The sequence below is a fragment of the Arthrobacter sp. SE2 genome, assembly GCF_058244265.1.
The window spans coordinates 1-56,341 of sequence record NZ_JBZAYA010000012.1 but is presented as its reverse complement, the minus strand read 5'-3'; the positions used below and the strand labels follow the sequence as shown (position 1 = coordinate 56,341).

The window sequence follows — 56,341 nt, the reverse complement described above, 5'->3', positions numbered from 1 at the left end:
CGTCCGACTTGATCGTCAGCAGTTCCTGGAGGGTGTAGGCAGCGCCGTATGCTTCGAGCGCCCACACTTCCATTTCACCGAAGCGCTGGCCACCGAACTGTGCCTTACCACCCAGCGGCTGCTGCGTGATCATGGAGTACGGGCCGGTGGAGCGCGCGTGGATCTTGTCGTCCACCAGGTGGTGGAGCTTCAGGATGTACATGTAGCCCACGGAGATCGGGTCAGGGAACGGCTCGCCGGAGCGGCCGTCGAACAGACGGGTCTTGCCGGAGGAGTCGATCAGGCGGTCGCCGTCGCGGGTCACGTTGGTGGAATCCAGCAGACCTGTGATTTCCTCTTCGCGTGCACCGTCGAACACCGGGGTGGCGACAGTGGTCTGGCCGGATTCACGAGGCAGGTTCGGGAGGTTCTTGACCCACTCCGGCTCGCCTTCGATCTTCCAACCGGTCTTCGCAACCCAGCCGAGGTGCGTTTCGAGCACCTGGCCGACGTTCATACGACCCGGAACACCCAGCGGGTTCAGGACGATGTCCACCGGCGTACCGTCGGCAAGGAACGGCATGTCTTCGATCGGGAGGATCTTGGAGATGACGCCCTTGTTACCGTGGCGGCCGGCGAGCTTGTCGCCGTCGGTGATCTTGCGCTTGGCAGCAACGTAGACGCGGACCAGCTGGTTGACGCCCGGGGGCAGCTCGTCGTCGTTGTCGCGGTCGAAGACGCGCACGCCGATAACCGTGCCGGACTCACCGTGGGGAACCTTCAGGGAGGTGTCACGCACTTCGCGGGACTTCTCGCCGAAGATCGCACGGAGGAGGCGCTCTTCCGGAGTCAGTTCGGTTTCACCCTTCGGGGTGACCTTTCCGACCAGGATGTCGCCGGCTTCAACCTCGGCACCGATGTGGATGATGCCGCGCTCGTCCAGTCCTGCGAGGACTTCCTCGGACACGTTGGGGATGTCACGGGTGATTTCCTCGGCACCAAGCTTGGTGTCGCGGGCATCGATCTCGTGCTCCTCGATGTGGATGGAGGAAAGAACGTCCTCAGCGACGATGCGCTGCGACAGGATGATGGCGTCCTCGAAGTTGTGGCCTTCCCAGGACATGAATGCCACGAGGAGGTTCTTACCGAGGGCGAGTTCACCTTGGTCCGTTGCCGGGCCGTCAGCGATGATGCCGCCGACTTCGAGGCGCTGGCCTTCGTTGACCAGGACACGGTGGTTGTAGCAGTTGCCCTGGTTGGAACGGGCGAACTTGTTGATGCGGTAGCTGGTTTCCGTGCCGTCGTCGTTAAGCATGGTGACGAGGTCAGCGGAAACTTCGTTGACGACACCGGCCTTCTTCGCGATGACAACGTCACCGGCGTCGACGGCGGCAGCGCGCTCCATGCCGGTACCCACGAACGGGGCCTCGGAACGGACCAGCGGCACAGCCTGGCGCTGCATGTTGGCACCCATGAGGGCGCGGTTTGCATCGTCATGCTCGAGGAACGGAATCAGGGCGGTAGCCACGGACACCATCTGGCGCGGGGAAACGTCCATGAACTGAACTTCGCCGGCCGGAACCAGGACGGGCTCGCCTCCACCACCACGGGCACGGACAAGCACGGTTTCTTCCGCGAACTTCTTGTCGGCGTCGAGCGGTGCGTTGGCCTGTGCAATCAGGACTTCTGCTTCGTCGTCGGCGGTGAGGTACTGGACCTCATCGGAAACGACACCCTCGGACACCAGGCGGTACGGAGTCTCGATGAAACCGAACGGGTTGATACGGCCGTAGGAAGCCAACGAACCGATCAGACCGATGTTCGGGCCTTCAGGAGTTTCGATGGGGCACATACGTCCGTAGTGGGACGGGTGCACGTCTCGAACTTCCATGCCTGCGCGGTCACGGGACAGACCACCCGGGCCAAGGGCCGACAGGCGGCGCTTGTGGGTCAGACCCGACAACGGGTTGTTCTGGTCCATGAACTGCGACAGCTGGGACGTTCCGAAGAACTCCTTGATAGCTGCCACAACAGGGCGGATGTTGATCAGGGTCTGCGGCGTGATCGCTTCGACGTCCTGCGTGGTCATGCGTTCGCGGACGACGCGCTCCATACGGGACAGGCCGGTGCGGACCTGGTTTTCGATCAGTTCGCCGACGGCGCGGATGCGACGGTTGCCGAAGTGGTCGATGTCATCGATCTCGACGCGGAGCTCGTGGTCTTCGCCATCGCGCTTGCCCATGAGGGTCTTCTCGCCGGCGTGAAGCGCGACGAGGAACTTGATCATGGCCACGATGTCTTCAACGTGCAGGACCGAAGCTTCCTTGTCGCCAAGAGAGCGGTCGATGCCGAGCTTGCGGTTGATCTTGTAACGGCCGACCTTGGCCAGATCGTAGCGCTTGGCGTTGAAGTACAGGTTGTCCAGCAGGGACTGGGCAGCCTCGACGGTGGGCGGCTCGCCTGGACGCAGCTTGCGGTAGATGTCCAGCAGGGCGTCTTCGCGGGTTTCGGTGGCGTCCTTCTCCAGCGTTGCGCGCATGGAGTCGTACTGGCCGAACTCTTCGAGGATCTGGCCTTCGGTCCAACCGAGGGCCTTCAGCAGAACGGTGACCGACTGCTTGCGCTTGCGGTCGAGGCGTACGCCGACCTGGTCGCGCTTGTCGATTTCGAGCTCGAACCATGCACCGCGGGACGGGATGATCTTTGCAGTGAAGATGTCCTTGTCACTGGTCTTGTCAGCGGTGCGCTCAAAGTAGGCGCCCGGCGAACGGACCAGCTGGGAGACGACGACACGCTCGGTGCCGTTGACAACGAACGTTCCCTTCTCGGTCATGAGAGGGAAATCGCCCATGAACACGGTCTGCTGCTTGATTTCACCCGTGTTGTTGTTCATGAACTCGGCCTTGACATACAGCGGTGCCGAGTAAGTGGCGTCACGGTCTTTGCATTCGGCCATGGTGTACTTCGGATCAGCGAACTCCGGCTCGGAGAAGCTCAGGGACATAGTGCCCTGGAAGTCCTCGATGGGGGAGATCTCTTCGAAGATGTCGGCAAGTCCAGAGGTGGTGGCGACGCTCAGGTCGCCTTCCTCGACGGCCTTCGCTACCCGCGACTGCCAGCGTTCGTTTCCGACCAGCCAGTCAAAGCTGTCCGTCTGCAGTGCGAGCAGATTCGGAACGTCCAGCGGTTCGTGAATCTTTGCGAATGAGAGCCGGCGAGTTGCACCATCGGTGCTTGCCGTATTAGCGGTTTCGTTATTAGAGGTGCTCGAGGCGACCAAGAGGGATCCTTCCACAGACCTTCAGGCGTTTTCAGATCTCCCCCGCTTGCACCCTGCAGATTGAATCCGCAGTGTACCTTTCCGGTTCCGCTATATGACCCGGGACCCCCGCTGGCCAAGACCATGCGCGTTCTTAACGGCACGTCGATGGCGCAGCTGAGAGGTAAAGCCCACCGCTATATGAAGGCTGAAGGTTAACAGGGAAGACGCAAATATCCACAATACGGCAAATCAACCCACCTGTCTACCCCACATCCCGCCCGAATGCAAGCACAGTTGCTGCAGGCATCTATGCGGCCCGGCCCGATACTGCCCTGGGCGGAATGTTGATCCAGGCTCCATTGTTGAATGGAGAGGTGATGTACGCCACGGTAACCTAGGCTCACCACCCTTGATCGGAAGAGAGAAAATGAGCACCCCCTCAGACACAACGGACAACAACAACGACGTTGTCATCCTTTCCGCCAGCCGCACCCCACAGGGACGGTTGAACGGCCAACTGGCCGGGCTCACCGCCGTCGAGCTCGGCGCTCACGCCATTTCAGGCGCCATCGCGGCGAGCGGCCTCACCGCGGACAAAGTGGACGCAGTGATCATGGGACAGGTCCTGCAGGCGGGCGCCGGCCAGAATCCGGCCCGGCAAAGCGCCATCGCCGCCGGAATCGGCTGGAACATCCCGGCCGTCACCATCAACAAGGTCTGCCTCTCCGGACTGACTGCTGTAATCGATGCCGCGCGAATGATCCGCAGCGGGGACGCCGCCGTCGTGGTTGCCGGCGGCCAGGAATCGATGAGCCGCGCCCCCCACTTGCTGCCCGGTTCGCGGCAAGGGTGGAGCTATGGGGCGATACAGGCCCTCGACGTCGCGGCCCATGACGGCCTCACCGATGCGTTTGATGGCCAGTCAATGGGCCTGTCCACCGAGATCAAGAACCTCTCCCTAGGCATAGACCGCCGGTCCCAGGATGAAGTGGCGGCCGCTTCGCACCAGCGCGCGGCTGCGGCCGCGGCGCAAGGAGTGTTCGACGGCGAGATCACACCCATCAGCGTCAAGCAGCGCAAGGGAGCACCCTTGGTGCTGACAAGCGACGAAGGCATCCGCCCCCAGACCACACTGGAGACCCTGGCCCCCCTGAAGGGCGCCTTTGCCACCGACGGAACCATCACCGCCGGCAACTCCTCTCCCCTGTCCGACGGCGCCTCCGCACTCGTTCTCACGAGCCGCCGCTTTGCCGACGAGAACGGCCTTGACTACCTCGCCGTCGTCGGCAAGCCCGGCCAGGTAGCCGGACCCGACAACAGCCTGCATTCGCAGCCTTCGAACGCGATACGGCACGCCCTGGACCGCGCGGGGTGGACCACGGGCGATCTGGACTTCATCGAGATCAACGAAGCCTTCGGTTCGGTTGCGGTGCAGTCCTTGAAGGACCTGGACTATCCCTTGGAGAAGTGCAACGTCCACGGCGGAGCCATTGCGATCGGACACCCGATCGGTGCCTCAGGAGCGCGTCTAGCCCTCCACGCGGCCCACGAGCTGAAGCGCCGCGGGAAGGGCAAAGCTGCGGTCGCCCTTTGTGGTGGCGGTGGCCAAGGCGAAGCACTGCTTCTCTACCGCGACTAGATCTTTGGCGTATTCGGCAGCGGGAGCGGCCATGAACGGAAATGGAGCATGAATGCGGGGCACTGAGCGATTCCTCGCCGACGCGGCCGCCCGCGGACTCGACGTCCAACTCGTGGAGCGGGCCGCGGCAAGCAGCCTTGACGAAGCGGCCCGCATCATGGGGATCAGTCCGGCGGACATCGTGAAGTCCCTCGTGGTCAAGCACCGGGATGGCACGTTCCTGTTTGCGCTGGTTCCGGGTGACCGCCAGATCTCCTGGCCCAAGCTGCGCGCCCTTCTGGGCGTCAACAAGCTGTCCATGCCCTCGGCAGACATCGCCTTCGAGGCAACCGGCTATGAGCGCGGTACCATCACGCCGCTGGGAAGTTCGAAGCCCTGGCCGGTCTATGCCGATGCCACCATCGCCGGACGCAGGATCTCCATGGGCGCAGGCGAACACGGATTCAGCGCTTTCGTGAAGGCCGATGAGCTGGCAGCCGCGCTGCAGGCCGTAGTCGCCGACATCAGCGACCCCATCTGAGCAACGCGGGGTCACTTACGGCCCATCCAGCGGCACCCAATGGGCCGTAAGTGACCCCGCGTTGCCCTTAAACGCAGGAAAGCCCCGCCCGGACGAATCCGGACGGGGCTTTCTGGGTAAAGCGGCGAGTTACTTGACAGTAACCGTTGCGCCTGCAGCTTCGAGCTGGTCCTTGGCCTTCTCAGCGGCTTCCTTGGTGGCGCCTTCGAGAACAGCCTTCGGTGCACCGTCAACCAGGTCCTTGGCTTCCTTGAGGCCGAGGGAGGTGATGGCGCGAACTTCCTTGATCACTGCGATCTTCTTTTCACCGGCAGCTTCGAGGATGACATCAAATTCGGTCTTCTCTTCAACTTCTTCGCCAGCGCCGGCGCCAGCCGGGCCTGCAACTGCAACAGCAGCAGCAGTAACTTCGAAGGTCTCTTCGAAGAGCTTGACGAACTCGGAGAGCTCGATGATGGTCAGTTCCTTGAAAGCTTCAATGAGCTCTTCGTTGCTGAGCTTCGCCATGTTTGGCGTCCTTCCTTTAGGTGGTGCTGCCACGGACGTCGTCCGTTACTGCACCGCAGTTTGAATGGGGAGAACTTAGTTCTCTTCGGTTGCTGCTTCAGCGGCTTCAGCCGGAGCGGCAGCCTCTTCTGCAGCAGCCTCGGCGGGAGCCTCTTCGGCAGCCGGTGCTTCTTCAGCGGCCGGTGCTACAGCGCCGCCCTCTTCTTCAAGCTTGAGGCGCAGAGCGTCAATGATGCGTGCAGCCGCGGCAGCAGGTGCCTTGAGGATGCCTGCAACCTTGGCGAGCTGCAGCTCACGGGACTCGAGGGCTGCCAGTGCGGCAACCTCTGCTGCGTTCAGTGCCTTGCCTTCGAAGTAGCCGGTCTTGATGACCAGCTGCTTGTTGACCTTGGCAAAGTCCGTCAGGCTCTTGGCGGCAGCAACCGCGTCACCCTTGATGAATGCAATTGCAGTGGGGCCGGCGAGCTGACCGTCGAATGCTTCGACACCAGCTTCCTTGGCTGCAATGGCGGTCAGGGTGTTCTTGACGACCGAGAACTTGGTGTCCAGGCCGAGAGAAACACGCAGCTGCTTGAGCTGTGCAACAGAGAGCCCACGGTATTCGGTCAGGACAGCGGCGTTCGATTCCTTGAAATCGTTGGTGATCTCAGCTACCGCAGAGATCTTGCTAGGCGTTGCCATAACCCTCCTTCCGGGGAATAAAGCCGGTTTTCCGGGTCCCCGCTCAAAAGAGCTGCAACTAAAAAACGCCCCGCGCAGATGCACGGGGCTTGGCTCAACACGATCGAATGATCGCGGAGACTTGCTTCGTTCACCTGCGCCGGCCGCCCTTTGTCAGGGTCCTTCGTCAAGGAATCCACTTGGTTCTTCCGCGCGTGGCTGCAGAGTTGAGCTGCGCCCGGAGGAGTGGATTCCCATCAACCGACGGTCTTTGGTAGTTCAAGCTTACGGGACGGGCAAGTGCATCGCCAAATCGCGCGGCCTTACTCGGAGGAGGTGACCCGCGGGCCCATGTTCGGCAGTTCCTTCTGCCACAACCCCGTGACCCCGGCCGTGGTGAAACCCAATTGCTTGTTCACCGTCAGCAGGTACCGGTTTTCGGGCGCATTCCAGGTGTAGATCACCCGGGCGTCGGGGAACTGTTCGCTAAGGCGCTGCATGTTGGCGACCTTGATGAGGAGCCCGAGCTTGTTTCCCCGGTGCTCCTGCAGGACGATCGTGTCGTCCTGGAAGACGACGTCCTGGCGTTGCGCCAGGACACCGATCGTGGTGAGTCCGACGATCCGCCCGCTCGCGACGTGCTCGACGGCGGTGACCACCGTTCGGCGCCCCTGCGCGACGGCGGCGTCCTCCGCCTGCCGCAACACACCGGCGTCGAACACTAACTGCTGCTGTTCGGCCTCGGCAGTCTCGCTGCCCTCGGACACCACTTCTCCGGCCGCGTTCTCCAGCGCGGCCACTGCTTCGAGCCACTGTTGCGGGCAGCGATCGGTCCAGTGGTGGACCCGATAGCGGCCGGCGTTCGCGGCTTCGGCCTCGGCCTCAAGCTCAGCGACGAGTTTTGAATCCAGCGGGAGCGCACAGGAACTGAACTGTTCGATGTGCTGGAGGGTGTAACCGGTACGACGGGCAAAGTCGACCTCGCGGCTGGCCAGGGGAACGAAGCCCAGGCCGCTGCCAGGTACCAGCTGGCCCTCGGCACCGCCGCGCAAGGACTCGGCAGGGTGGTTGGTGTCCACCATGATCATCGTCCGGCCCTCGCTTTTCGCGAAATGTTCGGCAGCTTCCAGAAGCTGCCGGCCGACGCCCCTGCGCTGGAATTCAGGAAGGATGTCGAGGGTGAACTCGGCCAGGTCCATGTTGTCGGCAAGGGGCAGCGCGATGTCCACGGTACCGACAATGCGGCCGTCGACGCGGGCTACGAGAATGACCTGGCGTTCGTAAGGATCGCCGAGTTCGAGCAATTTCTCCAAGGGAGTGTAGGCGAGATCGTCCGTGCCCCAGATCTGCATGCGGACCCTGCGGCTGACTTCGACGGCCGCCAGGAAATCCTTGGCGTCATCGGCGTCAAGGGAATCCGGGATCCAGAGTTGGCCGATCTCCACCGTGCTCGTCATTTGATCCTCTTTTGCCATTCGCCGTCGTATCCCGCCGGTTTGAAGCCGAGCTGTACGTTGATGGACAGCATATGTTCGTTTTCCTCGGCGTTAAAAGTCATGACGCGCTGGACGGCTGGGAATTCCGTTTGCAGCCTGCGCAGATTGGCCAGTTTCACGAGCATTCCCAGTCCATGGCCCCGGTGCGGCTTTGCCACCAAAGTATCGTCCTGTTCGGCCACCCAGGGCTTCGCTGGATCAAGGTAGATCACGGTGTACGCGACGAGCTCCCCTGTCCGCCGATGTTGCGCAGCGGCCACAAGGGCAGTCTGGCCCTCGGCAAGCGCTGTGTCCTCGAGTTGCCTGACGCGCCCAGCGTCCCAGGCCTCTGCCTCGATCTCGAGCCCTCCGGCCGGGGTGTCCGTGCTCATCCGGCCCATCAGCACGGCCATGTGGTCCACGTATTCTGCGGGGCACCGGTTCGTCCAGGCAAGGACCGCATAGGCGGCGTCGGCCTTGGAATGTGCCGCAAGCTCCAGGCTTGACCACTCCCCGCTGTGGTCCATGTCCAGGCTGCTGAATCTGCTGGCCTGTTCCAGGCTGTATCCGTTCTTGAGGCAGAAGGCCACTCCCGGACTGTCTTCGGGCACTCCCCCGGGTACTCCTCCTGCTCCTGCGGAACCGATCGGGTGTTCGGTGTGCGCCTGCAGGATGTGCCTCCCCTGTGCCTTGGCAATCCCCTCGACGGTGCGGAGCAGTGCGGTTCCGATTCCATACCGGCGGTGCCCCTCCAGAACATCTACATGGAGCCAAGCGGTGTGGACGTTGTCCTTGAGCGGAACCTGGCAGGAAGCGTAGCCGACGATGCTTCCGTCAACCCGGGCGAAGAAGTTGCTTGAGGCCTCGTATGGGGAATCCCGCCATCCGGCGAGCCGGGCCTGCGCCGATGATGCCCGGTCCAGGTTTCCCCAGGTTTCCAGCACCATGGCATCCATTACGGAGGAAAGCTCCCGGAATTCCTTGGCGTCCGGCCCATCCAGGGACTCCGGCAGGTGGAGCTCATGGATGCTGAAATCCGGAAGCCGGTCTGTCATGCCCTTAGCCTAATCAGCGGTCGCTACGCGCGATAGGTGCCGGTTTGCATACAACGAAAGGACCGCCCGGCGAATGCCGGACGGTCCTTTCAGAGTCGATGCTCCCGGTGGCTTACGCCTCGGTGAGAACCTTGGTGACGTTCGGGTCAACGGAGATGCCCGGGCCGAACGTGGTGGCGACCGTAGCCTTCTGGATGTACCGGCCCTTGGAAGCGGACGGCTTCAGGCGAAGCACCTCTTCCAGAGCGGCTGCGTAGTTCTCGGCCAGCTTCAGTTCATCGAAGGAAACCTTGCCGATGATGAAATGCAGGTTCGAGTGCTTGTCGACGCGGAAGTCGATCTTGCCACCCTTGATGTCGTTGACAGCCTTGGTGACGTCTGCGGTCACGGTACCGGTCTTCGGGTTCGGCATGAGGTTACGCGGGCCGAGGACCTTACCGAGACGGCCAACCTTGCCCATGAGGTCCGGGGTTGCCACTGCGGCGTCGAAGTCGGTCCAGCCGGCTGCGATCTTTTCGATCAGGTCATCGGAACCAACGAAGTCGGCGCCTGCAGCGATTGCTGCTTCGGCCTTGTCGCCCGTTGCGAAAACCAGGACGCGGGCAGTCTTACCCGTGCCGTGCGGCAGGTTGACGGTGCCGCGCACCATCTGGTCGGCCTTACGCGGGTCAACGCCCAGACGGAAAGCGACCTCAACGGTGGCGTCGAACTTGGACGGGTTGGTGTCCTTGGCGAGCTTGATGGCCTCGAACGGGGCGTAGAACTTGTCCGCCTCGATCTTGGCTACGGCTGCCTCATATGCTTTGCTGCGCTTTGCCATGCTGCTTATTCTCCTTGTGCAGTTGTGGTCTGCGGACCGCGCTGGGCCCTGCCACAGTTGGGAATCCGGCGTGGATCTCCAACATTTTCAATATTTCAATGGTGCCGGTTTCCCGGCGGGAGGAGATTAGCCCCCGACTGTATCTAATCGTCGAAAAATCTCCGGGACTCACTTCCGGCGAGTGCTTCGTTCCTCAGCCCTCACCGTCTGTTCATTCCTCGATTATTCGACAGTGATGCCCATGGAGCGTGCGGTGCCGGCGATGATCTTGGCAGCGCCCTCAAGGCTAGTGGCGTTGAGGTCTTCCATCTTGGTGGTGGCGATCTCGTTCACCTGTGCCTGGGTCAGCTTGGCAACCTTGACGGTGTGCGGCGTGGCCGAACCCTTTGCAACGCCCGCAGCCTTCTTGATGAGCTCTGCAGCCGGCGGGGTCTTGGTGATGAAGGTGAAGGAGCGGTCTTCGTAGACCGTGATTTCAACCGGGATAACGTTTCCGCGCTGGGCTTCCGTTGCAGCGTTGTACGCCTTGCAGAATTCCATGATGTTGACACCGTGCTGGCCAAGCGCAGGACCGATCGGCGGGGCCGGGTTGGCGGCACCTGCCTGGATCTGCAGCTTGATGAGGCCGGTGACCTTCTTCTTGGGAGCCAATGTAGGTCCTTCTCTCAATAACTTCCTAGGACACAGGAGCGTGCCTCAGGTTTATGGCCGCCATGGCAAGGCGACCGACCGCTCCGTGGCTGCTAAGCGGGCAACCGCGGGGCGAAATTCTTGGATCAACTAGATCTTGGTGACCTGGTTGAATGCGAGCGTAACCGGGGTTTCGCGTTCGAAGATCGACACCAGGACCACAAGCGTCTGGGAATCCATCTTGATCTCGGAGATCGTGGCGGGAAGTGTCTCGAATGGACCTTCCTTGACGATGACCGACTCTCCGACCTCGAAGTCGATGTCGACGGGCGTCTGGTGCTGCTTGTTGACCGGCTTGCCCTTTTCGGCCTGCTGCTCTTCGAAGACCGGAGCCAACATGGAGAAGACCTCGTCGAGGCGAAGCGGAACCGGGTTGTGTGCGTTGCCTACGAAGCCGGTAACACCGGGAGTGTGGCGGACGGCGCCCCAGGATGCGTCGGTCAGGTCCATGCGGACGAGGACGTAACCCGGAATGCGTACGCGGTTGATGATCCTGCGCTGGGCGTTCTTGATCTCAACCACTTCCTCCATGGGCACCTGGATCTCGAAGATGTAATCTTCCATGTCCAAGGTCTGGATGCGGGTCTCAAGGTTGGCCTTGACGCGGTTTTCGTAGCCGGCGTAGGAGTGGATGACGTACCAGTCACCTTCCTGGCGGCGAAGCTTGGCCTTGAACTCCTCAGCGGGGTCGGCGGGCGCTACAGCTGCAGCGGCGGCCAGGGCGTCGGCGTCGTCGGACGCGTCAGCAGACTCGTCGTCGGCGTCGGACACCTCGGCGTCGGACTCATCGGCGTCGTCGACGTCGGCAGTTTCGGGCGCAGCAGAATCGACCTCGGATCCTTCCACGGCGTCAGCCGTGGCGTGGGCCGTGCTTTCAGCGGGCCCATCCAGCTCAGTCTCAGTTACCTCGAGCTCCTGCTCAGACACTTGGTCTCCTGCTTCCTCATTGCCTAACATGCCTATTTAAATGGCTCAATTCCGCAAACCCTGCGAAATCCCTTGATTTTCCGGGGATTCCACGCGGTTTGCGGAGCGATCCGCTTAGTGGTTCGTGGTGCCAGTAGCGCCGAAAACCCATTTGATTCCCGTACCGAAAGCCAGGTCCAGGATGGTGACGACCAGCATCATGATGGCCACGAACACCAGCACCACGACTGTGTAGTTGACCAGTTCCTTACGGGTGGGGGCAACTACCTTCTTGAGCTCGCCAATTACCTGGCGAACAAAAAGCGCAATTCGAGCGAAGAGGCCGGAATCGGACTTCTTGGCAGGGCGGCCCTTCGAGCTGCTCGCAGCTGTTTCGGTCACCTGATCCTCACTCATCTATGCAAACGTCGTTGACCCGACTCTGATCAGAGTCATGGTTGCTGCGCTTGTTCCGAGCAAAACCCGGAACAGCTTGCGCAGGGCAGACAGGACTCGAACCTGCAACCTGCGGTTTTGGAGACCGCTGCGCTACCAATTGCGCCACTACCCTATGGAACGAATCCATATTTCGGCCGCACTCCATCGAAGCCAAGGAATCCAGACGAACACGAGATTCCGGAGCCTATCTGGGGCGCGAACCATTGTGATGTTTTTCAACACCGGTGAACCAGTCTACGCAACAACGTCGCGATAGTCGAACCGGGCCATTTCCGGAGCATTCAGGCCGTCCCGCTCGTGTGATCAGCGCTCGCTTGATCAGCCTGCACTGTCACTTTCCCGGCGTTAGCCCGATAGCTCCGCAGAACAGCATAAAGTAGATTTCGTCGAATCCCACCATCCAGCCCATGAGCTGCCCGCGAAGAACGGTGCTTTAATGTCTGCCGGAATACCAGCCGCCCGCATTTCACAGCGAATTTCCGCCATCGCCGAATCCGCCACCCTTGCCGTTGACGCCAAGGCCAAGGCGCTCAAGGCAGCGGGTCGCCCCGTGATTGGCTTTGGCGCCGGGGAGCCCGACTTCCCGACTCCCGACTACATCGTGAAGGCCGCCGTCGAGGCCGCCGGCCAGCCGAAGTACCACCGCTACTCCCCTGCCGCCGGCCTGCCGGAGCTGAAGCAGGCTATCGCGGACAAGACGTTCCGCGACTCGGGCTACAAGGTAGATGCTTCCCAGGTGATGGTCACCAATGGCGGCAAGCAGGCTGTCTACAACACCTTCGCCACACTGGTTGACCCGGGCGACGAAGTAATCATCCCCACGCCTTTCTGGACCACCTACCCGGAGGCAATCCGCCTCGCCGGAGGCGTTCCGGTCGAGGTCTTCGCCGGCCCGGAACAGGGTTACCTGGTCACCGTGGAACAGCTCGAGGCCGCGGTCACCGACAAGACGAAGATCCTGCTTTTCGTTTCCCCGTCCAACCCGACCGGCGCCGTCTACAGCGCCGAACAGGTGGCGGAGATCGGAAAATGGGCAGCGGCGAAGGGCCTCTGGGTAGTCACCGACGAGATCTATGAACACCTGACGTACGACGGCGTCCCCTTCACCTCGATTGCCACTGCCGCCCCCGAACTCGGAGACAAGGTGGTCATCCTCAACGGTGTCGCCAAGACCTACGCCATGACGGGATGGCGGGTCGGATGGATGATCGGCCCGGCCGATGTCATCAAGGCCGCCACCAACCTCCAGTCGCACGCGACGTCGAACGTTTCCAACATCATGCAGATCGCAGCCCTGGCCGCGGTCTCGGGCCCGTTGACCGCCGTCGACGAAATGAAAGTCGCCTTCGACCGCCGCCGCAAGGCGATCGTCGCCGGACTGAACGCGATCGAGGGTGTGGAATGCCCGACGCCGACCGGCGCCTTCTACGTTTACGCCGACGTCCGCGGACTGCTGGGCAAGGAATTCCCGACGTCGAACGGTACCGCCCGTCCGTCAACGTCCGCTGAGCTTGCCTCACTGATCCTCGACGAGGTTGAGGTCGCCATCGTTCCGGGCGAGGCCTTCGGCCCCTCCGGTTTCGTTCGCCTCTCGTACGCCTTGGGCGACGACGACCTCGCAGAAGGCGTTCGACGCCTCCAGGAATTCCTCGGCCAGGCCAAGTAGCCTTCCGCTTCCACAAACGCCCGCTCACCTTGGGATATAGGTGAGCGCGCGTTTGGGTTTAAGGCGCTATAGGTGAGCGGGCGTCAGAGGAGGCGGCGCTCGGCGGCCCACTTTGTCAGTTCGTGGCGGCTGGAGAGCTGGAGCTTGCGGAGTACCGCGGAGACATGGGTTTCCACGGTCTTGATGGAAATGAACAACTCCTTGGCCACCTCCTTGTAGCTGTAGCCCCGGGCGATGAGGCGCATGACTTCCAGCTCCCTCGCGGAGAGACGGTCGAGTTCGTCGTCGGCGATCTCGGCCGGGGAGGTTCCAAACGCGTCCAGGACAAAACCAGCCAGTCTCGGCGAGAAGACGGCGTCCCCGTCGGCCACGCGGATCACGGCATCGGAGATCTCGGGGCCGGAAATGGTCTTGGTGACATAGCCCCGGGCTCCGGCGCGAATGACGGCCACGACGTCCTCGGCGGCATCGGAGACGCTCAAGGCCAGGAAGCTCGTGCTCCCACGCAACGGCGCGGATGCGCTGATGACCTCCCGACCGCCACCGCCAAGGCCGCCAGGCAGGTGGACGTCGAGCAACACCACTTCCGGGTGAACCTCGGCAATCACGGCGATAGCTTGCTCCACGCTTCCGGCTTCGCCTACGACGTCGATCCTCGAATCGAGGTCGGCCTTCAGCCCGGACCGGAAAATGGCGTGATCGTCCACGATCACCACACGAACCTTCCGCGCTACTTGCTCTGATAGGGCGTTCATGCTTTGGCTTCTCCGTTTCGGTTCTCTGCTTTGTCGGCGTTCTCGATGGGCAGTTTCAGGCGTACTTCGGTGCCCTCCGAGCTACTGCTGATGACCGCAGTACCGCCGTGGCGCTTCATCCGTCCGATGATTGATTCCTTGACTCCGAGCCGGTCTTCCGGGACGGTATCGGGGTCAAAGCCAGGCCCGCGGTCCCTGACAAAAACCTCGCTGCCGGTGTCCGAGCTCTCGAGATAGACGGACACCGCGCCGCCGCCGTGCCGGGCGGCATTGTGCATGGCCTCCCTGGCCGCCAGCACGAGCGCTTCGTGCCTGTCTGTCATGGCGGCGTCTCCCACGCTGACGACGTCGACGGCGTGTCCGTGGGCGTCCTCGACTTCGGCTGCGGCCGCGGCAATCCGCTCCGCCAGGAGTCCCGCATCCTTGGCGGCGTCCCGGTACAGCCAGGTGCGCAGTTCACGCTCCTGGGCACGGGCGAGGCGGACCACGTCCTGCTCGGAACCTGCCCTGCGCTGGATCAAGGCGAGCGTCTGCAGTACCGAGTCGTGCAAGTGGGCGGCAATCTCGGCCCGCTCCGTCTCGCGGACCCGCGCCGCCCGCTCAGTTTCAAGGTCCTTCCAGAACTTCAAGCCCCACGGCAGCAGCACCAGGGCGACGCCGCCAAGCACTGCGATCGAAGCCAGCAGCGCGAGCCAGGTCTGCTCCCACGAGCCGGAACCGGACACCATGACCAACACCCCGGCAACCACCAAGGCCAGGCCCGCGGCAAGACGGACCCAGCCGCCTGCTTGGTCGGCCTTGGTCTTGTCCACCAGCCCGGCCCGGCGCGTCTCGTCCAACTGCATCCACGCGATCGACGCTCCGCCGAGTATGGCCGCCGCCGGGATCAGCGTGCCGAGAGGGACCTCGACGCCGAACTGCCGGGCGATGAGGATGGCGGCCACTAGGAGCAGGCCGGATCCGAGGAGGATCTCTTTCCCGTACTGGATGCGACGAATCCTGAACCAGGAGGCGAAGACGGGGGCCGGGGTGGACAGCGGCAGCGGCTGCGCGCCGCCGTCGGGCGCTGTTACCTCGAGAGGCATGCTCACCGAAAGGGGCATGCTCACCGCGGGAGCAATGGGCGACGCCGGCCGGCGGCTATTGCGACGGGCGCTTTCGTCGGCGGTGGGCACCATGACCCAAAGCCAGGCGTAGAAGGCCAGGCCCGCGCCGCCGGCGAACGAGGCAAGGACCATACCGAGCCGGATGTATTTCACAGGCCAGCCAAGGTGGTCCGCCAGGCCACTGCACACGCCGGCAATCATCCGGTCGCTGCTCCGGACCAGCGGCGGGCGTTGCATGGCGGTTGTCATGATTCCATCCAAACACGTATCAGGGCCTTCGGCGCTCGAAGCTGAGGGCATCTCAGGGGACCACTCAGGGAACGTTCAGGGTATCCCCCAATAGAGGGCGGCGTCGCCGGGCGGCAAGATCGAAGTATGAACGCAAACAGCATGAATCCCGAGGACTCCGGACAAGCAGCGGAGCCCGGCCAACCTGAAGAATCCAGCCAGCGGGCCGGGACAGGCTCGCCGGAAGAACCGGCCCAGCCAAGCGCCGCCAACAGCGGCGCCTCGCCGAACTACGCCGTTCCCGCTCCCCCGCAGAACTTCTTCAACTGGATCCGCAGCCAAGGCATCAGCCGTGGCCGGGACCGTTGGGTGGGCGGCGTAGCGAGCGGCGTCGCGCACCGCTTCGGCGTCGATCCATTGATCGTCCGCGGCATCTTCATCGTCCTTACCCTCTTCGCCGGTGTCGGCATACTGCTCTACGGCGTCGCCTGGGCGCTCCTGCCCGAACCGGACGGCCGCATCCACGCCCAGGAGGCCGGAGCAGGCCGCTGGTCCGCAGGCATGACCGGCGCCCTCGTCACGACCATCGTCGGATTGCCGGGCCTCGGCCGCGGTTTCTGGGGATGGGGCTGGAACGGCGTTCCTGGAATCCTCTGGACGCTGTTCTGGGTAGGCGGCGTCATCTATCTGGTCTACTTCCTGGTCCAGCGCAGCAAATCCCGCAACGGAAGGCAGACCACGGGCACGTACAACTATGCGGCCGCTCCACGTTCCCCTGGCGGGGCGGACACCCACGCCCCGGCAGGCTATCCGGCCGGCCCTTACAGCGCTGGTCCATATAGCGCCGGTACTTACGGCTCAAGCGCTTACGGGGCCGGAGGGGCCGGTAGTTACGGCTCAAGCGTTTACGGCACCGCCGGGCCCGTAACTCCCTCGGGGCCCTACAATCCGACGGGACCCGTCAATCCCTCCGGGCCCTACCCACCGGCTGGCGTTCCCAACCGCCCCGAACGCCCCCAGCGGCCGAGGCGGCAGGGACCGGGCGCGGCCATCGTAGCGGTCTCAGCCGGGGCGGCCCTGTTGGCCGGCGGAACGCTCAAGCTGCTCGACACCGGCAATGTCATCCACCTTGGCGACGCCGCCAACGCAGTGGTCTGGGCCACGGGCGCCGCAGTCCTCGGCCTCGGCATCCTTGTCGCCGGACTCCGGGGCCGTTCGTCGGGGCTGCTCGGCTTCCTGGCCGTAGCGACGCTCATAATCGGAGCCGTATTCAATGTCGCCCCCAGCGCGGACCACTTCCGCCTCCAGAATGCCCAATGGAATCCCGTGAGCATCGACGATGCCCGCAAAGGCTTCGACATCACGGGAGCCAACGGGACCGTTGACTTGACCAAGCTGAACCTGAGCGCGCCGTTGGGCTCCGACGTCGTGGTTCCGATGGACGTGACCGCAAGCAACATCAAGCTCCTCATCCCCGCGACCGTGCCGGTGGAGGTCCAAGCAGACATGACCTTCGCGAACCTCAAGCAGGACGGTAGCGCCGTCACCCAAAACAACGGCGGCACCCGGGACAGCTTCAACACTGACAAACCCGGCGCCAAGCTGGTCGTCAAACTCAACGGCACCTTCAGCAACGTCACCGTCCAGGAAGGAAACTGATATGAGCACGCACGAACCCACGCGGGAATTTGAGACGGCACCCGAACCCACGGCGCAAGCCACCCGGGCCAGGGTGGGCACGGTGGTCTGGGGGCTGATTGTCGTGGCACTCGCTGCTTTGATCATCATTTCCAAGCTCGGCCTCGTGGCGCTCAACGGCAACTATGTGTTGATCGGGCTCATGATCGGGGCCGGAGCGGCACTCGTGATCGGAGGCCTCGTGTCCGCCCGCTCCCGAAAGGGCAGCGGGTCAGGCCCGGACTCCGGGGCCGGCGCCGATTCCGACCAGCGGTAGCAAGCAGCACGTGACAAAGCAGCCACAACAGGGAAGGCTCTAGCCATGAACAAGTTCTTCAGCATCGTAAGGGGCATCGGCCTGAAGCGCGGTCCGCAGCGTTTGATCGGAGGGGTGTGCGGTGGCATTGCCGCCAAACTGAATGTGGACGTGGCCTACGTCCGCATTGGCTACCTGATCTTCTGCCTGCTACCCGGGCCTGCCGTGGTGATTTACGTGGTGGCTTGGCTGCTGCTTCCCAACCAAAGCGGCACCATTGCGCTGGAATCTTTCCTCACCCAGCGTTCGCAAGGCCGGAAGTAGCACAGCCGGGGTTTGCCCGTCCCGTTTCAACCCTGTTTCAAAAGTCTCATCCCCGGCGGTGGTCATGGTTTGTGTCCCACCCCACATTGCCCCCTACAATCATTGTGAGCTCAGCGTGGCGCTCTGCACGTATACCTCCTAGCCAGGATTTGAGCCCTCATGAAAATTGGAATCCTTACCAGCGGTGGCGACTGCCCCGGACTTAACGCGGTCATTCGCGGCGCCGTCCTCAAGGGAATTGCCATTCACGGCCAGGAATTCGTCGGTTTCCGGGACGGTTGGCGGGGCGTCGTGGAGGGCGACGTCATCGACATTCCCCGCACCATGGTCCGCGGTATCGCCAAGCAGGGTGGAACCATCCTCGGCACGTCCCGCACCAACCCGTTCGAGAACGGTGGCGGGCCGGACGTCATCAAGGCCCACATGGATCGCCTCGGCATCGACGCCATTATTGCCATCGGCGGCGAAGGCACCCTTGCAGCCGCGAAGCGCCTGACCGACGCCGGTCTGAAGATCGTGGGCGTCCCCAAGACCGTGGACAACGATCTCGACGCCACCGACTACACCTTCGGTTTCGATACCGCCGTCCAGATCGCCACTGAGGCCATCGACCGGCTGCGCACCACCGGGGAATCCCACCACCGCTGCATGATCGCCGAGGTCATGGGCCGCCACGTGGGCTGGATCGCCCTGCACGCGGGCATGGCGGCCGGCGCACACGCCATCCTGATCCCCGAGCAGAAAGTCAGCATCGAGCAGATCACCGAGTGGGTCCAGGAGGCCCACGATCGTGGCCGCGCACCGTTGATTGTTGTTGCCGAGGGTTTTGTTCCCGACCACATGGAAGCCCCGCACTCCGAACGCGGCCTGGATACCTTCGGCCGGCCCCGCCTGGGTGGCATCGCCGACCAGCTCGCCCCCGAAATCGAAGCCCGCACCGGCATCGAGACCCGCGCCACGATCCTCGGCCACATCCAGCGCGGCGGCGTCCCCTCGGCTTTCGACCGCGTCCTGGCCACCCGTCTGGGAATGGCAGCCATCGACTCGGTCGTGGAAGGCCGCTGGGGAACCATGGTGGCCCTCAAGGGCACGGACATCGAGCACGTGGGCTTCGAAGCTGCCCTGGGCAAGCTCAAGACCGTCCCGCAAAACCGCTACGACGAAGCCGCGGTACTCTTCGGCTAAGCCGCTGCCGTTCGGCTGAGCCGGTTCTTCATGGAGCAGGCCGGTACCACCAGGTGCCCGCCTGCTCCTTCCTTTCCAGGGACTGCATAGACTCGATGTCATGGAACTTGATGCGGGATCGGCGGAAATTGTGCTGCTGGCCTGGGCCCGACATTTAGGGTTCGACGACGAAGCCTTCAGTTTCGTTTCCGGCTCACCTGCTGCCCGCAACGGCGAGCGGTTGGTCCGGGAAGATGAGGACGCCGAATCCATTACGTTCGTGAGGCTCTTTGGCCGCTCCGCATTGGTGGCTCCGGGATGGGCGGCGGCCGCCGCCGTCGAACTCTCGGATGATCAACTAAGCGAGCATTCCGTACTGTTGCGGATCAGCCGCGAACACGGTGGCCACGGGCTCGGGACGTCTGCGCTGCTGTTCGCCGACGACCTTCCCCTCTTCCAGCCGGGCGGCGAAGTCACCGTTTCCCACGGCCACCCCGAGGCGATCGAGTTGGAGGGCAGGTGCCCTCCGGACGACGTCAATGAAGTCCATCTCTCCAGGATGGACCACCATTTCACCGTGATGGATGGCAACGAACCGGACCGCAAACCGGTGGCCTGCGGCGCTTATGCAGAGTGGCAGGGGATCCTCGCAGACTTGGGTGTCCTGGTGCCGCCGGAATTGCGTCGGCAAGGGCTCGGAACCCTGGCTGCCTCGATCGCTGCCCACGAGGCACTCGCCTCCGGCCTCACGCTGCAATGGCGGACTGCGCTGGACAACCGGGGCTCCATGGCGTTGGCCCGGAAGCTGGGATTCATCGACGGCGGTATCCAGACGTCCGTGCTGCTCCGCTAGCGCCCTCCACTGCCCGCGAGTTGGCAGACGATGCCCTCAAAATCGCATTTTGAGGGCATCGTCTGCCAGTTCGCGCGGACTAACTGTCTTGCGAAACAGTCTCAGGCTTGGCCTCTGCGGCAGCCGGGGAACCCCACCCCTGGACGGCTTTGGGCTTGCCAAACAGCAACGCCGCTACTGCGCCCAGCAGAATCGCAAAGGCCGGCAGCAGGACTGACTGGCTCATCGCCGTCGAGAAGCCGTCATGCAGGAATTCAGGCAACTTGCCGGTGAATCCGCCTTCGCCCGCCGGGGCGGCACCTGGCGGAGCCGCGGGCAGCTCGGCCGCGAGCCGGGACTGGATGAGTGCGGCGATGGCCGCCGATCCCAGTACCGCACCGATCTGGCGCGTCGTGTTGAAGACGCCGGAACCGGCGCCTGCCGAGCGCGGCGGGAGGTTGCGGGTGGTGGCGTTCGAGACCGGGCCCCAGATGAAGCCGTTGGCCACACCCTGGAGGGCGCTGGGCAGCAGGAACATCCAGATGGGAGTGTCCGGTTTCAGAAGGGTCGAGGTCCAGAAGAGTGCACCGGACAGGCAGACCAGGCCGAAGGCAGCGAACCAACGCGGGTTGATGCGGTCGATCAGCTTGCCAACGAAAGGTGCCAGCGCGCCGGAGATCACGGCCATGGGGATCATGAGCAATGCGGACTGCGTCGGGGACAAACCGCGGACTACCTGGTAGTAGAAAATGGTGGGCAACGGGAACGCGGTGATGGTGAAACCCACCGCCATGATGGTGGTGTTTCCCAAGGAGAAGTTGCGGTCCTTGAACAGGCCCAGCGGCAGCAGGGGTTCGCCTCCGCGGCGCTCCAGGAGCCACTGCCACAAGACGAACACGGCAAGGACCACGAGCCCCGTAATGATCAGTCCCCACACGGTAATGGGTCCGCTGACGGTGCCCCACTTGTAGCTTTGGCCCTCCTGGATGCCGAACACCAGCAGGAACATACCCGCTGCGGACAGCAGCACACCCAGGACGTCGAACTTGTGGCTGTGCGTGGTCAGCTTCGGTACGAGCCGGGTCACGAGGACAAAGGCAACGACGCCGATGGGAACGTTGACGAAGAAGATCCACTGCCAACCGAGGCCGTCAACCAACACGCCGCCGAGGATCGGGCCGACGAGGATAGCCATGCCGGCCGTCGCTCCCCAGAGGCCCATGGCCGCGCCGCGGCGGTCCGGCGGGAAGATCCGGGTAATGACGGCCATGGTTTGGGGCGTCATCATGGCCGCGCCGATGCCCTGGACCACCCGGGCCGCGATCAGCATGCCGATGTCGCCCGAGAGGCCGCACCACAGCGAGGCCAGGGTGAAGACCACGAGGCCGATCAGGTAGAGGTTCTTCGGCCCGAAGCGGTCACCGAGCCGTCCGGTGATCAGCAACGGGACGGCGTAGGCGAGGAGGTAGGCGCTCGTCACCCAGATGACGGCGTTGATATCGGTGTGCAGGCCCTCCATGATCCGCGGATTCGCCACGGAGACAATGGTGGTGTCGATCAGGATCATGAAGAACCCGACCACGAGGGACCACAGTGCGGGCCACGGTTTAGCTACGTTTTCCATGGGTTTCCTTTGACTGTGCTGAATCTATTGCAAGTTGGTTCGTGGGATGGGCGGTCACCATGGCAACTGCCCGCTGCGGAGATCATTTTGGAAGCTGCGTATCCAGTCGATTTCCGTCCGCAGCATGGTTTGTTGGTACTTGACGTCAATCCAGAACTTGGGCTCGACGCCTTTGGCAGCGACAGCTTCTTCACCGCGGACCAGGAAGTCGAGCTGGTTTTCCAGGTTCGCCACGCGGTGGTCCAGTAGTTCGAGTACGACGCCGGACGGCAGGTTGTGTGCCTCGGCGATCGCGTGGGGGAACACCGGGTACTCATTCACGGGTTCCGCCAGCATGTTCTGGAGGCGCTCGGTCAGCGCCTCCCGGCCGGTTCCCGTGATTCGGTAGGTGGTGCGCTCGGGCCGGTTGCCGGAACGGTCAATGCCTGTGGACTCGACCAAACCCGCCTCTTCCAGGCGACCGACTGCGTGGTAGAGCGTACCCGGCCGGACTTTGACCAAACGGTCCTCGTGGCGGGCCATCAGGAGCTGGTACATCTCGTAAGGATGCATCGGCGCCTCCACAAGTAGGGCCAATGCAGCGACGCCCAGTGGCGTCAGTGCGGCTCGTGCCATTTCCCCATCCTCCGTGCGAACTATTCCACAACAACTATTCCACATGGAATATTTGACCGCAAGGCAGCCGGCGCGGCGAGGCCGTCACGCATGGGCAAAGCCCGACGGCCCCGCCTTGGCCTATCCGAGCAGTCCGAGAATCTCCGTGCGGGCAAACATCCGGGCGGTGTCGCGCGCTGTGGGTGCACCGGCTTCGGGATCGGCACCGGCGTCGATCAGAACCCGGGCCACCTCCGTGTAACCCTTGAAGACTGCGCCGGCCAGCGGAGTCTGGCCACGGTCGTTCGCGCCGTTTGCATCGGCACCGTGGTAGAGCAGAAGCTGAACGGTTTCAGCGTGGCCATGGTATGCGGCCAGCATCAGCAGCGAGTCACCTGCGGCAGTGCGCATTCCAACCGGCGCACCGGCATTGAGGTAGCTGCGCAGGATCTGCGAGTTGCCCTCCCTGGCGGCATCGAACAAGGCATGCGCCAAGGCAATGGCCTCGTCATCGGCACCGCCCGTTTGGGCTTCGGCGCCCGTCGTTTCGCTCATCGATGGGGTCCCTTCAGGAATCCGGTCTGACGCCCCACCACCTGTCCGGCATCGGGCGCAACGATTACTTCCTGGGCGGCCGGATAAGGCTCCTCACCGTCCAGCACGGTCAGCACTTCGTGCGGGTCGACGGACCGCTTGATCAGAGCCAGTCCTACTGCCCCCATTTCGAAATGCTGGGCCACGGATGTCAGCGTACCCACCTTGCGCTCTCCGGCAAATACGACGCTGCCCGGCGCCGGAAGGGTGTGCTGCGAGCCGTCCAATTGCAGGAAAACGAGCCGCCGGGGCGGGTGTCCCAGGTTGTGGACGCGGGCGATGGTCTCCTGGCCCTTGTAGCAGCCCTTGGACAAGTGGACCGAGGTCCGCAGGAGATCGAGCTCGTGCGGAATGGTCTTCTCGTCCGTCTCTGCGCCGAGCCGGGGACGCCACGCGGCAATGCGGAGAGCCTCCGCCGCCAACGAGCCGGCGAGGGCCATGCCTTCAACGGCCGCTTCAAGCTCATCCGCGGGAATGAGGTACTCGAACCAGGGACGCTCAAGGCCGGGATGCGAGCTTTCCTCCACCACGCTGTAGGAATAGCCGCCGACGCCGATGTGCGGCCACGGGTCCTCCCACACGAGCCGCCCGGACCAGGCGCCAACGGGCTTGGTTGAGCCAACGACGGCCCAATCGGCCGACACGTCGGCCACCTCGACGCGCAACATGAACCGCATTCTGTCGAGCCACTCGGCCAGCGGGGCAGCCTCGGCGGCTTCGACCAGCAGCCAGGTGGTCCCGCCGTCGTCCACCACGCGGGCGTCAAACTCGATGCGGCCCTGGATGGTGAGGAGCAATAGTTCGCTCGAGACGCGGGGCTGGAGGTTGGTCAGTTGCTGCGAGGAAAGGGTGTTGAGCCAGCTCAGTCGGTCAGGGCCGGTGACGGTGACAACGCCCCGGTAGGAAAGATCGACGACGGCGGTGCCTGCGGCGAGTGCGCGCTGCTCCCGCAGGGGTTCGCCGTAGTGGGCCGCGACGCCGGAGTCCTCGCCGCCACCTTCTACAGCTCCGGGGCGCGACAATAGGGGGCTCTTGTAAGTCATATGTAGTAGAAGTCCTTGGGGCTCAGCGGTATTCCGGGTTTTCAAAATCGAAGCGTGTGCCGGCTTTCCATTCATCCGGGAGGTTGCCGTAGGCAGGAATGCCGCCGACGTCCTTGAGCATGCGGGCGTAGTGGAGCAGGTTCCACGTCATGAAGGTGGTGTTCCGGTTGGTGAAGTCGCTCTCGGGGCCACCGGATCCTTCGTCGAGGTAGCTGGGGCCGGGGCCGACGGCACCGATCCAACCGGCGTCGGCCTGCGGCGGAATCGTGAAGCCGACGTGCTGGAGGCTATACAGGACGTTCATGGCGCAATGTTTGATGCCGTCCTCGTTGCCGGTGATGAGGCAGCCGCCGACTTTTGGATAGTAGGCCCATTGGCCTTTGCTGTTGAGCTGGCCCGAATGGGCGTAGAGGCGCTCGATGAGCTTCTTGGTCTGGGAGGAGTTATCACCAAGCCAGATAGGACCGGCCACCACCACGATGTCGGCCTCCAACACGGCTGGGTACAACTCTGGCCACTCGTCAGTGACCCAGCCATGTTCGCGCATGTCCGGATACACGCCGGCGGCAATGTCATGGTCCACCGTGCGGATCACCTGCGTACTGACGCCCTGCTTTTCCATGATGCGCCGGCTGATGGCTATCAGTCCGTCGGTGTTGCTCACTTGCGGGGATGGCTTGAGCGTCCCGTTGAAAAACACAGCTTTGAGATCGTCATAGCTGGCAGGCTTTGTTGCTTCGTTCACTTGCTGCTCCCCTTTGGTTCGGACTGCGAAACGGGACGTTCAGTGAGACCTCTTCGGTGAGACCTTGAAGCCAGGGAACAAGCCCTCCTACTAGAGCTTCTTCAGGAAAGCTGAAGCGTGGGCCTCAAGCGACTTGCCCGGACTGGATACATCCCAGCGCCACAGCAGATTGCCATCCACGAGGCCGAAGATGCGTGTGGCCGCAGTGTATTCCTTGGAGTGGCCGCCGCGCATCACCATATCGGTGCTCATCTGGATCTGCGGACCTTTGATTTGGCCGTAGTACAGCTCGCTGATGCCACCGGGATGGGCGATCGTCACGGCGATGTCGAACCCGCCGTCCGCATTCCGGTGGGCCTCGACGTCGTCGGCAGTCTTCAAGACCGGGACGATTTCCGCGGGAATCAAGCCGGGGCCGCCGTCGGCGTCGAGCATTTTCCGCTCCAGCGCCCAAAAGCCTGTTTCCACCGTGAGGGGCCGCAACTTGGTGCCGTCCTCGTCGCTGAGCCAGCTTTCCGCGCGGTACTCCAGGTAGGGCAGACCGTGGTGCGTGAAGGAGACATGCTGGATGAAATGATCCGAGTCTTCTTCACCGGTTCCAAGCCGTCCCCGGCCTTCCCACTCACCAATGAGCCAGGAAAGGGGTACCAATTCGGGTGTCAGGTCGGAAGGGATTTCGATGGGCACAGCAATTACCTCAGTGGACCGGAAGGTACAAGTTGATCAAAAGCGATGGGAGCTCTACTTCTGGCCCTTGAAGAGACGGTAAACGACAAAACCAGCGAACCACGCCATCGAGAGGCTGGCCAGGCCGAGGAGGACAAGGAAGAAGATTTCAAATGCAAGTACGGACATGATGCCATCCTAACTGTTAGTAGATGAGTAGTTTGTCGATGAAGTAGCACATGGCGCCAACCGCCCAGACGGGAGCGACGCCCATTCCAAGGACGGCCGGGAAATTGAGGCGGCCGAGCCGAAGCGTCACCATCCGGCGGAAACTGACCAGGACCGAGCCGATGACGACGCCCACCACGATGGCGGCCACGATCGCGATATTGGAGAACACCAGGCCTGCCAGCGGAGCCACCAACCCGGCCGCCACGATGCCCAAAGGCGCCACGACCCGGTCCGGCCAGCGCAACAAGCCGGCGAGGAGGGCGACGGCGGCGCTGAGAGCGGCGACCAACACCATTTCCTTGATCCCGTTGAACCTCGCACCCGCAATCCAGCCCGCGCCAAGGCAGCTCAGCAGGACGCCGGCGCAGCTGCCAAGGGTGGATTCGAGCCGTTGGGCCTGACCGGTTCCGCGAATCAGCTGCACGACGAACACCGCGATCACGCCTGCGGCGATGAAGGCGGGGGTTGCGTCGAGAAATCCGGGGGCTGGCACGAAGCCGGCAGCCAGAGCTGAACCCGCACCGCTCAGGCCGATCACGGTGGCGAGTGTTTTCTTCGCGGGGACCGCTAGAAAATGGGGCCAACCGATGCCAACCGCGGCCGACGCCAGAACTCCGACGGCGACCAGCCCTTCCGTGGGACCGTAAGAGCTGGCGACGAAAACCGCGAGCGCCACGAGGCCGACCACCCCGATGCTCCAAGACTTCACTGCGCCCCTGACCTCACTGTGTCCCTAACCTCGTTGCGCCCTCGTGGGATCCTCGATGGGCCCCATTTCGTTCCAGGCTGCGAGCAACCTCCTGCCAATCCTGCCTTATACGGCACAAATATGTCGCAAACATGGGTTGAAGGTGACACGAATCCCTGACGTTGCAGGGGCCTTTGGGTATACTCGGTTGTCAACAGCGCTTCTTGTTGCAACGCTTCCGTTACAACGGAACCACGCCCCATAAGCAGCTACCGGCCGGTGGAAACCCGGTTCAGACGCCCGATGATGCGCGGACCGCCCATTGGAGGAACTATGTCGCACATCCTGCTCCTGACGAACAGCACCGGCTCGTCGGTAGACATCCTGCCCGCCTTGGAGCTATTGAACCACCGGGTCCACATCCTTCCGGCAGAGCCAACGGCCCTGCTCGAAACCGACCCCACCGACGTCGTCTTCCTTGATGCCCGCAAGGATCTGGTAGGAGCCCGCTCCCTGACCCAGTTGCTCAAAGCCACGGGCTTGAGCGCCCCCCTCATCCTGATCCTCACCGAAGGCGGCATGGCTGCCGTCTCTTCCGCATGGTCTGTTGATGACATCGTCCTCGACTCGGCGGGGCCGGCCGAAGTCGAAGCCCGGATCCGCCTGGCCGTGGCCCGCGCCATCCCCGGCGAAGAGGAAACCAACACCGAAATCCGGGCGGCCGGCGTCGTGATCGATGAAGCGAGCTACACGGCCCGCGTGAACGGGCAGCCGCTCAACCTGACCTTCAAGGAGTTCGAACTCCTGAAGTACCTGGCCCAGCACCCGGGCAGGGTATTCACGCGCCAGCAGCTGCTCACCGAAGTATGGGGCTACGACTACTATGGCGGCACGCGCACCGTGGACGTTCACGTCCGGCGCCTGCGCGCCAAGCTCGGCGTGGACCACGAGAACCTCATCAGCACGGTCCGCAACGTCGGCTACCGCCTGACCTTGGTCCGCTTGCCGGAAGACGAGCTCACGGAGGCCTAGGCTTCCGAAACCCTTCAAAACACAGGGAAGGCCCGGACTCACTGAGTCCGGGCCTTCCCTTGCTTGAGTGGAGGACATACGGGTCGAACGTATCGAGGCCACCCCACTGGTGGATCCCCCTCGTATCCTGCTTCGCGAAGCCGGACGAGATATAGACCTTACACGGCCAACACAGTGGCCGCAAAATCCATCCCGCCAAACCGGCCGGAGACGTATAGCCTTGCAGCATGAGCCCTGCGCACCCGGAGAACTGGCCCGCCCTCGTCGTCAAAGGCGCGTCGGACAACGACTTGTTGAAAGACATCAAGACGCTGGCCGCAGCTGCCGAGGAGTCGGACGGCAATCCCCCGCTGTCCGAACAGACCCTGGTCATGCTGCGCGGAGCCGATGCCGGCGACCACTCGGTGCTCACGCTGGCCCTCTATGCCCCGGACGAGCAGTCCGATCCCGCAAGCGGCCAGGATCTGGCGGGAATCGCCGTCGTGGTCGAAGCGGACGACGGGACGGGAGTCCTGGAAATGGCGGTGCACCCCAGCTACCGCAACCAGGGTGTCGCAGGCCGGCTGCTGGACTCGCTCCGGGACAGCCGCGGGCTCGAGGGGCTGAACGCCTGGTCCCATGGGAATCACGAGGCCGCCGCGGAGCTTGCGGCCCGTTACGGCTACGGCCCGGCGCGCGAACTGTGGAAGATGCGCCTCATGACCTCCACAGCGGAGCTGCCCGACGCCGGCCTCCCTGAGGGAGTCTCGCTGCGCGCCTTCGTGCCGGGTCAGGATGAGTCCGCCTGGCTGGCCGCCAACAGGGCGGCATTTGCCCACCATCCCGAGCAGGGATCCCTGACCAGGGCCGACCTGGACGCGCGGATGGCCGAGGACTGGTTCGATCCCGCAGGTTTCCTGCTGGCTGTGAACCCGGCCGGGGAGCTGCTCGGATTCCATTGGACCAAGGTGCACCCCCGGCAAGGACCCCATCCGGCCATCGGAGAGGTCTACGTCGTCGGTGTGACCCCCGCGGCCCAAGGGCTGGGGCTTGGCAAGGCGCTCACGGTCGCCGGAATCAGGTATCTCCAGAGCCACGAGCTGCACTCCGTGATGTTGTATGTGGACGCCGACAACACCGCGGCCGTCGCCCTTTACCAGAAGCTGGGCTTCGTCCGCTGGGACGTCGATGTCATGTATGCGCCCTTGACCCGGAAGTAATCCGGAACCAAGGCGTATCTGAAAGGCTAGGACATCTAGGATTCCGGCACGTGGAATCCTTGTAGGGTTGAATCAAACCCCCGCGCTGAACGAAGGAGAGCCCGATGAACCCGGACCCGGTCGGAACCACCAAAACCGAGGTCAAGGGCGCAACCTTGCCTCCCCGCTTCGGATCTTCCGAAGTGCCGGCTGCGCGGGCAACACAGGACCGCATCGACATTCCCGAATTTGCGCCCTCCCTTGAACCGGAAGGCGACATCACCCCGGACCGCTTCCTGGACCGCGAGCTGAGCTGGCTCGCCTTCAACTCCCGGGTTCTCGAGCTCGCAGAGGATCCGGACCTCTTCCTGCTGGAGCGGGTCAATTTCCTCTCCATCTTCGCCTCGAACCTGGATGAATTCTTCATGGTGCGGGTTGCCGGCTTGAAGCGGCGCATCGCCACCGGGCTCGCGGTCCCCTCCCCCGCCGGGCTGAGCCCGATCGAAGTCCTGGAGCAGATCGGCGATGCCGCCCGGAAGCTGCAGGAACGACACGCGCGCGTGTTTGCCGAGCAGATCCGCCCCGCTTTGGCCTACGAGCACATCCACCTCATGCGCTGGGACGAACTCGACGACGAGGCCCAGCACCGCTTGAGCATCATGTTCGGCGAGAAGGTCTTCCCGATCCTCACCCCGCTCGCCGTTGATCCCGCCCACCCGTTCCCATATATCTCCGGCCTTTCCCTCAACCTGGCCGTGATTGTCCGCAACCCCGTGAGCGACAAGGAACTGTTCGCACGCGTCAAGGTTCCGGACCAGTTGCCGCGGCTAGTCTCGATCGACGGACCGCGTGCCGGCGCGGTCCCGGGCCGCGTGGCACGATTCATCGCGCTCGAAGAGGTCATCGCCGTGCATCTGGACAAGCTGTTCCCCGGAATGGAAGTCATGGAGCATCACAGCTTCCGCGTCACCCGCAACGAGGACGTGGAAGTTGAAGAGGACGACGCCGAGAACCTCCTGCAGGCGCTTGAAAAAGAACTGCTGCGCCGCCGCTTCGGCCCGCCCGTCCGGCTTGAGGTCACCACCGACATCAACCCGAACATCCGTGCGCTCCTGGTGCGGGAACTCGGCGTCGAGGAATCCGAGGTGTACTCCGTTCCGGCTCCCTTGGACCTCCGGGGCCTGTCGGTCATCGGCGGAATTGACCGCGCCGACCTCCACTACCCCAAGCACGTGCCCCACACCTCGCGGTACCTGAACGAATCCGAGACCTCCAAAGCCGCCAACGTCTTCGCGGCGATGCGTCGCCGTGACATCCTGCTGCACCACCCGTACGACTCGTTCTCGACGTCGGTCCAGGCCTTCCTGGAGCAGGCCGCCGCCGACCCCAAGGTCCAGGCCATCAAGCAGACCCTGTACCGCACGTCCGGCGATTCCCCCATCGTGGACGCACTGATCGACGCCGCCGAGGCCGGCAAGCAGGTCCTGGCCCTCGTGGAGATCAAGGCCCGCTTTGACGAGCAGGCCAACATCTCCTGGGCCCGCAAACTCGAGCAGGCCGGCGTGCACGTGGTGTACGGCATCGTGGGACTCAAGACGCACTGCAAGTTGTCCCTGGTTGTCCGTCAGGAAGTGGATGGCCTCCGCCGGTACTGCCATATCGGCACGGGCAACTACCACCCGCGGACGGCCCGCTACTACGAGGACCTTGGCCTGTTGACCTCCAATGAGCAGGTGGGCGAGGACCTGTCCAAGCTCTTCAACCAGCTCTCCGGATATGCCCCCAAGTCGACCTTCAAGCGGCTCCTCGTGGCGCCGCGCTCGGTGCGGTCCGGTCTGATCGACAGGATCGAGACCGAGATCCGCAACGCCCGCGCGGGAATTACCGCCAAGGTCCAGATCAAGGTCAACTCCATGGTTGACGAGGCCACCATCGATGCCCTTTACCGGGCGTCACAGGCCGGGGTAAAGGTTGACGTCATTGTCCGTGGCATCTGCTCGCTGCGTCCGGGAGTGCCTGGACTGAGCGAGAACATCACGGTGCGCTCCGTCCTTGGCCGCTTCCTGGAGCACTCGCGCGTGTTTGCCTTCGCCAATGCCAACGATCCCGTGGTCTACATCGGCTCTGCGGACATGATGCACCGCAACCTCGACCGCCGGGTTGAGGCCTTGGTACAGCTCTCCAACCGCGAAGACACGGCCGAGGTCATGGACCTGCTGCGCCGTTACATGGACCCAGGCACGGCCAGCTGGCACCTCGACAACCAAGGCCACTGGACCAGGTTCCACCAGACCGAAGACGGCACGCCGCTGTTGGACATCCAGTCCTGGCTTCTTGCCTCCCGGTCCCGCCAACGTGCAGTTGCCCGGCGGTAGGCAGCGAAAAGTTGAAGAGCGATACACCTGTTGCAGACCAGACGGACCATCCCGGGGAGCCGATCGCCGTCACGGCGGCCGGCGCTATTCCTTGGCGCGTTACCAAGGGTGCCCTTGAGGTCCTGCTGATTCATCGGCCAAAATACGACGACTGGTCCTGGCCCAAGGGCAAGCTCGACTCCGGGGAAACCATCCCGGAGTGCGCCGTCCGCGAGATCAAAGAGGAGATCGGCCTCGACGCTGCCCTCGGGATCCCCCTTCCTCCAACCCACTACCATGTGGCGGCCGGGTTGAAGGTGGTGCATTACTGGGCCACGCAGGTCAACGGGTCCGTCATCAGGCCGGACGGCGGGGAAGTGGATGCCTACATGTGGGCCGCGCCGGACAAAGCGGCACGTTTCCTCAGCAACCCGACGGATGTGGGACCCCTCCAGGCGCTGGCGAAGGCACACCTGAATGGTGAGCTGGAGACCTGGCCCCTGATTCTGGTGCGCCATGCCAAGGCCAAGCCACGATCCTCCTGGTCCAAGGCCGAAGGCAGCCGGCCGCTGGCCGTGACCGGACTGCGGCAGGCGCTGGCCGTGGAACGGCTTCTGGGCGTGTGGAAGCCGCTGCGGATCGTGAGCAGTCCGTGGGCCAGGTGCGTATCCACGATCGCACCGTACGCCAAGGCAGCCGGAGCCAAGGTGAAACTCGTGGAGGCCTTGACCGAGCACAACCACCAGAGGAGCCCGAGGAAGACGTCCGCCGTCGTCGAGGGCTTGTTCGACAAGCAGCGCGGGGTTGCGCTGTGCACCCACAGGCCGGCACTCCCCACCGTCTTGAAGGCGCTCGGCGAGCGTATGGGCCCCGAGCTTCACGGGATGCTGCCTGCCCAGGATCCGTACCTGGCGCCTGGCGAGATGATCGTGTGCCACGTGGCCCAGGCAAACGGCCAGCGCGTTGTGGCCGTGGAACAGATCAAGCCCTTCGACGACTGACTCCAGTAAGCTGGGTGCGTGAGCATCCCAACCCCATATGAAGACCTCCTGCGCGACGTCATGGCCAACGGCACACATAAGTCGGACCGTACGGGCACCGGCACGCGGAGCGTTTTCGGCCGCCAGCTGCGCTTCGATTTGAGCCGGGGTTTCCCGCTCATAACCACCAAACGGGTGCATTTCAAATCCCTCGCGCTGGAGCTCTTGTGGTTCCTCCGCGGCGAGTCGAACGTGAAGTGGCTCCAGGAGCAGGGTGTCACCATCTGGGACGAGTGGGCGGACGCCCATCGCGAACTCGGCCCCGTGTACGGGGTGCAATGGCGCAGCTGGCCGACCCCCGATGGCGGGCACATTGACCAGATCGCCGAGCTCATGAAGGGCCTGGCCGCCAACCCGGATTCGCGCCGGCACATCGTCTCGGCATGGAATGTGTCCGAGATCAAGGACATGGCGTTGCCGCCGTGCCACGCGTTCTTCCAGTTCTACGTTGCCGACGGCAAGTTGTCCTGCCAGTTGTACCAGCGTTCGGCGGACATGTTCCTGGGCGTTCCTTTCAACATCGCTTCCTATGCGCTGCTGACCTGCATGGTGGCCCAGCAGCTGGGCCTTGAGCCTGGCGATTTCGTCTGGACCGGCGGGGACGTCCACGTTTACGACAACCACGTGGAGCAAGTCACCGAGCAACTCTCCCGGGAGCCTTACGAGTACCCGCAACTGCGCTTCGCCCGCAAGCCGGACTCGATTTTCGACTACACCTTCGAGGACTTCGAAGTAGTCGGCTACCGCCACCACCCCTCGATCAAAGCGCCCGTGGCGGTATGAACACCCAGGAAACTCCTGCCGCGGAAACGCTCAACGGAATCGGCCTGGTCTGGGCACAGACCGGCAGCGGAGTGATCGGCAAGGGCGGGACCATGCCTTGGCACGTTCCCGAAGATCTGCAGCATTTCAGCCGGCTGACAAAAGGACATCCGGTCATCATGGGCCGGAAAACCTGGGAGTCCTTTCCGGCAAAGTACCGGCCCTTGCCCGGCCGCACCAATATCGTGGTGACCCGGCAACACGGCTGGGCGGACTCGCCCGAAGCACGGGGCGCCGTCGTGGTTTCATCCCTTGACGCAGCCCTGCTCGAGTCCCAGTTCGCACCGGGCGGCCAGAATGTCTGGATCATTGGCGGCGGCGAAATTTACCGGCAGTCCATGGATATCGCGAATGTCGCCGTCGTCACGGTTATCGAAACCGACACCGACGGCGACACTTACGCGCCGGAGTTCGGCGAGGCCTGGAATCTTGAGGCGACGGAGCCGGCTGAAGGCTGGCTGACGTCCAAGAACGGCACCAACTACCGGATCGCCACGTGGCGCCGGACGGAAGACTGAGAATGCTGAAGAAACCTGAGACCCTGTTCGTGCTCGGCTACATGTTGTTGCCGCTCTTCGCGCTCCTGTCCGCGATCGTTGGACTCACCATGATCCTGGGCGGCAACAAGATCCTGGGAATCATCGTGCTTGTAGTTGTGACCCAGGTCTTCGCTTTTGGCGCCTTCTACGCCCTGCGCGCCCGCAAGGCGGCCCTGCTGGAAGAACCCGACTCCGGCAAGTAAGGCTCTGTGTGCCCTGCCCAACTGACTCGCATTAGTTGTCGTTATGAACGCCCAAAACGACAACAACTGCGGGGGCCCACGCCGCCAGGGTTCCCTGGCCGAGCTTGCGAGGCGAGGGCTGCGGTGGGGACAGTTGGGTTTGTCGTGGATTTCCTCGTGACGTAACCGACAGCGGCCGGGAGCCGCGAAAGTCTAGACTGGTTCAATGACTACAGCAGCTAATCCGTCCGTTGGACTGGTCGGTTGGCGTGGCATGGTCGGCTCCGTCCTGATGCAGCGCATGCAGGAAGAGGGCGACTTCGCCAACATCAACCCGGTATTTTTCTCCACCTCGAACGCTGGAGGTGCCGCGCCGTCATTTGCCGACGGCTCAGGCAAGCTCGAGAACGCGTTCGATATTGAGACTCTTGCCAAGCTGCCGATTATTGTCACGGCCCAGGGCGGCGACTACACGAAGCAAGTCCACGGTGAGCTGCGCGGCCGCGGCTGGGACGGGCTGTGGATCGACGCCGCGTCCACCCTGCGCATGAACGACGACTCCATCATCGTGCTGGACCCCATCAACCGCGACGTCATCGACGCAGGCCTGTCCGGCGGCGTGAAGGACTACATCGGCGGCAACTGCACGGTTTCCTGCATGCTCATGGGGCTCGGCGGCCTGTTCAAGAACAACCTGGTCGAGTGGGGTACCTCCATGACCTACCAGGCGGCCTCGGGCGGCGGTGCCCGCCACATGCGCGAACTGCTCAATCAGTTCGGCACCCTCAACAACGAAGTCAGCAGCGAACTGGACGATCCCGCCTCCGCGATCCTGGAAATCGACCGCAAGGTCCTTGCGACCCAGCGCACCGGCGTCGACGCCACCCAGTTCGGCGTGCCGCTGGCCGGCTCCCTGATCCCGTGGATCGATGCCGACCTCGGCAACGGCCAGTCCAAGGAAGAGTGGAAAGCCGGGGTGGAAACCAACAAGATCCTCGGCACGGGCAACGGAAAGCCAGGCAAGGACCATGTGGTCATGGACGGCCTCTGCGTCCGTATCGGCGCCATGCGCTCCCACTCCCAGGCACTGACGCTCAAGCTGCGCGAGGACCTGTCCGTCGCCGAAATCGAGAAGCTCCTCGACGCTGACAACGAGTGGGCCAAGGTCGTTCCCAACACCAAGGAAGCCTCCATGGCGGACCTCACCCCGGTAGCCGCCTCCGGCACCTTGGAGATCCCCGTGGGCCGTATCCGCAAGCTCGAGATGGGCCCTGAGTACATCAGCGCCTTCACGGTGGGCGACCAGCTCCTCTGGGGCGCTGCCGAGCCGCTGCGCCGCATGCTGAAGATCGCTACGGGCATCCTCTAGGACTCCTGCTTTCATCAACTAACTCGCAGTTGTTGTCGTTTTGAGCGCTCATAACGACAACAACTGCGAGTCAGTTGGGAGTCCCTCAACTCTCCATGAACCGCAGGTACTTCGCGGCCTGGAGTTCGAAGGAGCGCTTGGCCGCCAGAGCCAGGCCTTCAGTGGCGAACGGTTCGGGCACGACGACGGCGGTCCGGCCGGTGCCGCTGCGGGACCAGGTGCCCACCACTTCGCCGCGGGACACGATCATCCGTTTGAAGACACCGTTGCCGCCCGGAACGACCTTCTGGAAATGCTCCGGGGGCAGGACAAGGCTGCGGTCCGTATACCCCAGCAGGAATTCATCGAATCCCGGCAAGGCGAGGACCGTCCGCGAGCCGGGGACGCCGTCGTCGAGCAGTGCTGCCGTCTCAGGCGACAGCCAATAGGACGTTCCACGGAAGACGAGCTCAACGAGTTGGCTGCGAATAGCCTCGTGGGCTGCCCGGACCTCGGCTTTGGGAATCTGGGTCCACCACGCGAAGTCCGAGAGCGTGGCCGGTCCGTGGCTGCGCATATACCTGAGCAGGAATTCGGCAATTCCCTCTTCACGGCCTAAGGCCTTGGATTCCGGAATCCACTCATCGAAGGCCACGAATAGTTGCTGTCCAAGCGCTTTGCCTGCCGTGCCGGCCGGAGGACCTTGGACCAGCCAAGCGTTCTGGCACAGGATCCACAGCAAATGGATCCCGCGTTGGGCCGTGGTCACTTGGCCTGCGGATTCGAAGATCTTGAAGAGTTCCTCGCGCGTTGCGCCTGGGCTTCCGGCGACCCGTTCAAGGGCAAGGTCCCGGCACGTCGCGATGTCTGCCTCGTCGATCCCAAGCTCCCGATGCCGTGCGGCAACCGAACGCATGGACCGATCCGTGGTGATGGCCAGGATCCAGCGCAAGTCCTGCGGCGGAACCAAGTGAAGTGTGCCCCGCATGGGCCAGGACCGGACCACTGTGCCGTTCTCCAGCGCTTCCAGCACCTTCGAGAGGCCGGAACCGGGGACCCGCTGTCCCACCGCCCAGAACGCCGAGGCAAGGTCCTGGGCCTGCATCGCGCCCATCCTGGAGACGCATTCCTCCGGGCTACTGAATCCGCCAAGCAATCCTTGGCTCGCAAGGCGCAGCCTGCCCATGACTTTGGGAGTGACGCTGATCTTCGTCGAAGCTGCCATGGCCCCATCATAGGATGCACGGCGGACAGCTTCGGTCCTCATTAGCACGCTGGAGGAACTCCCATGCCGCTCACAGGGGCCTTCCAGCGGGCCCTCCTACGCTAGGGGAATGCTGTTCGGTGAGTTAGGTCCGCTGCTGCGGCCGCTCAGCCGGCGGTTAGCGGCCGCTGGTTGGTGCGCCGCCGCCGTCGGGCTTGTCTGCGGCTTGGCAATAGCTGTTGGTGCGGGGGTCCGGTTGTCCCCGTCGATGCAGGCTGTCCAAGAGGTGGGACTCGCCGCCACTGGCGCCGCGGCCCTGCTTCTGGGCCTTGCCGCCGCGTGCCAGCCCTCGTCCGAGCGGCACGTTGACGATTCCGAACCAGGGTTCCAGACAGGCGCGAGCGATCAAGTGCGCAGCTTCCTGCTTGCCGCCATCGTTATGCTCCTGGGAGTGGCAGGCTTTGCGGCGGCCGGCTGGATTTCGCCCGGCGGTCCGTCGCCCCAGAGCATAGCGTTCAGCCAGATCTTCCTCTTGGGGGCCGCCAGCTGCGGGCTGACGTTCCTGCTGCTCAACAAGGTCCTCCCGAGCGGAAAGCGCTGACGGGCGTTCCTCGCGGGTTCCTAAGCGGTTTTCTACAGGGCCAAACCGATCAATAGCGGCTCCGGATGCAGCTCAATGCCAAAACGCTCGACGACGCCGCGGCGAACCTCGCGCGCGATCGCCACCATGTCCTCCGCGCTGGCTCCCCCCCGGTTGGTGATGGCCAGGGTGTGTTTGGTGGACAGCGAGGCGCGGCCGCCGGAGACGCTTGCGGGTTCGAGTCCGAAGCCCTTTCCGAAGCCGGCCTGGTCGATCAGCCAGGCTGCCGACAGCTTGACGAGTCCATCGTTTCCGGCCGGGTACTGGGGCGCTCCCTCGGGCAGTGACGCGGCCGCTGCGGCCGGGACAATCGGGTTGGTGAAGAAGGAGCCCGTGGAATAGGTGTCCCTGTCCGATGCGTCGAGGACCATGGCCTTGGAGGCACGCAGCCGCAGGACTTCGCGCCGGACGTCGTTGGAATACGCGCGTTTCCCGGCCTCGACCCCGAGTGACCGGGCCAGCTCTGCGTACCGGATGGGCGCGCTCATGCGTCCGAGCGGCAGCTGGAATTCAACTGTCAGCACCACGTATCGCGGTGAGCCCTCGGTGGTGGTCTGTTTGAGGATGGAGTCCCGGTAGCCGAACTTGAGCTCGGAGTTGGTGAAGGTTTGCACGGCGTTGCGTTCGCGGTCCCAGGTACGGACCGCGGCGATGGTCTGGGAGACATCGGCACCGTAGGCGCCCACATTCTGAACAGGAGTGGCGCCCGTGGCTCCGGGGATGCCGGAAAGGGCCTCAAGTCCCGACCACGCGTGCAGCACCGAGTGCTCCACGAAGGCATCCCAGTTGTGCCCGGCCTGGACCACCACGGAAACGCCTCCGCAGCTATCCTCCGAATTGACGGTGAAGCCTTGCGAAGCGATCTTGAGCACGGTGCCCGGGTATCCGGCGTCAGAGATCAGCAGGTTGGAACCACCACCGATGATGAGCAGTTTGTCGCCCGCAGCATCCGCCGTGCGGACGGCGTCGATGATTTCCGCTTCGTTGCGGGCCTCCACGAAGGTGCCGGCGGGGCCACCAACAGCGGCCGTGGTCAGTTCGGAAAGCATCGTCTGGGTCACCAAACAAGCCTAGCGGGGATTGCCTGCCCCAGCCGACTCAGGGGTGCGCCGACTCAGGGACACGCCGGCTCAGGCGCGCGCTTAGGGGTGCGCCGACTCAGGCGCGCGCTTCCGCGAGACCGGCGCCAGGAAGAAGCTCGCGATGAGCAGGACCAGGACGGCGAGCAAGGAATGCAGGATGCCGAAGTGCTCCGCCAGCAGTCCCAAAAGCGGCGGACCGCAAAGGAAAGCTCCATAGCCGATCGTGGAGACGACTGAAACCCGGGCCGCCGCATGGGCTGGATCGTCCGCGGCGGCGGACATGCCCACCGGGAACCCTAAAGAGGCGCCAAGACCCCAGATGGCCAGAGCAGCGAAGGCGAGCCACGGCACGGGGGCGAAGACAAAGAGCGCCAGGCCCACCACAGCCGTGGCCGAGCACCAGCGCATGACGGGCACCCGGCCGAAGCGGTCCAGGACCACCGTCCCGGCAAAACGGCCCACAGTCATGAAGGTCACGAAGATTCCGTAGCCGATGGCTCCGGCAGCATCGGATTGACCGTGGCCATCGGCCAACGCCAAGGCCACCCAGTCCCCCGCCGCGCCCTCAGCCAAGGCGAGCCCCAGGACGAGCAATCCAAGCAGGAGGGTCCGGCGTTCGCGCCACGCCCGCGCCACCATGCGCTTGCTGTCCAAAGGTTCGGCAGGTCCCTGCTGGCCGGGCTGACTCGGCTGGATGACCGGCAAGGGGCCGGTTGAAGGATCTTCGAAGGTGTCCGGCCTTTCGGGCTTGAAGGCCTTGGCAGCCCCTCGCGCTATGGAATGGCGGGTGATATCCGCACGGAACCAGGCAGTGGCTGTCACCACCGAGACCGCGACCACCAGGCCGGCCGCGGCCAGATGCCAGAAGACCGGCAGTCCCGCGGCGGCGGCCCAAGCGCCGAGCCCTGCGCCCGCAACGGTGCCGAGGCTGAAGGATCCATGGAGACGAGGCATGATGTGCCGTTCGAGGGCGCGTTCCAGTGACGCCCCCTCGACATTCGATGCCGTGTTCCAGCTGGCCGTGCCGAGGCCGATCACCATGAGTCCAAGCGCTACGACCACCGGGCTGGCCAGCACGGACGTGCCAAAACCGGCAACCGCGAGGCCGAGGCCCACCATGGCGCCGCCGATCCGCGTGGTCAGTCGTGATCCGAGCCGGATCACGATCACCCCGGACGCCGACACAGAGAGAAACGATGCCACAGTCATGCACATCAGCAGGAGCCCTACCGTGCCGGGCGTCAGGTTCAGGCCATCGCGGATCGCGGGCAAGCGGGAGACCCACGAAGAGAAGGCCAGGCCGCTGGCGCCGTACGCGGCCACCACAGCATTACGCCACCGCGACAATTCCGCCGCGGTGGCGCGAGGTGCTGATTGTTGCAACCGGCTCAAGCGAGCTTCACAACGGCCTGGGACTTCATGAGGACCTTCTGGCCGGCAAAGGTGACAGTCAGGTCGATGCGCGCGGTGCGGGCTTCGGCGTCGAGCGCTCCCACCACTCCGGCAACCTCAATCACGGCGCCGGGCTCGCTGGTACCGGTCGTGTCGGTGACCAGCACCGGTTTGGTGAAGCGCGTCTGGTAGTCGACGACGGCGGCGGGGTCGCCGGCCCAGTCGCTCACCAGTTGCACGGCGGAGCCCATGGTGAACATACCGTGGGCGATGACTCCGGGAAGTTCGACGCCGGTGGCGAAGGATTCGTTCCAGTGGATCGGGTTGAAGTCGCCGGACGCGCCGGCGTACTTGACCAGGTCCTGGCGCGTAACCTCGATGCTGCGGGTGCCGATTTCCTGCCCGACGGTGAGTTCTTCAAGTTTCAAGCTCATGGTTACTGTCCCTCTCCGCGGACCAGGATGGACGAGGTGGTGGTGGCGACCCTTTCGCCGTCCACCGTCGTGATTTCCGAACGCGTGGTGATCATGGCCCCGCCGCCCATGGCGCGGACGCCGTCGACGTGCAGTTCGGCCCGCAACTGATCCCCCGCAACGATCGGGCGGTGGTGCGTGAAGCGCTGATCCGCGTGAACCACGCGGCTGAAGTCAATCCCGGAATCGGGGTCCTCGATCAGCTGGGCATCGGCCCGCTGCGCGACGATGATGGCGAAGGTCGGCGGGGCGACGAGGTCGCTGTGGCCAAGTGCTTTGGCGGCTTCGACGTCGAAGTGGGCGGGATGGGTGGCCTTCACGGCCCGGGCGAACTCCCGGATCTTTTCGCGGCCGACGTCGTACACCTCTGCGGCAGGGTAGCTGCGGCCCTGCAAGTCCGGGTTAATAGTCATAGTCCAACCCTATCGGCCCGGGACGTGTCTCCGGATGAGCATCGACGCCGTACCGCTACTCCGCGGCAGGCGGTCCGAACCATTTGGTGAGCGCATCGTCGAGGCCCAACTGGGATCGGTCTCCCACCCAAGCTACATATCCGTCCGGCCGAATCAACACGGCGGCGGGAGGAGCGACCTCGCCGAGTGCCGGAAGCTCCCAGGTCCCAGGGTATGTGGCGTCGACCAACTGGACGCGGTCCGCCCAAGGCGTGATGTCGATGCCGCCGGGCTCGCCAAGGTTGAGGAGGACCGGCCGGGCATCATGCAGCCGGCTGAAGACGCGCAAGGGGCCGTCCGGAGTGACGAGGTCGAGATCGGGCATTCGGCGTCCGAGCAGCGGGTGCCCCTCGCCGGCGTCGTAATGTACATCGAGGCCGGATTGCATCGCGGCGAAGGTCTTGCGCGGTTCCTCCATGCCGAGGAGCTCGGCAATGACCTCGCCCACGGCTTTTGTGCGTTCGTCCGGGCGGCGAAGGGCGACGCTCGCCATCGTGTTTCGCAGCACACGGGCGGCCACCGGGTGGCGCTCGGCGTGGTAGCTATCGAGGAGGCTCTCCGGCGATGTCCGCTTGACCACCTGGGCCAGCTTCCATCCCAGGTTCACGGCATCCTGCACACCCGTGTTGAGGCCCTGTCCGCCGTCGGGGGCATGCACGTGCGCGGCGTCGCCGGCGAGCAGGACTCGTTTGTCGCGGTAGCTCGCGGCCTGCCGGGTCATATCGGTGAATCTGGAGATCCAAATAGGGCTGTGGATCCCGTAATCCGTCCCGCATACGGCGATGAGTGCCTCGCTCAGGTCATGGAGGGTGGGTTCGCTGGCGGGGCCTACGTGCTCTTCGGTCACCATGACCCCCACGGGCCCGCCATCCGCGTAAACCACCTTGCCGTCGAGAATCTTGTAGTCCAGCTTGCCGAAGGAGTGGATGCCGAAAGCATTGGGGTGGACGCCCAATGGCGGCAGCTCGGTCATCTCGACCTGGGCGATCAGGGCACTCGTGGTCGGATCCCAGCCGGGGAACTCAATGCCGGCTGCCTTGCGGACCAGGCTGCGTCCGCCGTCGCACCCGACGAGGTATTCCGCGCGCAACGCCCCGCGGTCGGACAGCTCGACGTCGACGCCGGTCGCGTCCTGCGCGAAACCGGTTACCTCGCGTCCGTAATAAATCGGCACCGCAAGCTCGGCGACCCAGCCGGCCAGGATGCGCTCTATGTGGTTCTGCCACAGCCCTAGCCCGTAGTTGTGCCGGGTGGGAAAGTCGCTGATGTCAAAACGGACGCCGCCGAACCCCGCCACCTGGGCCACCTGCCCCTCGGACAGGAACCGATCAGCGATTCCGCGCTGATCGAGGACCTCAATGGTGCGCGAGTGCAAACCGCCCGCACGTGAACCGGCGAGATCCTGGTTTGGGCGCCGCTCGACAATCGCGACATCGACGCCGGCCAACGCCAGCTCGCCCGCAAGCATCAGCCCTGTGGGGCCTCCTCCGGCGATCACCACCGCATGCTTGGTCATCGCCGTGCTCCGCCAGGCTACTTCTTCAAGCCCTTGCGCACCTGCTGTCCGCGGACCACCATGCCCACGACATGCAGGACCAGGCCGAGCCCGATCACGAACAAGGACGTCAGTGCAAGGCCTTGGTTATGGGAGGTGTTGCCGATGATCGTAAGGATGATCCCGACGGCGATAAGCCCCATCGCGCTGAAAACCAGCGTCTTGTAGGCGGTAGAGGCCGTGGCCCAGAATTCGTTCAGCACCCCCCAAGTTTAGGGCACTTGCCAGAGCAGCGGGTCCTGGGGGCCCGGAAACCCGGAAACCCGGAAACCCGACGAACGCTCGCTCACCTATCAACGGTTGCGGGCGAACGCTCGCTCACCTATAGCGGCCAAACCGCGGACCCTCGCTCACATATAAACCGTTGCGGGCCGACGCTCGCTCACATATCAACCGTTGCGGGCCGACGCTCGCTCACATATCAACCGTTGCGGGCCGACGCTCGCTCACATATCAACCGTTGCGGGCGAACGCACGCTCAGATCATCTGCGCGATGGTTTCGGGAATTGCCGTCATAAGTGAGCGAGCGTCCTGAAAAGGCCGGACATAAGTGAGCGGGCGTCGGTGGGGCGCCCTTAGAGGGAGGGCTGGACTCCGAAGGCCACCGCGAGCTTCATGATCTTTTCGGCGCGGCCGAGGCGCGGAAGGTCGGAACCGTCGCGGATGACCCTGCCGTTGGCTTCGAAGTCGTTCATGAAGTCGGTGGCCCAGGCGACGTCGGACGGCGTGGGGCTGATGACCTCGTTGATGACCGTGGTCTGGTCGATCGCCAGGCAGAGCTTACCGGTCATGCCCATGGTCACCGTGATTCCGGTCTGCTCGCGCAGGATCGGGTGGTTGGTGCCGACGGTGGGGCCGTCGATCGGTCCCGGCAGGTTGCCAACGCGGCTCGCGACGACGAGCTTGGCACGCGGGTAGGCCATTGCCTCAGGGGTTGCGGCCATGCCGGTGTCCCGGCGGAAGTCGCCCGAACCGAAGGCCAGGCGGAAGGCACCTTGGGCGCGGGCGATGTGGTTGGCTTCCTCGATGCCGAGGGCCGACTCAACGAGGGCGACCACAGGGGTCTTGCCGTCCATGCGGTGGAAGGACTCGGTGACCTGGTCCGCTGACTCGGTCTTGGCCAGCATGACGCCCAACAGGCCCGGCGTGCCACGCAGACCGGCGAGGTCATCGGCCCAGAACGGGCTCGTGGCGTCGTTGATGCGGACCCAGGCCTGGCCGCCGGCGGTCAACCAGTTGATGACGTTATCGCGGGCGATGTCCTTCTGGGACGGGTCCACAGCGTCTTCGATATCAAGGATGACGGCGTCCGCGCGCGATGAGGCCGACTGGTCGAAAAGCTCCGTCTTCATGGCGTTCACGAGGAGCCAGGAACGGGCAATGTCTGCGGGAATTTTGCGGGTTGACCGAATGGACTCGGCGGCGGTGCTTGACGTCATGTATCTACCGTATCCGGCCAGCCGCCAGGAACGCTAAGAATCTGGCACCGGTGTGAGCATCAATACGAACAAAACGATTGTGACAGGCCATCCCCGGATTCCGGACGCAGGGGGTCATGCGGCTCAACCCTGTGACGCGAAGCGAAATGAGTCCTTGCATTGCCCGGAGTTTCGCGCGCATTTCGCCGGATTTCGCCCGGTTTCCCGGCATTTCCGGGCGTTACTGCCGGGCTTCCCCTGAGCAGTGGACATGCGCTTACATCGTTCCCACCGGCAGTTCGGTCTGCTCCAGACCGCGCCCGGAAAAACGAATTCCACTCCCCAGAAAGTAGCTCCCATGAAACTGCACCAGCCCCTGCTAAGCGTCGCGGCCGCCGTCGTACTTGCGCTGACGGTGACCGGCTGCGGCGGCAGTGCCCAAGCGGGAGACCAGAAAGCCGGCCAACCAGCCGGTCAACCGGAAATCAGAGTGCTCCGCTACCAAGGCTCGGCCAACAACGTCGGCCTCCCCGAACTGGCTGCGGACCTCGGTTACCTGGGTGACATCAAACTCAATTGGTTAGGCAACACCATCAGCGGTCCCCAGGACATCCAGTCGGCGGCCACTAACCAGACCGACTTCGGCGGAGCGTTCGCCGGAGCCGTGGTGAAGCTGATTGAGGCAGGGGCTCCGGTGACCGCCGTCGTGAACTACTACGGCGAAGACGCCAGGACCTTCAACGGCTTCTACGTCAAGGCGGACAGCCCCATCAAAACCGCCAGGGACCTCATCGGCAAGAAGATCGCAGTCAACACCCTGGGAGCCCATTCCGAAGCCGTCATCAACACCTACCTCAGCAAGAACGGCCTCAGCCAGGACGAAATCAAGCAAGTACAACTGGAAGTGCTCGCGCCCAACGACACCGAAGAAGCGATCCGCCGCGGCCAAGTGGACGTCGGAAGCCTGGGCGGGGTCCTGCAGGACCATGCGGTTGCCGCCGGTGGACTGCGCTCCCTCTTCAACGACTATGAACTCTTCGGCACCTTCGCCGGCGGACAGTACGTGCTCCGCAACGACTTCATCGAGAAGAACCCCAACACGGCGCGGACCTTTGCAACGGGCGTGGCCAAGGCCATCAAATGGGAGACCGAGACGCCGCGCGACCAAGTGATCGCGCGCTTCAAGAAGATAATCGACGCCCGCGGACGCAATGAGAGCACCGCGAACCTGCAGTACTGGAAGAGCCCCGGAGTACCCGACAACGGTGTGATCAAGGACGAGGATTTCAGCCGCTGGTCCGCCTGGCTGAAGAGCTCGGGGATTGTCAAGAACGATCTCGCACCGTCGAAGTACTACACCAACAAATTCAACGATCTCGCATCAAGCACCCCTACCCCAAGCACCGCGAAGGGATAGTGATGACCGCCAAAATCAGCCTCCGCAATGTCACCAAGCAATTCGCCGTCCGCCCCGGCAAGGGCTCCAAGGGCGCCAAGCGCTTCCAGGCCTCCAAGACCGGCGCGAAAGACCCCACTACGCTCACCGCCCTCGACTCTTTGAGCCTCGACGTGCGCGACGGCGAATTCCTCACCTTGGTGGGGCCCAGCGGTTCCGGCAAGACCACCTTGCTGGACCTCCTGGCTGGCCTGTCCACGCCCACCTCTGGCGAGGTATTGGTGGACGGCCAGCCCGTGACGGGTCCCGGGAAGGACCGTGCCGTGGTTTTCCAGCAGTACGCGCTCTTTCCCTGGCGCACGGCGTCGGCCAATGTGTCGATCGGGCTTGAAGGCAAGGGCACGGACGGGCGCAAGCTCAATCGCCGCGAACGTGCCGCCAAGGCAAGCGAATACCTCAAACTGGTTGGCCTGGCCGGCTTCGAGGACCGTTTCCCCCATGAGCTCTCGGGCGGCATGAAGCAGCGAGTGGCCATTGCCCGGAGCCTCGCCTATGAGCCCGATGTGCTCCTCATGGACGAACCCTTCGCCGCGTTGGACGCCCAGACGCGTGAACAACTCCAGGACGAGCTCCTGCGGATCTGGCGGGCCACGGGAAAGACGATCGTGTTCATCACCCACGGCATCGACGAGGCCGTGTACCTGGGGCAGCGCGTCGCCGTCCTCAGCGCCCGGCCCGGACGGCTCAAGGAAATCGTGGACGTGGACATCCCGGACCGCGGCGGCGAGGACGACATCCGCTCGCACCCCGCCTTCGTCGAACAACGGCACAAGGTCTGGACCTTGTTGCACGACGAAGTCCGCGTGGCCCAGGACGCCGGGCATCGCAAGATCCTGCCGGACGGCACGGCCCCGGATGAAGTTCCGGGAACAACTCTCGAAAGGAGCGCAGCCTGATGACCACAACACTCGCGCAACAGCCCGCGGCGAGCGCCGCACCCAAGCAACCTCCCGCCGTCGGGCACTCCGGTCCTGTTGAGGCGAGGCGTCGGCGCACGACGGCGATACCCGCCTTTGTGCGGACCGCCGCCGCGCGCGCCGGTTCCGGCCTGTGGAAGGCCGCAGGGATCATCGCTTTCCTGGCTCTCTGGGAACTCGGGCCGACATATCTGGCCAGCCCGTCAACCCGGGTATTCCTGCCGCCCTTGCACGAGGTCCTAGCAGCGTGGGGCAAGCTGTTCGAATCCGGCACCATCCAGGGGCATCTGGCCGCGAGCCTCACCCGTTCGGTGTCGGGTTTCGGCGCGGCCCTCGTGGCTGGCGTGTCCCTCGGTCTGCTGATCGCCTGGTACGGACGGCTCAATTCGGTGCTGAACCCGCTCCTGGAACTGTTCCGCAACACTGCCGCGCTTGCACTGCTGCCTGTTTTCACACTGCTGCTGGGGATCGGCGAAGAGTCCAAGATCAGCATCGTGGCGTATGCGGCGTTCTTTCCGGTCCTGCTGAACACGATCGCGGGCGTGAAGACCGTGGATCCGCTGCTCATCCGGGCCGCGAAATCGCTCGGCCTCTCGAGCCTCGCGCTGTTCCGCAAGGTGATTCTGCCCTCCGCGGTGCCCACCATTTTCACGGGAATCCGCATGGCCGGCACGGCTTCCATTTTGGTGTTGATCGCCGCCGAAATGGTGGGAGCGAAGGCGGGGCTCGGCTACCTGATCGTGAACGCCCAGAGCAGCTTCCTTATCCCGGACATGTACGCCGGCATTCTCACGGTGTCCCTTCTGGGTTTGGCCGTGAATTTCCTTCTTGTCGCCCTGGAGCGGCATTTCTCCCGCTGGCGGACCGCCGTCGGGTCCGGGTCCTGACCATCAACCCACCTATCCCGTAAGTCCCTAGAGAGTCACAACAGAAAAGGAACAAAAAATGTCCGTCATCACCGAAACAAAGTTGGAATTTGCCAAGCTCGGATCCCGCATCGGCGCCGAAATCCGCGGCTTCGACCTCAGCGGCGATCTCGCCCCGGAAACCGTGGCGCAAATCCGGGCCGCGCTCAACGAACACAAGGCCCTCGTTTTCCGGGAGGCCAACATTCTCAGCGACGAGGCCCAGGTGAAATTCGCCAGCCACTTTGGCCCGCTCACCACGGCGCATCCTACCGTGGCCTCCGTGGAGGGCGAAGAGAACGTCCTGCCCGTGGACAGCGAGAACGGTTCCGCCAACAACTGGCACACCGACGTCACGTTCGTGGTCAACCCGCCGCAGGCTTCGACCCTGCGCAGCATCGACCTTCCGTCGTATGGAGGCGAAACCCTGATCGCCTCTTCGGCGGGAGCGTACGCGGACCTGCCGGACGAGCTCCGGAACTTCGCGGACACGCTCTGGGCGATCCACACCAACGATTACGACTACTCGGTGCCGAAAAACCTGGAACATGAGAACGCCGATGAGCGCCGCAAGGAGTTCACCCGCATCAAATTCGAAACCGCCCACCCCGTGGTGCGTGTCCACCCCCTGACCGGCGAGCGCGGATTGTTCATTGGGGGCTTCGCGCAGCGTCTTCGGATCGTCGGGCTATCGAATACGGAGTCGAAGGACATCATCCGCTTGCTGCAGGCCTACGTCACCCGTCCGGAGAACGTGGTGCGCGTGAACTGGGAACCGAACCAGTTGGTGCTCTTCGACAACCGCATCACCCAGCACTACGCCCCCGACAACTACGACGGCCAGCCGCGCAAGCTCAACCGCGTGACCATTGCCGGCGACATCCCGGTGGGAGTGGACGGCAAACAGAGCCAATCGATCCAGGGTGACTCGTCAGCGTATTCCCCGACGTCGGGGGCCCACGTCGTCGCGCCGCTGTAGTAGCACGCGTGTGTTGCTGTAGCTGTCGTAACCCAACTAACTCGCATTTATTGTCGTTTTCAGGGCTCATAACGACATCTAATGCGAGTTAGTTGGGCTTAACGGGCTTAGGGGAGCTTGCTGCCCCGCGCAGCCACCCACAGGCCATACCACTCGGTCCGCGTCATGGCTGCGGCAACTGCGGCAGCATCCGCGCAGGCAGCGATCCGCGCGGGGTTGGAACTGCCCAGCACCGGGGAAATACGTGCCGGATGCTTCATGAGCCACCCCAACAAGACGGCCTCAGGAGTGACACCCTTTGCTTCCGCGAACTGGGCGACAAGAGCGGCAGTCGCAGTGTCCGCGGCAGTCGGGAATACCGGCGTCGAGCCCGTGTACCGGCCCTGGGCGAGGGAACCATAGGCCTGCAGCTCAATCCCCTGGCCGACGCAGTGTTCCAAAGTGCCGTGCGGGAAACTGTAGCCGAGGGCGTCGTCGTGGTTGACCAGGACAGTGCTCTCGAGCCAGGCCCGCCGGTGCAGGCTCATTTCCAGCTGGTTGGCGACGATCGGCACCTCCAGCTGGTCCTGCAGGAAGGTGATCTGCGCGCCGGACATGTTGGACACGCCCAATTGGCGCACCTTGCCTTCCGCCATGAGCTGCCCGACGGCGGACGCCACCTCTGCGGGTTCCATCAAGGGGTCGGGGCGGTGAAGCAGAAGCACGTCGACGTAGTCGGTCCGCAACCGTTCCAGGCTTCCATTGACCCGTTCCAGGATGGCGTCCTTGCTGAGGTCGTAATGTCCGTCGACGCCGGGCTGGCCTAGCCGGATTCCGCACTTGGTCTGGAGCTGGATTTTCTCCCGCAGCCCTGGCGTCCCGGCCAGGACTTCACCGAAGACTGCCTCGGACTTGCCGCTCCGGTAGATGTCGGCGTGGTCGAAAAGGGCGATCCCGATGCCCATGGCGGCTTCGATCGCGGCCGCGGCCTGATCAACTTCGGCAGCCGCGTATTCGCCGCCCTCCCAAGAACCTCCGAGGCCCATGCAGCCATAGATGAGCCGGCCGGACGCGATTTTGCTTTTTGCAGTCATTTTCAAACTCTTTCACATGCAACTGACCCGCAGTTGTTGTCGTTTACAGCCTTCAAAACGACATTAACTGCGGGCCAGTTGGGTCAGCGGTCAGCGGTCAGGGACTAGACAATCCAGGCCGTGGTGTTTGCCGGGAGCTTGCCGCCGTCGAGCGGTGCGCTGCTCACGACGACGGTGCCTTCCGGAAGTGCCACCGGTTCGGTGCCGAAGTTGGTCACCGACTGCCAGCCGTTAGGCCGCGAGAAGTGCAGCACCGACTCATTGCTCGAGGGGATCCATTCAAGGTCCTCGGCCGCCCGCAGCTCCGAACGCAGTTCCAGGGCCGTGCGGTACAGCTCCAGGGTGGAGCCGGGAACGTTGTCCTGCGCCTCCACGGCGTAGCCGGCAAACCATTCAGGCTGTGGCAAGTGGGCATGTCCGTCGCCGAAGCCGAACGACGAACCTTCACTGGTCCACGGCAGCGGGACACGGCAACCGTCGCGGCCGACGTCGACTCCCGGGTTGCGGAAGAACGCGGGGTCCTGGCGCTGGCCGGCCACGATGTCGCCGACTTCCTGCAATCCAAGTTCCTCGCCCTGGTACAGGTACGCGGAGCCCGGCAGGGCGAACATCAGCAGCGACGCGGCGCGGGCACGGCGCAGGCCGAGCTCGGCGTCGACGTCGGCGGCCGAACCGCCGTCGAGCAGCCATTGCTTGCCGTCCTGGCCCAAGCCGTCACGGCCGCCACCCGCGGGCAAACCGTAGCGGGTCGCGTGCCGGACGACGTCGTGGTTGGAGAAGACCCAGGTCGAGGAAGCACCGGATGCCGCGGCCTCGCCGAGGTTCTTGGTGATGATCGTTCGGAACTGTTCGGCGTCGAAATCGGCCTGGAGGAGGTCGAAGTTGAAAGCCTGGCCCAGTCCTTCGGGGCTTGCGTAGCGGGCGCGGCGGTCTGCGTGGACCCACGCTTCCGCGACGGCCGTCCGGGGCGGGTTGTACTCGTTGAAGACCTTTCGCCACTCGGCGTAGATTTCGTGCACCTCGTCGCGGTCCCAGAACGGGTGGGCGCCCAAAGCGTTGTCGCCTTCCTTGGGCAGCTCGGTCTTGGAGGGCAGAACCTCCGGCAGGTCCTTCGTGAGGGCATGGGCAACGTCGATTCGGAAGCCGTCCACGCCACGGTCGGACCAGAAGCGCAGGGTCTTCAGGAAGTCCTCGCGGACCTCGGGGTTGTCCCAGTTGAAGTCCGGCTGCTCCTTGGTGAAGATGTGCATGTACCACTGTCCGGGGGTGCCATCCGGTTCGGTGATGCGCTCCCAGGCCGGGCCGCCGAAGATCGAGTCCCAGTCGGCCGGGGGAAGTTCGCCGTTTTCGCCCAGGCCGTCGCGGAAGATGTAGCGTTCACGGGCTGCCGAGCCCTTCGGGGACGCCAGCGCCTCCTTGAACCATTCGTGCCGGTCCGAGGAGTGGTTCGGGACGATGTCCGCGATCAACTTGATGCCCGCGGCGTGCAGGGCGGCCGCCATCTCATCGAAGTCGGCCAGGGTGCCCAGCTTGGGGTCCACGTTGCGGTAGTCGTCGACGTCGTAGCCACCGTCAGCAAGGGCCGAGGGGTAGAACGGGCTCAACCAGACGGCGTCAATGCCGAGGGACAACAGGAACGGAACCTTGGCGGTAATGCCCTTGATGTCGCCCAGGCCGTCGCCGTTCGCATCGGAGAAGCTGCGCGGGTAGATCTGGTAGACAGCCGCTTGGCGCCACCAGTTGGGATCGGCCATGCGCTCGGAGTCGGTGTGAGTTGCCATGGTGACGGTGGAGGACAAAGGGAATCCTGTTCTGTGTCGACGCTTCGATGGATGGGACTTTTATTTAGAATCTAAATTTAGTACCTCAAGTATTATGTGACGCATACCTACAGGAGGTCAACAGCCATGGCTGAAATCGCGACTGCCACGCCGCAGATGCTCCGGCGGTTCAACGCGGCCACCGTGCTCGGAGCCATCCGTTCCTCCAACGCCGTGACCGTTTCGGAGCTGATGGACGCCACCGGCCTGACCCGTGCCACCACCATTTCCGTGTGTGAAGACCTCATGGCCCGGGGCTGGATCCGCGAGCTGGAAAACCAGCGCGATTTCGGCGCCTACCAGAAGGGGCGCCCCGCGCGGCGCTTCGAGCTCGACGAAAGCGCCGGCTGCGTCCTGGGAATCGACGTCGGCGTCCTCAAGACCACCGTAGTCGTGGCCGATCTGCGCGGCAGGACCGTCGGACGGGCCAGCGGGCCATTTCGCGCCAGGGAGATCGAAGCGGAGGAACGGATCCGCGTCATCAGCCAAACCGCGCTGCTCGCCCTCGAGGCTGCCGGAGTGGCACCGGACAAGGTCCTTGCGGTGACGGTCGGGCTAGCCGCCCCGGTGGGCCGCGACGGAAATATCCTCGTCAGCCAGCCGTTCTGGAGCCTGTTCGACGTCGGCCTGAAGAAGGCCCTGCACGACCTGCACGGATGGGCGGTAATGCTGGAGAACGATGCCAACTTGGCCGCATTGGGCGAATGTTGGCGCGGCGCCGGCAGCGGCGTCCAGGACCTGGCCGTGCTCCTGGCCGGTGAGCGTTTCGGTGCGGGCCTGGTGGAATCCGGCAGGCTGCTGCACGGTACTGCCGGGGGCGCGGGTGAAATGGCCTATTTGGACATGGTGGAGGGTGTCGGATCGGCGGACGGCCTCGCTGCACTCGCCAGGCTGTGGGCGGCGGAAGCCGTGGCGGGAAAGTCGAAAACGACGCTGCGGACGGCAGCCCCGCCGGACCGCGAGGTGACCGCCCAACACGTCTTCGCCGCAGCTGCCCAGGGTGACAAAGTTGCGCTGGACATCCTGGACCGGCTCTCGGACCGGCTGGCCCGCGTGGTCTCCACGGTGGCCATCTTGCTCAACCCGGAGCTCGTGGTAATCGGCGGCGCGGTGGCAGATTCGGCGTCGGTCCTCCTAGAGCCGGCCGCCCGGAAGCTGGCTAGCTACACCGCTACTCCCCCGCGGTTGGCAGCGTCCCCCTTGGGCGATGCGATCGTGGGCATCGGCGCGGTGCGCCACGCACTGGACCACGTGGAGAAGAACTCTTTGGATCTGGTGTTGCGGCGCGCGTAGGGCCTTCGGAGGCTAGTCCGGCATCGCCATGGTGCGGAGGTCGAGCTGGCGCAGCACCCGGTCCGCCACCTCGGGATCCATCCCCGGTTCGCTCCGCGCCGCGACCACTTCCTGGCGCGCGGCGTCGAGGGCTATGGTCTGGACCGCGATCGCCAGTTCCCTGCCGCGTTGGCGCTTTTCAGCGTCCGACTCATTCTTCAACGTCCCGTCGAGCAGCTCGGCATGCAGGCGGGTCATCTTTTCCTTGACGAGGGCCACCTTGTCCGCCGGCAGCTCCTTCATCAGATCGTGTTCCTTGAGCGCAGAGATTGCAGCAGTCTGGGCGCGTTTGGCCAAGAGCCGCGCGGCATCCTTTTCGTGTGAACCGTCTTCGGACGCCTTGAGCACGCGCATGAGCCACGGAAGGGTCAGCCCCGGCAGCACCAGGGTGGCCAGCAGTACGGCGCAGGCGATGACCAGGATCTCGTGCCGGGCAGGGAAGTCACTGCCGTCCGCAATAGTCAGCGGAAGGGCCAAGGCGAGTGCTAGCGTCGCGAGCCCGCGCATGCCGCACCAGGTCAGGATGAGGACCTCCTTGGGGGAAGTGGGCTGCAGCAGGTTCTTCCGCTTGCGGGCCGAGATTGCCAAAAGCCCGAGCCAGGCGAAACGGACAACGAAGACGAGCACGCAGACCGCCACGGCCGGGCCAATCATGCCGTAAATCGCTGCGCCCTCGTCCCGGATCACATGCCGGATCTCCAAACCCACAAGGCCGAATGCCAGGCCCGTAGCAAGGAGTTCCACCACATCCCAGAAGGCGGTGCGGGTAACGCGCTCGGCCGCATCCTGCGACCGCGCGTGCCGCTGTGTCTCGAGGGCCGTGACGACGACGGCGATCACCCCCGAAGCATGCAGCTCTTCAGCCAGGATGTATGCAGCGAAGGGAATCACCAAGGTCACGGCACTTCGGGCCACCATGGAGGTGACCAGCTTGGTGATCAGCCTCGTCAACCAGCCCATCGCAATGCCCACAATGACGGCAAGGGCGGCACCGATGACGAATTGGAGCACGACGCCGGCCCCCAGCCTGGTGCCTGAAACCGTCGCCGCCACCGCGGCCTGGAAGATCACGATCGCGGCAGCGTCGTTGAACAGGCCTTCGCTCTGCAGCACGGTGATGAGCCTGCGCGGCATGTGGACGCGGCCGGCAACGGATTCAACCGCGACGGGGTCCGGCGGAGCCACCATGGCGCCCAGTGCGATCGCCGCAGGAATGCCGATCCCTGGAATCATGAGCCACGTGGCTCCGGCAACGGCCGCCGTCGAAACGACCACGAGTGCCACCGCCATGAGCAGAAGCGTCCGCCAACGGACCCGGAAGACCGCCCAGGAACTTTTCTGGGCGGTCGCGAAGAGCAGCGGAGGGAGGAAGATCGGGAGGATCAGTTCAGGCGCAAGCTCAAAGTCCGGGAAGCCCGGGATGAAGGTCATCGCCGCAGCCAGCAACAGCATCAGCACCGGGTACGGGAGCCGCAAGCGGTCCCCCAAGCCCACGGCCACGACCGTTGCAAGCAGCAATCCAACAATGAGTGCCAACTGGTCCATGTTCCCGATTTCCTCAGACGTCGTAGTGGCAGCGTCCCGGGCATTGCCTCGGGACTAGCCCTACCAACATATCCCGACGACATGCGGTCCCGGCCCGGCTCCGGGCCCGGCAGCGTGTGGCTAGGACACGGTAAGGGCCTCCACCACAGGCACCGAGCCGTCCCTGAACTCGATGGTGCGGCGGACAGTCTCGGGCAGTTCCAGGACGGCGGCAGCCACTAGGGCAACATTGGCCCGCGAAGTTTCGGTCCCGGTGCCCGGATCCGCGGGGCTTACCTCAATGAGCGCAGACCCAGGATTGCTGGTCAGTGCGCCCGGGCCAAGGATCGTCCAGTCGAGGTCAGTCGCACGCAGATACTCGTCCGCCGCGGCCTTGGCATCCGCGTAGGCGTAGAAGCTGTTGTCCTCGGGAACGCCATGGCCGGGTCCTGCGCCGAAGTAGGACACCATCACATAGCGGGCCACGCCCGTTTGCGCCGCGGCATCCATCGAGCGGATGGCGGCGTCTCTGTCCACTGCATACGTACGGTGCGGATTGCCTCCGCCTGCCCCGGCGGACCACACCACCGCGTCGTGGCCGTCAAGTGCAGAGGCGATCTCCGCCGTCGTCGAATTCTCGACGTCGAGTACTACCGGGGCGGCACCCGTCACCTCGACGTCGGGCGCGTGTTCCGGATTGCGGATGAAGGAGGTGACCGAGTGACCTTCGTTGCTCAGGATGCGGGACAGTTGCAAGGCCACCTTGCCGTGGCCGCCGATGATTGCGATTCGACTCATGGACCCATTCTGTCCCAGTGGTCAAGTGCGTGGTCAAGCCCCTCAGACACGGTGGATAAATTCTCGAAAAACGGTCTCCGCGCATTTGCAGAGCACATTGCCGAATTCGTCAATTCTCGGGATAAATATGACTACTAATTACTAAGCAGACTTAGTTTAGTAACAATCACACCTCCCCGCCCGAGGGCTGGCAGTCCAGGCTCCTGCAAGCACCCGCCCCCTGTCGAAGACGCCTTGCGAGTGTTTGACCGGCAGCCCGGAATAAAAGCGAGTGGCACCCACTCGTGTAGAGCGAATTCCCCATTCCTACACTCAAATTACCTGCAGCAGGAAAAAGGAAATATCTCTTTCACAAATCTCACTGATGGATTTATCAAAACGGGTTCATACATCCCTTTGATGGATTTATCAAAGTAGATGGATCGAGGGATTCCTCAGTGCTGCGCATTTAAGCAAAAGGGTCTCAATAAGCGCCATCCCCTGCGCCTGCGTATCACTTCCCGGGCCAGCCAACCGACCGGCCCCAGAAACGATGAATTACGGGGATCCGACATGTATCAACAGGACTACAGACACAGCGGGATCAGCGGAGGCAACGTCCTCGCCCTGATATCCGCGGGGGTAAGAACACTCACGAGGTACAAGGCGTCAATAGCCGCCTGGGCGATCGTGGCGGTGGTGGCCATCGCGGCCGTGACGATGCAGAACTACGCACAGGTACTTGCGCCTGCAGGCACGAGCGCCGCACTTGCCCCGCAGGTCGGCTCGGGAGCCGGTATTGCCGCGCCTTCGCCGGCCGCTGCCAGTCCGACGCCGGCTGCCAGTTCCACGCCTGCAGCCACTCAGGCGCCAGTACAGACGCAGGCACCGGCCGCCGTCGCGCCGTCAGCGCCCGCAGCGGCGCCGGCCGCAGCTCCACCCGCTCCTGCTCCTGCTCCTGCTCCTGCTCCTGCTCCTGCTCCTGACACGAACGCCTACACGGTGGTCAGCGGCGACACTGTTGGCTCCATAGCCGCCAGGTTCGGCGTCGACGTCAACGGGATGCTGGCAGCCAATGGGCTCAGCGCCTATTCCGTCATCGTGCCCGGCCAGGTGCTAAAGCTGACAGGGCCGCCGGTTGCCGCGGCCCCCGCCCCTGCACCTGCCCCCGCTCCGGCGCCAGCGCCAGCAGCCGCCCCAGCTCCCGCTCCGGCGGTGCGGACCATTTATGTTGCGGGCTCAGGCGGCCAGGCGGCCGTGGACAGTTGCATTGGCCCGATCCATTTCACCCCCACGGACGCCTACTCGCTGTTCATTACCGAACATGATTTCTGCGGGGGGTGGGCACAATTCTCGGGTATCGGCGTCGGCGAGACCGTGAGCATCCCCGGCTATGGCACGTACACAGTGACGGCGCGTGGCCAGGTGCCTCAAGGCGGGACCACCAACAACGTCGCAGCGGTATTCGGCGGATTTCCTCGGGCGGTATTGCAAACATGCATCCCGGGCACCAACCAGATGCTCGTCATCGCACTGAACTGAGTGCGGTCAGGACGGCAGGCCCGCGGAATTCAGCGTCGTAAAACAGAAGCAGGCCAGAAGCTGAACGCTCCTGGCCTGCTTCTGTGAGGGTGGGAGGTTCGATCTCCCCACCAGACCTCGCTCAACAGCCTTCATTTTGGGAGACTGGATCAAGACCTGAGATTGGGGCGAACTTGGACGGACAACAATGGATCTGGGTTGCGACAGTGCTGGTCGTCGCGGCGGTAGTAGCCATTGTCATGGCCTTTGGACGCCGGTGAGAGCCGCCCGTTGATCGCGAATGCGTCCAGGGCCTGGCCTTTCCGGACGGGCTCCGGTATCGCGGCCCGGTAGCGACTGTCTCTCAGGGCGCAACAACTTCGGGTACTTCCGCTTCTTGTGCCACAGCACGAGCAGGTGAAGAGAACACATCAGCACAACCGTGATGCCAACGAAGACCACAAGGTCAATGAGATAGCGGCCAAAATCCACGAGCAAGGATGCCTTTCGGTCCGGACAACCTCCTGATCGTAGCTGGAGATAGCCCACAGACGAAACGGCCCGCTACACGGTGAACCTCAAGGAAACACTAAGAAAAGATCAAGATTCACTTAAGACTGCCCGCTCGGGCGCCAAACGCTTATGGGAGAATCTGTTTGTTCTCAAGCACGTAAGTCGCTGGCCAAGATCTTCGAGAAGCGCCGCCACCTGAGGATTGGGGGACACTCAAGTGGCGGCGCCTCTAAAAACTATCGGCCGGTCGGACGCGCTCTCAGCTTTTCGACAGGATCTTTACGAAATCTTTACGGCAAGTGCCCAGCAGACTTGCGGGCTTCGATCAGGACCATGGGCAGGCTTTGCTGGCCGCCGGAAGGGCGATTTCTTCGATCCGCATCTGGCTCGGTGCGACACCCCGGAAACGAAAAAGTCCCCACCTTTGAACTGGACTTTCAAAGTAGCGGTGGGGAGGCTCGATTCACCCCCAGAAATCCCCATTATCGAACCGGCCCGTTCCAGGTCACTCGGTTTTCCCTCAATGCTGTCAGGACGACAGAGCCTGTCCTCATGGTCACCGAGGCTTAGGCGGATAATCCGCCCCTTTACCGGCCCTTCGCAGATGAGCGTGGTTAGGGCCGTCTGACGCCTAGGGCAGGAGCGTG

53 protein-coding genes and 1 tRNA gene (1 of these 54 cut by a window edge) are annotated in these 56,341 nt (G+C 63.8%); 23 read left to right on the top strand and 31 right to left on the bottom strand.

Annotated features, from left to right (window positions below):
- Positions 1–3,259: the 5' portion of a DNA-directed RNA polymerase subunit beta gene (rpoB, locus tag AC4CS3_RS16510; RefSeq protein ID WP_078108119.1), read on the bottom strand. Its footprint begins 248 nt before the window's first position; only the first 3,259 of its 3,507 coding nucleotides appear in the window; the start codon lies at positions 3,257–3,259; its stop codon lies beyond the left edge, outside the window.
- A 409-nt stretch (positions 3,260–3,668) separates the two neighbouring features.
- Here rpoB and AC4CS3_RS16505 point away from each other — a divergent pair, with 409 nt between their 5' ends.
- Positions 3,669–4,880 (top strand): acetyl-CoA C-acetyltransferase, encoded by a 1,212-nt coding sequence (locus tag AC4CS3_RS16505; protein WP_490784372.1) that lies wholly within the window; start codon positions 3,669–3,671, stop codon positions 4,878–4,880.
- 52 nt (positions 4,881–4,932) lie between these two features.
- Positions 4,933–5,400, top strand: a complete 468-nt coding sequence (locus AC4CS3_RS16500; RefSeq protein ID WP_490784371.1) for an aminoacyl-tRNA deacylase — start codon at positions 4,933–4,935, stop codon at positions 5,398–5,400.
- Positions 5,401–5,529: 129 nt separating this feature from the next.
- Here the strand turns inward: AC4CS3_RS16500 and rplL are convergent, their stop codons facing one another.
- The 9 genes from rplL to AC4CS3_RS16455 form a co-directional block, all read right to left on the bottom strand.
- Complete coding sequence (gene rplL / locus AC4CS3_RS16495; protein WP_234749044.1) at positions 5,530–5,907, bottom strand: 50S ribosomal protein L7/L12; 378 nt, start codon at positions 5,905–5,907, stop codon at positions 5,530–5,532.
- 75 nt (positions 5,908–5,982) lie between these two features.
- Positions 5,983–6,588: a 50S ribosomal protein L10 gene (gene rplJ / locus AC4CS3_RS16490; protein WP_234749043.1), complete on the bottom strand. Its 606-nt coding sequence runs from the start codon at positions 6,586–6,588 to the stop codon at positions 5,983–5,985.
- A 302-nt stretch (positions 6,589–6,890) separates the two neighbouring features.
- Entirely contained in the window at positions 6,891–8,042 is a 1,152-nt protein-coding gene (locus AC4CS3_RS16485; RefSeq protein ID WP_441411878.1) for a GNAT family N-acetyltransferase, read from the bottom strand.
- On the bottom strand, positions 8,021–9,097 hold the full coding sequence (locus tag AC4CS3_RS16480) for a GNAT family N-acetyltransferase (protein WP_490784370.1): 1,077 nt from the start codon (positions 9,095–9,097) through the stop codon (positions 8,021–8,023). The genes AC4CS3_RS16485 and AC4CS3_RS16480 overlap by 22 nt, the downstream gene beginning before the upstream one ends.
- Before the next feature lie 112 nt (positions 9,098–9,209).
- A complete protein-coding gene (gene rplA, locus AC4CS3_RS16475) occupies positions 9,210–9,917 on the bottom strand; it encodes a 50S ribosomal protein L1 (protein ID WP_234749040.1) in 708 nt (235 codons plus the stop codon).
- A gap of 222 nt (positions 9,918–10,139) precedes the next feature.
- On the bottom strand, positions 10,140–10,568 hold the full coding sequence (rplK, locus tag AC4CS3_RS16470) for a 50S ribosomal protein L11 (protein WP_028265119.1): 429 nt from the start codon (positions 10,566–10,568) through the stop codon (positions 10,140–10,142).
- A gap of 129 nt (positions 10,569–10,697) precedes the next feature.
- Positions 10,698–11,534, bottom strand: a complete 837-nt coding sequence (gene nusG / locus AC4CS3_RS16465) for a transcription termination/antitermination protein NusG (protein ID WP_490784369.1) — start codon at positions 11,532–11,534, stop codon at positions 10,698–10,700.
- Between the two features lie 114 nt (positions 11,535–11,648).
- Entirely contained in the window at positions 11,649–11,930 is a 282-nt protein-coding gene (gene secE / locus AC4CS3_RS16460) for a preprotein translocase subunit SecE (protein WP_059387348.1), read from the bottom strand.
- An 81-nt stretch (positions 11,931–12,011) separates the two neighbouring features.
- Positions 12,012–12,084: transfer RNA gene (locus AC4CS3_RS16455), tRNA-Trp, on the bottom strand.
- Positions 12,085–12,408: 324 nt separating this feature from the next.
- Here AC4CS3_RS16455 and AC4CS3_RS16450 point away from each other — a divergent pair.
- Entirely contained in the window at positions 12,409–13,638 is a 1,230-nt protein-coding gene (locus AC4CS3_RS16450) for a pyridoxal phosphate-dependent aminotransferase (RefSeq protein WP_441411876.1), read from the top strand.
- A gap of 83 nt (positions 13,639–13,721) precedes the next feature.
- On the opposite strand, the gene AC4CS3_RS16445 is transcribed toward AC4CS3_RS16450, so the two are convergent.
- Both AC4CS3_RS16445 and AC4CS3_RS16440 read right to left on the bottom strand, forming a co-directional pair.
- On the bottom strand, positions 13,722–14,393 hold the full coding sequence (locus tag AC4CS3_RS16445) for a LuxR C-terminal-related transcriptional regulator (protein ID WP_490784368.1): 672 nt from the start codon (positions 14,391–14,393) through the stop codon (positions 13,722–13,724).
- Positions 14,390–15,748, bottom strand: a complete 1,359-nt coding sequence (locus AC4CS3_RS16440; RefSeq protein WP_490784367.1) for an ATP-binding protein — start codon at positions 15,746–15,748, stop codon at positions 14,390–14,392. The genes AC4CS3_RS16445 and AC4CS3_RS16440 overlap by 4 nt, the downstream gene beginning before the upstream one ends.
- Before the next feature lie 126 nt (positions 15,749–15,874).
- Here AC4CS3_RS16440 and AC4CS3_RS16435 point away from each other — a divergent pair, with 126 nt between their 5' ends.
- The 5 genes from AC4CS3_RS16435 to AC4CS3_RS16415 all read left to right on the top strand — a co-directional run bounded on the left by AC4CS3_RS16435 (position 15,875) and on the right by AC4CS3_RS16415 (position 20,001).
- On the top strand, positions 15,875–17,386 hold the full coding sequence (locus tag AC4CS3_RS16435) for a PspC domain-containing protein (protein ID WP_490784366.1): 1,512 nt from the start codon (positions 15,875–15,877) through the stop codon (positions 17,384–17,386).
- 1 nt (position 17,387) lies between these two features.
- A complete protein-coding gene (locus tag AC4CS3_RS16430) occupies positions 17,388–17,681 on the top strand; it encodes a hypothetical protein (RefSeq protein WP_490784365.1) in 294 nt (97 codons plus the stop codon).
- A gap of 45 nt (positions 17,682–17,726) precedes the next feature.
- Entirely contained in the window at positions 17,727–17,984 is a 258-nt protein-coding gene (locus tag AC4CS3_RS16425; RefSeq protein ID WP_345448649.1) for a PspC domain-containing protein, read from the top strand.
- A 159-nt stretch (positions 17,985–18,143) separates the two neighbouring features.
- A complete protein-coding gene (locus tag AC4CS3_RS16420) occupies positions 18,144–19,169 on the top strand; it encodes an ATP-dependent 6-phosphofructokinase (RefSeq protein ID WP_234749032.1) in 1,026 nt (341 codons plus the stop codon).
- 100 nt (positions 19,170–19,269) lie between these two features.
- The gene (locus AC4CS3_RS16415) at positions 19,270–20,001 is read left to right on the top strand and encodes a GNAT family N-acetyltransferase (protein WP_490784364.1); all 732 of its coding nucleotides are present in this window, start codon (positions 19,270–19,272) and stop codon (positions 19,999–20,001) included.
- 79 nt (positions 20,002–20,080) lie between these two features.
- Here the strand turns inward: AC4CS3_RS16415 and AC4CS3_RS16410 are convergent, their stop codons facing one another.
- The 7 genes from AC4CS3_RS16410 to AC4CS3_RS16380 form a co-directional block, all read right to left on the bottom strand.
- The gene (locus tag AC4CS3_RS16410; RefSeq protein WP_490784363.1) at positions 20,081–21,604 is read right to left on the bottom strand and encodes a DHA2 family efflux MFS transporter permease subunit; all 1,524 of its coding nucleotides are present in this window, start codon (positions 21,602–21,604) and stop codon (positions 20,081–20,083) included.
- Between the two features lie 54 nt (positions 21,605–21,658).
- On the bottom strand, positions 21,659–22,219 hold the full coding sequence (locus tag AC4CS3_RS16405; RefSeq protein ID WP_345448652.1) for a PadR family transcriptional regulator: 561 nt from the start codon (positions 22,217–22,219) through the stop codon (positions 21,659–21,661).
- Between the two features lie 120 nt (positions 22,220–22,339).
- Entirely contained in the window at positions 22,340–22,753 is a 414-nt protein-coding gene (locus AC4CS3_RS16400) for an ankyrin repeat domain-containing protein (protein WP_490784362.1), read from the bottom strand.
- Entirely contained in the window at positions 22,750–23,835 is a 1,086-nt protein-coding gene (gene ygfZ, locus AC4CS3_RS16395) for a CAF17-like 4Fe-4S cluster assembly/insertion protein YgfZ (protein WP_490784361.1), read from the bottom strand. Before ygfZ ends, AC4CS3_RS16400 begins: the two co-directional genes overlap by 4 nt.
- A 22-nt stretch (positions 23,836–23,857) precedes the next feature.
- The gene (locus tag AC4CS3_RS16390; protein WP_490784360.1) at positions 23,858–24,580 is read right to left on the bottom strand and encodes a flavodoxin family protein; all 723 of its coding nucleotides are present in this window, start codon (positions 24,578–24,580) and stop codon (positions 23,858–23,860) included.
- Between the two features lie 90 nt (positions 24,581–24,670).
- Positions 24,671–25,267: a nitrobindin family protein gene (locus tag AC4CS3_RS16385; protein ID WP_490784359.1), complete on the bottom strand. Its 597-nt coding sequence runs from the start codon at positions 25,265–25,267 to the stop codon at positions 24,671–24,673.
- A 184-nt stretch (positions 25,268–25,451) separates the two neighbouring features.
- Positions 25,452–26,186 carry a permease gene (locus tag AC4CS3_RS16380; protein ID WP_437771076.1) on the bottom strand — a complete coding sequence of 245 codons (735 nt, stop codon included), beginning with the start codon at positions 26,184–26,186 and terminating at the stop codon, positions 25,452–25,454.
- A 312-nt stretch (positions 26,187–26,498) separates the two neighbouring features.
- On the opposite strand from AC4CS3_RS16380, the gene AC4CS3_RS16375 reads away from it, so the two are divergent.
- From AC4CS3_RS16375 to asd, 8 genes are all read left to right on the top strand, one after another.
- On the top strand, positions 26,499–27,197 hold the full coding sequence (locus tag AC4CS3_RS16375) for a winged helix-turn-helix transcriptional regulator (protein ID WP_059387339.1): 699 nt from the start codon (positions 26,499–26,501) through the stop codon (positions 27,195–27,197).
- 227 nt (positions 27,198–27,424) lie between these two features.
- Complete coding sequence (gene mshD, locus AC4CS3_RS16370) at positions 27,425–28,396, top strand: mycothiol synthase (RefSeq protein WP_490784358.1); 972 nt, start codon at positions 27,425–27,427, stop codon at positions 28,394–28,396.
- A gap of 104 nt (positions 28,397–28,500) precedes the next feature.
- Positions 28,501–30,750 (top strand): RNA degradosome polyphosphate kinase, encoded by a 2,250-nt coding sequence (locus AC4CS3_RS16365; RefSeq protein WP_236812317.1) that lies wholly within the window; start codon positions 28,501–28,503, stop codon positions 30,748–30,750.
- Positions 30,751–30,761: 11 nt separating this feature from the next.
- Positions 30,762–31,730: an NUDIX hydrolase gene (locus tag AC4CS3_RS16360; RefSeq protein ID WP_490784357.1), complete on the top strand. Its 969-nt coding sequence runs from the start codon at positions 30,762–30,764 to the stop codon at positions 31,728–31,730.
- 18 nt (positions 31,731–31,748) lie between these two features.
- The gene (locus AC4CS3_RS16355; protein ID WP_490784356.1) at positions 31,749–32,552 is read left to right on the top strand and encodes a thymidylate synthase; all 804 of its coding nucleotides are present in this window, start codon (positions 31,749–31,751) and stop codon (positions 32,550–32,552) included.
- On the top strand, positions 32,549–33,109 hold the full coding sequence (locus tag AC4CS3_RS16350) for a dihydrofolate reductase (protein ID WP_490784355.1): 561 nt from the start codon (positions 32,549–32,551) through the stop codon (positions 33,107–33,109). Before AC4CS3_RS16355 ends, AC4CS3_RS16350 begins: the two co-directional genes overlap by 4 nt.
- Before the next feature lie 2 nt (positions 33,110–33,111).
- Positions 33,112–33,333 carry an NF038396 family protein gene (locus AC4CS3_RS16345; protein ID WP_437771080.1) on the top strand — a complete coding sequence of 74 codons (222 nt, stop codon included), beginning with the start codon at positions 33,112–33,114 and terminating at the stop codon, positions 33,331–33,333.
- Between the two features lie 205 nt (positions 33,334–33,538).
- Positions 33,539–34,681: an aspartate-semialdehyde dehydrogenase gene (asd, locus tag AC4CS3_RS16340; RefSeq protein WP_490784354.1), complete on the top strand. Its 1,143-nt coding sequence runs from the start codon at positions 33,539–33,541 to the stop codon at positions 34,679–34,681.
- Positions 34,682–34,766: 85 nt separating this feature from the next.
- On the opposite strand, the gene AC4CS3_RS16335 is transcribed toward asd, so the two are convergent.
- Complete coding sequence (locus AC4CS3_RS16335) at positions 34,767–35,885, bottom strand: winged helix DNA-binding domain-containing protein (RefSeq protein WP_490784353.1); 1,119 nt, start codon at positions 35,883–35,885, stop codon at positions 34,767–34,769.
- 109 nt (positions 35,886–35,994) lie between these two features.
- Between AC4CS3_RS16335 and AC4CS3_RS16330 the strand changes: the two genes are divergently transcribed.
- Entirely contained in the window at positions 35,995–36,465 is a 471-nt protein-coding gene (locus AC4CS3_RS16330) for a hypothetical protein (RefSeq protein ID WP_345448664.1), read from the top strand.
- 32 nt (positions 36,466–36,497) lie between these two features.
- On the opposite strand, the gene AC4CS3_RS16325 is transcribed toward AC4CS3_RS16330, so the two are convergent.
- The 7 genes from AC4CS3_RS16325 to AC4CS3_RS16295 all read right to left on the bottom strand — a co-directional run bounded on the left by AC4CS3_RS16325 (position 36,498) and on the right by AC4CS3_RS16295 (position 42,898).
- Entirely contained in the window at positions 36,498–37,565 is a 1,068-nt protein-coding gene (locus AC4CS3_RS16325) for a UDP-N-acetylmuramate dehydrogenase (protein WP_490784352.1), read from the bottom strand.
- Between the two features lie 81 nt (positions 37,566–37,646).
- Complete coding sequence (locus AC4CS3_RS16320; RefSeq protein ID WP_490784351.1) at positions 37,647–38,978, bottom strand: MFS transporter; 1,332 nt, start codon at positions 38,976–38,978, stop codon at positions 37,647–37,649.
- Complete coding sequence (locus AC4CS3_RS16315; protein ID WP_236812329.1) at positions 38,975–39,412, bottom strand: MaoC family dehydratase; 438 nt, start codon at positions 39,410–39,412, stop codon at positions 38,975–38,977. The genes AC4CS3_RS16320 and AC4CS3_RS16315 overlap by 4 nt, the downstream gene beginning before the upstream one ends.
- A 2-nt stretch (positions 39,413–39,414) precedes the next feature.
- A complete protein-coding gene (locus AC4CS3_RS16310; protein WP_306958999.1) occupies positions 39,415–39,864 on the bottom strand; it encodes an FAS1-like dehydratase domain-containing protein in 450 nt (149 codons plus the stop codon).
- Positions 39,865–39,919: 55 nt separating this feature from the next.
- Positions 39,920–41,419 (bottom strand): FAD-dependent monooxygenase, encoded by a 1,500-nt coding sequence (locus tag AC4CS3_RS16305; protein WP_490784350.1) that lies wholly within the window; start codon positions 41,417–41,419, stop codon positions 39,920–39,922.
- 17 nt (positions 41,420–41,436) lie between these two features.
- Positions 41,437–41,661, bottom strand: a complete 225-nt coding sequence (locus AC4CS3_RS16300) for a DUF3188 domain-containing protein (RefSeq protein WP_059387331.1) — start codon at positions 41,659–41,661, stop codon at positions 41,437–41,439.
- 373 nt (positions 41,662–42,034) lie between these two features.
- Complete coding sequence (locus tag AC4CS3_RS16295; protein WP_441411855.1) at positions 42,035–42,898, bottom strand: HpcH/HpaI aldolase/citrate lyase family protein; 864 nt, start codon at positions 42,896–42,898, stop codon at positions 42,035–42,037.
- Positions 42,899–43,235: 337 nt separating this feature from the next.
- On the opposite strand from AC4CS3_RS16295, the gene AC4CS3_RS16290 reads away from it, so the two are divergent.
- From AC4CS3_RS16290 to AC4CS3_RS16275, 4 genes are read left to right on the top strand one after another with little or no spacing between them, the layout of a single operon-like run.
- On the top strand, positions 43,236–44,294 hold the full coding sequence (locus AC4CS3_RS16290) for an ABC transporter substrate-binding protein (RefSeq protein ID WP_490784349.1): 1,059 nt from the start codon (positions 43,236–43,238) through the stop codon (positions 44,292–44,294).
- Between the two features lie 2 nt (positions 44,295–44,296).
- Positions 44,297–45,229 carry an ABC transporter ATP-binding protein gene (locus AC4CS3_RS16285; protein ID WP_490784348.1) on the top strand — a complete coding sequence of 311 codons (933 nt, stop codon included), beginning with the start codon at positions 44,297–44,299 and terminating at the stop codon, positions 45,227–45,229.
- A complete protein-coding gene (locus tag AC4CS3_RS16280) occupies positions 45,229–46,137 on the top strand; it encodes an ABC transporter permease (protein WP_490784347.1) in 909 nt (302 codons plus the stop codon). The genes AC4CS3_RS16285 and AC4CS3_RS16280 overlap by 1 nt, the downstream gene beginning before the upstream one ends.
- Before the next feature lie 58 nt (positions 46,138–46,195).
- The gene (locus tag AC4CS3_RS16275; protein ID WP_490784346.1) at positions 46,196–47,134 is read left to right on the top strand and encodes a TauD/TfdA dioxygenase family protein; all 939 of its coding nucleotides are present in this window, start codon (positions 46,196–46,198) and stop codon (positions 47,132–47,134) included.
- Between the two features lie 107 nt (positions 47,135–47,241).
- Here AC4CS3_RS16275 and AC4CS3_RS16270 read toward each other — a convergent pair whose 3' ends face one another.
- Entirely contained in the window at positions 47,242–48,207 is a 966-nt protein-coding gene (locus AC4CS3_RS16270) for an aldo/keto reductase (protein WP_490784345.1), read from the bottom strand.
- A gap of 104 nt (positions 48,208–48,311) precedes the next feature.
- Positions 48,312–50,006, bottom strand: coding sequence for a glycoside hydrolase family 13 protein (locus AC4CS3_RS16265; RefSeq protein ID WP_490784344.1), 1,695 nt, complete (start codon positions 50,004–50,006; stop codon positions 48,312–48,314).
- Between the two features lie 108 nt (positions 50,007–50,114).
- Between AC4CS3_RS16265 and AC4CS3_RS16260 the strand changes: the two genes are divergently transcribed.
- Positions 50,115–51,320 carry an ROK family transcriptional regulator gene (locus AC4CS3_RS16260; RefSeq protein WP_490784343.1) on the top strand — a complete coding sequence of 402 codons (1,206 nt, stop codon included), beginning with the start codon at positions 50,115–50,117 and terminating at the stop codon, positions 51,318–51,320.
- A 12-nt stretch (positions 51,321–51,332) separates the two neighbouring features.
- Here the strand turns inward: AC4CS3_RS16260 and AC4CS3_RS16255 are convergent, their stop codons facing one another.
- Positions 51,333–52,904 carry a Na+/H+ antiporter gene (locus AC4CS3_RS16255; protein WP_490784342.1) on the bottom strand — a complete coding sequence of 524 codons (1,572 nt, stop codon included), beginning with the start codon at positions 52,902–52,904 and terminating at the stop codon, positions 51,333–51,335.
- A 120-nt stretch (positions 52,905–53,024) separates the two neighbouring features.
- On the bottom strand, positions 53,025–53,681 hold the full coding sequence (locus AC4CS3_RS16250) for an SDR family oxidoreductase (protein WP_490784341.1): 657 nt from the start codon (positions 53,679–53,681) through the stop codon (positions 53,025–53,027).
- A 552-nt stretch (positions 53,682–54,233) separates the two neighbouring features.
- On the opposite strand from AC4CS3_RS16250, the gene AC4CS3_RS16245 reads away from it, so the two are divergent.
- Positions 54,234–55,202: a LysM peptidoglycan-binding domain-containing protein gene (locus AC4CS3_RS16245; protein ID WP_490784340.1), complete on the top strand. Its 969-nt coding sequence runs from the start codon at positions 54,234–54,236 to the stop codon at positions 55,200–55,202.
- Positions 55,203–56,341 lie beyond the last annotated feature (1,139 nt).

Excerpts from the sequence above, each read along its gene's own strand:
- AC4CS3_RS16505 (WP_490784372.1), top strand. The coding sequence starts at position 3,669 with ATGAGCACCCCCTCAGACACAACGGACAACAACAACGACGTTGTCATC.
- AC4CS3_RS16500 (WP_490784371.1), top strand. The coding sequence starts at position 4,933 with ATGCGGGGCACTGAGCGATTCCTCGCCGACGCGGCCGCCCGCGGACTC.
- rplL (WP_234749044.1), bottom strand. The coding sequence starts at position 5,907 with ATGGCGAAGCTCAGCAACGAAGAGCTCATTGAAGCTTTCAAGGAACTG.
- rplJ (WP_234749043.1), bottom strand. The coding sequence starts at position 6,588 with ATGGCAACGCCTAGCAAGATCTCTGCGGTAGCTGAGATCACCAACGAT.
- AC4CS3_RS16485 (WP_441411878.1), bottom strand. The coding sequence starts at position 8,042 with ATGGCAAAAGAGGATCAAATGACGAGCACGGTGGAGATCGGCCAACTC.
- AC4CS3_RS16480 (WP_490784370.1), bottom strand. The coding sequence starts at position 9,097 with ATGACAGACCGGCTTCCGGATTTCAGCATCCATGAGCTCCACCTGCCG.
- rplA (WP_234749040.1), bottom strand. The coding sequence starts at position 9,917 with ATGGCAAAGCGCAGCAAAGCATATGAGGCAGCCGTAGCCAAGATCGAG.
- secE (WP_059387348.1), bottom strand. The coding sequence starts at position 11,930 with ATGAGTGAGGATCAGGTGACCGAAACAGCTGCGAGCAGCTCGAAGGGC.
- AC4CS3_RS16450 (WP_441411876.1), top strand. The coding sequence starts at position 12,409 with ATGTCTGCCGGAATACCAGCCGCCCGCATTTCACAGCGAATTTCCGCC.
- AC4CS3_RS16445 (WP_490784368.1), bottom strand. The coding sequence starts at position 14,393 with ATGAACGCCCTATCAGAGCAAGTAGCGCGGAAGGTTCGTGTGGTGATC.
- AC4CS3_RS16440 (WP_490784367.1), bottom strand. The coding sequence starts at position 15,748 with ATGACAACCGCCATGCAACGCCCGCCGCTGGTCCGGAGCAGCGACCGG.
- AC4CS3_RS16435 (WP_490784366.1), top strand. The coding sequence starts at position 15,875 with ATGAACGCAAACAGCATGAATCCCGAGGACTCCGGACAAGCAGCGGAG.
- AC4CS3_RS16430 (WP_490784365.1), top strand. The coding sequence starts at position 17,388 with ATGAGCACGCACGAACCCACGCGGGAATTTGAGACGGCACCCGAACCC.
- AC4CS3_RS16425 (WP_345448649.1), top strand. The coding sequence starts at position 17,727 with ATGAACAAGTTCTTCAGCATCGTAAGGGGCATCGGCCTGAAGCGCGGT.
- AC4CS3_RS16420 (WP_234749032.1), top strand. The coding sequence starts at position 18,144 with ATGAAAATTGGAATCCTTACCAGCGGTGGCGACTGCCCCGGACTTAAC.
- AC4CS3_RS16415 (WP_490784364.1), top strand. The coding sequence starts at position 19,270 with ATGGAACTTGATGCGGGATCGGCGGAAATTGTGCTGCTGGCCTGGGCC.
- AC4CS3_RS16410 (WP_490784363.1), bottom strand. The coding sequence starts at position 21,604 with ATGGAAAACGTAGCTAAACCGTGGCCCGCACTGTGGTCCCTCGTGGTC.
- AC4CS3_RS16405 (WP_345448652.1), bottom strand. The coding sequence starts at position 22,219 with ATGGCACGAGCCGCACTGACGCCACTGGGCGTCGCTGCATTGGCCCTA.
- AC4CS3_RS16400 (WP_490784362.1), bottom strand. The coding sequence starts at position 22,753 with ATGAGCGAAACGACGGGCGCCGAAGCCCAAACGGGCGGTGCCGATGAC.
- ygfZ (WP_490784361.1), bottom strand. The coding sequence starts at position 23,835 with ATGACTTACAAGAGCCCCCTATTGTCGCGCCCCGGAGCTGTAGAAGGT.
- AC4CS3_RS16375 (WP_059387339.1), top strand. The coding sequence starts at position 26,499 with ATGTCGCACATCCTGCTCCTGACGAACAGCACCGGCTCGTCGGTAGAC.
- mshD (WP_490784358.1), top strand. The coding sequence starts at position 27,425 with ATGAGCCCTGCGCACCCGGAGAACTGGCCCGCCCTCGTCGTCAAAGGC.
- AC4CS3_RS16365 (WP_236812317.1), top strand. The coding sequence starts at position 28,501 with ATGAACCCGGACCCGGTCGGAACCACCAAAACCGAGGTCAAGGGCGCA.
- AC4CS3_RS16350 (WP_490784355.1), top strand. The coding sequence starts at position 32,549 with ATGAACACCCAGGAAACTCCTGCCGCGGAAACGCTCAACGGAATCGGC.
- AC4CS3_RS16345 (WP_437771080.1), top strand. The coding sequence starts at position 33,112 with ATGCTGAAGAAACCTGAGACCCTGTTCGTGCTCGGCTACATGTTGTTG.
- asd (WP_490784354.1), top strand. The coding sequence starts at position 33,539 with ATGACTACAGCAGCTAATCCGTCCGTTGGACTGGTCGGTTGGCGTGGC.
- AC4CS3_RS16335 (WP_490784353.1), bottom strand. The coding sequence starts at position 35,885 with ATGGCAGCTTCGACGAAGATCAGCGTCACTCCCAAAGTCATGGGCAGG.
- AC4CS3_RS16330 (WP_345448664.1), top strand. The coding sequence starts at position 35,995 with ATGCTGTTCGGTGAGTTAGGTCCGCTGCTGCGGCCGCTCAGCCGGCGG.
- AC4CS3_RS16315 (WP_236812329.1), bottom strand. The coding sequence starts at position 39,412 with ATGAGCTTGAAACTTGAAGAACTCACCGTCGGGCAGGAAATCGGCACC.
- AC4CS3_RS16310 (WP_306958999.1), bottom strand. The coding sequence starts at position 39,864 with ATGACTATTAACCCGGACTTGCAGGGCCGCAGCTACCCTGCCGCAGAG.
- AC4CS3_RS16305 (WP_490784350.1), bottom strand. The coding sequence starts at position 41,419 with ATGACCAAGCATGCGGTGGTGATCGCCGGAGGAGGCCCCACAGGGCTG.
- AC4CS3_RS16295 (WP_441411855.1), bottom strand. The coding sequence starts at position 42,898 with ATGACGTCAAGCACCGCCGCCGAGTCCATTCGGTCAACCCGCAAAATT.
- AC4CS3_RS16290 (WP_490784349.1), top strand. The coding sequence starts at position 43,236 with ATGAAACTGCACCAGCCCCTGCTAAGCGTCGCGGCCGCCGTCGTACTT.
- AC4CS3_RS16285 (WP_490784348.1), top strand. The coding sequence starts at position 44,297 with ATGACCGCCAAAATCAGCCTCCGCAATGTCACCAAGCAATTCGCCGTC.
- AC4CS3_RS16280 (WP_490784347.1), top strand. The coding sequence starts at position 45,229 with ATGACCACAACACTCGCGCAACAGCCCGCGGCGAGCGCCGCACCCAAG.
- AC4CS3_RS16275 (WP_490784346.1), top strand. The coding sequence starts at position 46,196 with ATGTCCGTCATCACCGAAACAAAGTTGGAATTTGCCAAGCTCGGATCC.
- AC4CS3_RS16270 (WP_490784345.1), bottom strand. The coding sequence starts at position 48,207 with ATGACTGCAAAAAGCAAAATCGCGTCCGGCCGGCTCATCTATGGCTGC.
- AC4CS3_RS16260 (WP_490784343.1), top strand. The coding sequence starts at position 50,115 with ATGGCTGAAATCGCGACTGCCACGCCGCAGATGCTCCGGCGGTTCAAC.
- AC4CS3_RS16255 (WP_490784342.1), bottom strand. The coding sequence starts at position 52,904 with ATGGACCAGTTGGCACTCATTGTTGGATTGCTGCTTGCAACGGTCGTG.
- AC4CS3_RS16250 (WP_490784341.1), bottom strand. The coding sequence starts at position 53,681 with ATGAGTCGAATCGCAATCATCGGCGGCCACGGCAAGGTGGCCTTGCAA.
- AC4CS3_RS16245 (WP_490784340.1), top strand. The coding sequence starts at position 54,234 with ATGTATCAACAGGACTACAGACACAGCGGGATCAGCGGAGGCAACGTC.